The following is a 44,636-nucleotide window of genomic DNA, read 5'->3' as shown; positions in this document are numbered from 1 at the left end:
CTATTTCCCGACGAACGGTTACTTAAAAGAGAACCCAATAGAATCGCAAGACAGAGAACAGGGACGTGCAGCTATTTGTCGCCTCCTCTGTTCTCCAGGTTCTACTCCTATCCTCTCACCCCTATCGATTTGTTCCATATTCCTGCAGTCAGCCGAATACGGTAATATTTGGGTATATGAACCCCGAGGTTATCAAAGGACGATTTCTGGTAAGCTATCCTCTCGTGGATTCCCTGTAATTGACTTCCTCCCTACGCCCTTTCCCGCCAGAACAAATCGATAGGGGTGTGAGTGTGGTCCTGTGGATTACCGTCAGGATATATTCGCCCCTTACGTCTGGAGAGCTGCTGTTTTCAGTTTCGAAATTTTCTCTTCATTGATTCTATAGCATCCGTCCATGGATTCCTCCTCGATGAACAAATCGATAGAGGTGACTCTCCGTATGCAGGGGATTCGGTGAACAAGTCGATAGGGGTGCGTCTTTCCTGTGTTTGGTCGATCGCTCTCGGTTAGTATACTATACTAACTCTCAGCACCCGGTACGTCGTGTACTTCCCTTACATCATCAGACCACTAATGAGGCGAGCGTGTGACATTATGTCACAAGGATTTACGTCGGTAGTCAGTGTCTTTGAGCATATCGATGATTTCGAATCGGCGATCGTCACTCACACCACTTGCGCAAAAATTGCTCGATGCGCTTGCAAGCGCACTGCCGAGTGAAGGAGAACTCACGTACGAGCAAGCGTACGCGATTCTCAAAGATCGCGAGGAGCTCGAGCAGCCCGCTGCCGAAGATATCATCGAACGGCTCTATATGCGAGGCCACATTTACGAAGTCGAAGGAAAGCTTCGGCTGACTGATTATCGACCTGAATAGCAAGGAACTTTCATCGTCGAGATGAGCGTGCTTGTCGTACAGTACTTCCATCCCGGACAAGATCGTCGCAATAGGGGCATACACGGGGATTTTCGGTTTCTTCTGGGGTAAACACACGAACGTATCGCTGAGTCACAAATGAACCACAGTTGCCACATTCGGGCATATCAACTCCTATTGGACGATATTTATTGAACTTTTTGCTCATGGAGACGATTCGAAAATTGCACCCTTGCTCTGGTCCGACAACACTTGGTGGTACGCTGCTCGGTATCAGCGTACATAACCACCCTTTGATGTTCACGACTCGGTTCAAGTGGAGAATCGTATTTACGCCTTCCAGTTCATCGGCTGAAGACTATGCTAACATTGCACAAACTTTTATAAAGGGGCGACCCTTACACCTAATTCCCAATACAGTTGCTATGCCCACTGAATCACGGTCCTCTCAATCGCAGTCAATCGCCCTATACCTTCCACTCGATGCACATTGGACACTCCACCACGTGTTGCTCCACCGTATTGACCGAGAAACGACTGCGGATGACCCAGTTGTTGATCCACCACCACTCGAGATTTTCCAAGCATTCGAAACAATTGACGCTGGGCGCATTACATTCTCTACCAGCCAATTGGAAGCTATGCAGGGGGTTCTCGCCGAGTACCATCATTCAACGAGTTGGTGGGAAAGCGAACGGTCTCAGCTTGAACGTCTGCTGCATGATATTGCGACCAAGCTTGACGATCAACGCTCACAGTAACGCCTCCTGGTTTACAATATGGTGATTCGCGCTACAGATGAGTTCGCCAGCGGGATCCCCCGATTGGCAAACTTTCGTGAATAGTGTAACTCTCACTTGGCGACTACTCCTATGATCTCCTCGGCAGTATGGCTGATCCGCCAGAGTCGATCTTGAATTGCGTCCGCATCATCGTCCTTCCATGCTGCGAGGTAGAACGCTGAGCCACTCGTATCCAATCCGACGTACCGACCGACGATGTACGCGACGGCTTCTGCTTCGACTTCACGCTTCGATCGCTCACACTCATCATCAACATCGAAATGTAGCAGCGCATGGGCGTATTCGTGAATCAGCGTCACCGCGAGATCCGCCTGATTAGCCCGCGTTTTTGCCTCCACGATTGGCTGGAGGTCGTACAGACTCCGCTGTTTGCAGACACCCTTTTCCTTTCCGTGTTCCCAATCGTCAGCGTCGATGAAGCGAACCGTCACCCCGAGCTCATCAGCTGCATCTTGGAGGGGGGACACGAGATTTTCAGCATTTCCGGTTGCTTCGGTTTCGAGCTTGGGAAGTGGTTCACCCTCCGTCTGAGACACGTCGAAAACAGCCGTGGGTTTGAATCCGACCAGTCCTTTCGACCACGCTTCAGGCGGCAATTCGTCATATTCACACTCACTTTGCTCGTGGTACTTGGGCGAGTTCTCGCAGTCGGGACACTGCTTTGTGATGATCGGCGCCCAGATCCAGATTCCGCTTTCGCCTTCCTTGACGTGGCGGTCGAACTCGGTCCGCCAGGTGTTGTACCCAGCGACCTTCGTCGCATTTGGACATTGAAGCGTGATCAAGAGCGTGTTCCGATGGGAGTAGTCATGGAATTTCGACTGGACATCTAGCCACTCTTGGAACTGTTGACTCGTTCTCGCCTCGTCAGTCAAGGCAGTGAGGTCGTCGATCCAGTGTTCGATCGTGCTGTGCATTTCGTCACGTCGGGTGTCGGAGTCGTCAAACGACACCGCAGAGTTAGAACTTGTAGCCATTGATTTTCGAACACGGGCGCTTTTATCGAGCGCCCCGCACCCCTTGGGGGCCAAGAAAACTTCTTAGTGGGGTCGTTCGATTTAGGGTATCTGTGTCTCTTTGGGGGTACTGTCGAATCTATCATACCGTCTGATTTAATGTATGGTTAAGAAGAGGCCGAATTTTTTATTGCGTTGAGTCAGAGAGGACAGATGAGATGGCGCTCCCTCGTATAGTTCGACAGTGGCTCTCAATGGATGAGAACGTTATTCGGGAGTGTCGCCACTGCGGGATATCACTCGACACGACCGAACAGCCGTGCTCTACCTGTGGATCGACTGAAACCGTAGAATTCGATGTTTCGTAATCCGTTTCGACGCAGGATGGGCGTTCGCATGACCTCTACGCTGATTGCTAGTAGATCGGTTACGGTCATCATCGCAAAATCGAACGCCCACTTGATGGTTTGTCACTCCCGACAAACATCAGTTCGCACTTGCCCAATGGCGAAGTTCGATACGATCGAGCAGCTGGCGAGTTGTTGCAATGGCCGCCAACCCTGGATAATCGGTGTCGAGGTCAGAATAGACATACGTTGTGAATAATTCCTCAGTTGATCGCTTGCGCTGGTGCAAATACGATTGCTGATCATGTGTCAGTTCATCCAACTGCTGCTCTATCGTCGTGAGTCGATCGTTGCACTCATTGAATGCGAACTCGCGTCGTTCGATTGCAGCTAACTCCTCACCAACGGCAGTAAGCGAACTGTGGAGTTCCTTGAGTTGCTGCCGTTCTGCTGTTATCAACGAGTATGCTTGCTGGCGGGTTTCGATCGCTTCCTCACTCGCGCTCTTGAGTTGATCCCACAACGGTTGTGACCACGTTGCTGACCCAGCTGTTAAGCCGGTTGCCACTTCGGGGCTGAATTCATTTGTAATGCTCTCCAAGACGGTGTTCTCACCATACTCGTCTTCCCAATGATCGACGGCAAGGACCGTTTCACGGTACGCTTTCTGAACCGCACTCGAAAATGTGTGTGAGGTAGACGATCGCGATTGAACTGTGCCATGCAGTGCACCACCATCTGTTCGATACGGATGCGGCGGAATCTCCTCGAGTCGGGCGAGAAAGCTTTTGAACGCATCTATTTCAGCATGAACCTGGGATTTTTCGTTGCTAATGAGCTGCTGTGCGCTCGAAAGCGACGTACGGTCAATTAATCGGCTTCTATACTGTGCCATTGCTATTGATTAACACACGGGGGAACTGGCTATTATCTCTATTGTTTAGGGCAATATTAGATAATAAATAATATTGTCTTGTGAGATATCAAAACGGCTGTGATCGCACTTATACTAATATGAGTACATGCAAGAACGCTACTTCTATAGCTGTGACACCGGTTGAATCATTATCGCACAATACGAAAGTTATTCAATGAAATCACAGCCCTCATCAACACAAACCAAGATCGAGAATATTGTTGCGATTTCTAAAGTTGATCAGGAACTCGATGTTGCACGAGTGGGTGCAGATCTACCGAGTGGCACATACGATGCCGAGCAGTTTCCTGGCGTTATTTGTCGAATCCCGACGACTCCGGCGACAATGATGCTGTATCGCTCGGGGACAATCATCAGTACCGGTGCAAACAGCATACAAGACGTAGAAAGAGGGTATCGTGAGCTGTTCACTCAACTTCGTGAGCTTGGAATTGCTGTGACAGAAGAGCCATCGATTTCGGTTGAAAATCTGGTTTCGAGTGCTGATCTTGAAACATCACTCAATCTCAATGCGCTCGCCATCGGCCTGGGACTTGAAGATATTGAATATGAACCCGAACAATTTCCGGGACTGGTGTACCGACTTGAGGAATTATCAATTGTCGTTCTCCTGTTCAACAGCGGAAAACTCATCATCACTGGAGCGAAGACAGAAACCGAGACACAAAGAAGCGTTGAGCAGGTCAAATCACGACTTTCTGAACTCGGATTCTTGAGTGCGTAGTCTACACCCATTGAACTTTACTGTCTATTTGGAAATAATAATCCAAGGAACTGAAATCTTAATTTGAGATATTTTTCTGACATTTTTCCAACTATGTTCAAAGAGTTCCGTCGTTTCGACACGTGCCTCCCTTGCGGAGTGACCAACTGCCACAAGACCGGAAAAAGCGAGCAGGGGGAAGATATCACTTAAGCTGTGGGAGGTCGCCATGCTGTTCGCGTCGTGCGAGATCACGGACGAACAACCGAAGTTGATGGACGAGATCATCACGGTCATCATATGAGTAGATTCGAGCGTCCCACCGGTCTTGAACGGCAGCAATCATCGCGCTCCGGACACCGGATTCGTGAATGAACAGTATTCGTTCCTGATGTTCGGTCGGCGCTCGCTCATTGTGCTCACGAAAGATTGCCTCAAGAATGGATCCAGTCTCGATGCCGACGCCGAGGTTATCACCGATCCTTGGGACGATGTAAATGATGGCGTTGCTTGCAAGCGCGAATTCGATACTTTGGGTTGCGGCGTCCATCTCCTCTAGCGGGATGTCGATATCGACGGCCAGAAACGCATTGACGCCTGGCTCAGTCCGAAGTCGATCCCGAGCATACAGCAATAAATCGAACACCGCTTCTTGCTGGTCAAGGTCGACGTCCGATCCGACAAGTGCACCGAAGTCCACCGTTTCTGGGATCGAACGGAGGATCTCCCGCTCGTCGGTTTCAGCTGCATCCAGCAGTGCATTCACGTCGAATGTCTTGTGTGACATCCTCCCCGCCGTTTACGGCGGGGCTTCCCCTACGAGAGGAATCCGGCTTGGCAGGTTTCAGTCCGAGTACGCCGCGAGTGTCATCTGCGAGGATTTCTCGCTCGTCTCGCGGTGGGCTGTGGCGCTGTCACAGGCGCTCCCATCCTGTGGCGAGTCACCGCGTCCGGGTTCCCAACGAACGCTCTCACCCCACGGGTTGACGCGACTGGCGATGTTCGCCGCCGCGTTAATATCTGCTTGGAACTTCGATACGTGGCAGTCGTCGTGCGAACACGCAAACTCCGCTTGTTGACTCCGGCGACCGAGACGACCGCAGGCATGGCACGTCTGCGACGTGTACGCCGCGTTGACGTACTCGACGCGAATGCCTGCCTCGGTCGCTTTGTCCTCGATTCGACCCTGTAGCCAGGCAAACGCCCATTCGTGAAGGCGGCGGTTCATGTACTTGCCGTAGTCGAGATGTTTACGGATGTACGACAGGTCTTCGAGAACGATAACCGGGTTCTCGAATCCGCGAGCGTACTCAACAGCCTTTCGGGAGGCTTTCTCAACAATATCCGTGAGTGCGTTTTGGTAGTGGTCGAATCGTTCATCCACGCGCCACTCGGCGGCGTCTCGGGACTGTAGCCGTCGGAGGGTTGTGAACATTTCTTTGCGGAGGTGTCGTGCTTGACTGCCGCTGACGAGCATCGGTTTCCGTGGTACGTCGCGTTTGAGGGCACAGCCCGTTATCAACGCGCTCTCACCTACGTCGAAACCGATATACGTTTTGTCGTCCGAGTCGGTCGGTTGTTCGACTGAGTATTCGACGGTGACGTGCAACTCCCATGACGTGCGGTGTCGCTGTAGTCGTAGTTCGCCCGCCTTCGAGTCTTCGGAGAGCAGGTCGAACCACAGGGATTCTTGATCCGGGTTGATACGGAGTGGTATCCAGAAGTTCGTCCCGCGACCGGGTTGTGGAGCCTGCCAGACGAAGCCGTGTTCGCGCTCGTCGGAGTAGTCGAACTTTGCGGCCCGGTTGACGAGTCGAAGCGGATGCTCATCGTCTAACTCCTCGGCGTCGTACGTTTTGCGGAGTTTCGGGACGTAGGATTTGAGCGCGTCTTTGGCTTGGTACGGCAGGTCGTAGGGCGTCACAACGTCGTTGACGGTAGACATTGTGTTCGCCCCGGCGTCGAAGGCGTCGTGGAGTGCGGTTCGATAGGTGTCCAAGAGTCGCTGTAGGCGTTGCTCTTTGCCCGTGGTGGGCGTGGCGAGCGTTGCCTGTAGCGTTTTCGTCACCGTCTCGGACACATCCTTAGATAGAACTTAGACAAACTTAATCACATCGGATTAGAAAAATGCAGTATGCCAAACATCAACTTCAAGGTAGACGACGACCAGTACGAACGACTAAAAGAGACGAAGAAGCGCCACGGACTAACGTGGAAGGGGATGATGCTCTACGCGCAGAAAGAGTTGGATTCCGGCAGTGCCGATTGAGCGGTGGACAGCGTAGTCAAGTGACACGATTCCCCACCCGACCTAATGGCCGGGGTTCCCTCGCTGATTAAAGAAAGTGTGAGTGAGCTAGCTCGCCGAGTTCGTCGAGGAGACGGTCGCGCATTACACTTCCATTTCGCGCCAGTATATAAATAAGCTACTTTTCTGTAAGTGCTGAGTCAGCGAGTACTTATGCATCTGTGTGAGTAAGTACTCAATATGGCTGAAACCGATCGTTCGTCCCCCGACGCGGATGATCTGGCAGGACTCCTGCCGGAACACAGTCTCCTCTCTCTCGAACAGTATCTAGCCATGCAGCGAGCTATCGGGAACGAAACCCGCTTCCGGATTCTCCATTTTCTCACCGAAACAGGAGCCCACAGTGCAAAAGAACTCGAACAGGGCCTTGACCTTCCCTCAAACACGCTCCACTATCATCTCGATGCACTCGTCGATGTAGGACTCGTCGAGAATCGAAAACAGAAGACACCCGACAGTGATGGGCTTTACTCGTACTACCAGGCCATCTCACTCGGTGAGGGGATACTTGAACACGGCGTTCGAGAACTGATGCGCGAAGAATGGGATCTCCTCGACGCGTATGGTAAGTAACAGAAAAGTATGTTTCCGTCTCCGAGCCGAAAATTGAAACGATTTCTTACCAACTAATAGTGGACATCCGCCGGAATGATCCACACCTGCTCGTCAGCACTGAGTACATGCTCAAGGTGTTCACGATTGCGAATCGCGTCACCGAATTCAGTGTACAGGTAGAGCGACGGACCACGATACGCACCGAGATTGTAGCAGGCATGTCGGGCGAGATCTTTGTCGTGCATGAGCTCGTCATCACTGAACTCGTTGACCGCAGTTCTTACCCGTTCGAGATTGCGTTCGAACTCTTGCCTGGTTGCCTCCCAGCCACGTTCTAAGAGTTTTTCGCCGTCGTCTGAGTCGACTGGTGCGACAACCGGAAGGTCGCCCCACCGAGCCTTGCCTGCGACGGATGACCGCTCGTCATCGAACGTCACGTAGTAGTCAAAGATGGCAGCATTGTCGGGGCCAGCTCCGACAAGCCGGTCAAACGCTGCTTTTCCGCATGCAAGCGCAGTGTCTTCAGTCGATGCTTCTACGAGTGCGTAAATTACCTGGTGCATATCGGTCACCTCGCCGACGCATTGATTCGACACAACTCTATCACCCAACACGTCATCTGTGCGCCGGCACCCATCGACGGCGCCAATAAAATCCTTCTGCGAGAGGAGTAGACGCATACGCAATTTGCCCTACTCTTCGAAGTTCGCACCGATCGCACAGGACCCGCAGGGAAAGCCACTAAACCAATCGCAGGTTTTCATGCCCAGAATGCTTTGATTCGGTCGTCTAAGTCTTCCAGAATACGTGAAAGCACATCCCGCCAATCGCTTGCATAGTCTGCATCGGTACCCGGTGTTGTTGCATCCGGTGGTGGGTGGAAATGTGAGCGGGTATTGTGGCTGTTCAGATGACGATCCCACTGGCACTCCCACTGGTCACCGTCCGTGTATTGTTCGGAGTAATGAACGTTGAAATCGTTTGTCTCGTACCATCGAATCTGGAGATACGCACGATTGATGGCTGCCGGAAAGTATCCCGTATCATACTCTGCCACGACCGAGCTCGGCGCATACTCTGGCTGGAATACGATCTCTGAGAATCGATGGCTTTGTCTAAGACGTTGTCCGATTTGTTCAAGAACCTCGGTATCGATCCCACCGACGTTCTCTGCGACGGTATCGTCATCACCTGCCCGGTCTTTAGGCATCGACTGTTGCCCCACCGCTTGACGGATGGCCGTTCTGGCGCGCCGCATCTAACAACTCTGCACGCTGCTCAAGCGTCTTCCACTCACTCACCGCTTCCCACAGCTCTTCGACCGATGACTCTCCACTAACATCCACGAGCGAGACATCGTCCGGACTGTTAGTGTCGAATCGTGTTCGATATTCTTCGAGTTGCGCCATCGTCTCTTTGAGTTCCTCCACGATTTCGCTCTCCGAATACTGTTGTCGAATCCGTTCGATTCTGCGCCACCGCAGATACGACTTGTTCCGCTCATATCTCACAGGCCGTCCCGGAATCTCGCGTGTCATCCCCATCGAGGTGAACCATTCCAGGTAGTCTCGTGCGGTTTCAGTATCGCAGTCGGCTTGTGCTGCGATATCGGCTACTTTTGTCGGGGTGCGAAGTTGCAAGATGACTCCGAGGAGTCGTTCTCGCGTTGGGCCACCTTTTAGAACCTCTTCGGGTGCATCCCAATTGGTGAAATCGGGCGGTTCCTCGTTCGGTTCTCGAACATCGTCGGGGGTGTCGGTCAAATCCATCACTATCCACCGTGTGTTTTCTAAGCTAAGGTGATCCTCGGCCATATATCTATCGCACACTGAATTATTTCTGCTTCGCTTTCTTCACAGAACGTTACGTAGGAATTGAACGCGGTACGAGCGTATGGGACCGCTCCAATTCGACGATCGAATACCCCTTGCCAACGCATGCGACTACATGTTGTGGCACCGTGTGATGCGAGGGCACCCATCGCCGGCGCCAATAAAATCACTCTGCGAGAAAGCAGATTCACACGTGATACGTCCTACTCCTCTGGGAGATCGCGACGCCCGGATCGTACACAAGGCCAACACGGAAAGCCACCCAGTTCATCACAGTCACAGTCAGCTGGCTGGTCACTGGCGCTGTCTTCTACATGGGTTTCAGGGTTGTTCTCAATTTGTGTCCCACCGTCCGCGACGAGGGAGTGGTCTGTCGCCGCTTGCAGGAGTGGTGTTCGAATCGCAACGCCAACCCGATGTTTGCACGCACCGTCGTAGCGGGCATCCGCAGGGCACTCACAGGCGATGGGAATCCCATTGCGAACAGTGACGAGATATTCATGATCAGCTGGTTTTGCGTGACTGGTATTACGAACGAGGACACCCCTCGTTGTGAGTGAAAATTCGAGGGCTTCATACTGGGCGCGCTTTGCAACTCGCTTCGTGAACGTTAGTTGGGATAGGACGTTGTTACTGGACATACTCGCTCCACGAGGCACGCGGTGTGCCCCGCACCCCTCGGGGGCACAAAACAACGTCTCTGAGAGTCATTTCTCTCTTCTCATCGGTGGAAACTCATCGAGTGACACAACGCTTATTATACCTTGTTGCATAAAATCGAACAATGATTGATGAGAAGCAACGAGGTATAAGGGCATGTATACAGATTCATCCAGGCGATGATTCCAGGATTTTCCGACTCGGCGCCGCTGACGACATTCTCCGCGTATTGATTGATGCTCATGATACGGAGTTCACGCTGAAAGAACTTGGTCGAGAAACCGACTATTCCCGATCAACCGTTTGGCGAGCACTTGAGTTGCTCACCAAATTGGGTATCATCCAAATCCGAGAGACCACACAGCGAAAGTACGTCTCTATCGATACAGAGCACATACAGAAGTCAGAGCCCATCCTCACCATCGAACAACCAGAATATCATCAACCGGTTCGGACGTATGTTCAGCGGATCCAAGATGCTCTCGGTGACACTGATGAGGTCCAGGACATCATTGGTGTCCTTGTGTTTGGAAGCGTTGCACGGGGAGAAGCAGATCGGAAGAGCGACATCGATCTTTTCGTCCTCGTCGAAGGGGATCGAACTGTTGCTCGACGAATCGTCACAGAGGTTGCTGCTGAGCTGGGAGATGAACAATTCGACGGTGATCGCTATGAGTTTGAATCGTATGTCGAATCAGTTGAGAGCGCACGGCGTGCTGGCACGAAACTCCGGGAGATCTTCCGTGAGGGAATTACCGTCCACGGCGGAAATGAGTTCCAGCAAGTCAAAAAGGCGGTACTTGCAGATGAGCGGTAACCAAATCGAGTCGCTCGTCGACGAAGTACAAGCAGCCTTCGATCGCAGACCATCCGATATTGAAGACGGACTCGATACGGAGAGTGCAGATATCCTCCAACTTCGAAAGTCTTGTCGGCTTCTTGCTGGCGCAGACATACTGCTGGACAGAGGATTTCACACTATCGTCATTGAAGCATCGTTCGTCGCGATTGAGCGCGTTATCGAGTTCAAATTTCTCGAAAGTGGTATCGAACCCAGGGATCTCCCTGGTACGCATCCGGGTGTGTATCGGGAAGCAGCGACCCGAGGGATTCTATCAGAGTCTGTCGCTGAGGATCTCAAAGACTTGTGGCGCAACCACCGCGCAAAAACGTACTACCAGGATGGATTGGCCGCCAAAGAACGTGCCGAGAAAATGTATGAGCTCGCATCTGAGGTACATCTCTTCATTGTCAATCTCTCCTCGAAAAAGCACGAGTGTCTCTGCGACTCTTGAAACTCTCTCCTGGGTACACACCCTCTGAAACGGGTGTTTCGATCATATATTCTATGAACGCGAGGTTCAGAGTTTGTTCCAATCCTTTGTCAATCAAACCGGTAAATCGCGATCCCATCGTGATTGCATTCTGGACACTCGCTCGTTTCGACCTCAACCGTGGTTCCACACTGCCGACACTCGGCGATGACGGTGCTGTATGATCGGCCAGTAAGTTGCATCAGAAGGTCTTTCATGCAAGTTCTGGCCTGTGATTGATTCGTTGGTCGTCGATGACGAGGCTACAGTCCTCGCAAACTGTTTCAATCACGTTGGTAGTGACCAGGCCGCCACATCTGGGACACTGATTGGTTAGTTCGCTCGGTACGTCTTCGTCGAAGCCCGTTGCGTAGCTGTCGCTGAGTATCATCGAAATCATTCCTCATCGAGACGCTCTCAGTGGGACGCCCCGCACCCCTCAGGGGGCGAAAAAATTCCCTGTGGTACTGTTGTTCGAGGGTGTCGGAAGAATGTAGATGAAGCGGGTTCCACCGTTCTGGAAATCAACTTACTGCGGCTAGAGAGAATAGTATTTGAATGATATATCCTCCCGCACCAACTAAGAATGAAAGTAATGCAAAAAACAACGGATACTTAAGTTCATTATTATTTTCATGATAGTGTTCCAAAATATCTAGTTTCCTATGTAATACCATATTTAAATACTCGCCCTCGGAAATAGAATCATCTATAACTTTCTCTTCAAATTCATTTTCATGGATGTTTTCTTCATGGCTTCTATTGAAAAAATATATGAACAAAGAAATTAGGATTGATGTGACAATTAGAAATGATCCAAACAGAAAATACGGTTGATCGAAAGAGAATAACAAGTTGGGTGAATTTGTTAAAAGTATGAAAAGTGCTGGGAAAAGGCCGTTTAAACCAAGTAATTGGAGCGCCCGGTCATTTATCTTTTCGTATCTACTGTATTCCCTGTTAATTTCTTCTGTAATGTCAGCATTCGCTTGTTCTAGGGCTTTGATATGTGACCGTTCTCGATCATCTTCTGTGTTCATACTACCATCACTCTTCCCATAGTGATGTAAAAACTATCAAAACTTACTATCACTTATTCATATCGTTAATAATTTCCCCGAATTTAATCTCCAGCGACTTATCAAACACTTGGGGCCATGAGAATCAGACTAACCCAGTTCCAAGAGAAGAGCGTCCTCCATAATTTTCAGCATGCAGAATAGCTCGTCGCGATCCTCAATGGTCGTGCTCGGTGAGGACTTTTGAAAGACGAACCAGTCACCGCTTCTCTCCCAATAGAAGGACTGATGATTGGAGAGACTCTTGCTTGGTATAACGACCGATGTTAAACGAAACTGACGTTATTGCTCCTTACTGGCTTGGTCTTGAGTGGAGTTCGTGGCACTCGTTGAATCCTGCATCGGGCGACCTTGCATCCCTACCGACCGACGAAGGGCTCTACAAAATTTCGAATCCTGACCACGGCGGTCTTGTGTACATTGGGGAAACAGGTCGCAGTCTTCGCGGTCGTGTTCGCGCTCTCGCTCGTGGGACGTTCGCTGATGAAATGCCGTACCGTGACCCCCACACGGCTGCACCATGTCTGTGGGCGATTCATGACCGCGATAGTTCTGCACTGGAAGTCTCGTGGACAGTCCCATCTCAGGCGAGTGATTTCCAGGCGCGAAAGGCGATCGAGGCGGCACTCATTGCCCTCCATCGACGTGAGCACGGTCACAGCCCGACTGCGAACTTCGCTCGAATCATTCCTGGCTATAAGCAATCCAGTTATCGAAAAGACGGCCTCGTCGGTGGTCGACTCGCCGATGATGAGACCGAATCGAACGCCGACCTCGGTATTGGCCCACTTGATTGGGAGCAGTGGATGAACCTGACTGCGGACGACTGGATGGGTCTTGAATGGAGTGAGCCAGCACCGCTTTCCGAGGCTGCTACCCAGATTCCAAATGTGAGTGGCGTGTATCGGCTCTGGGAACCCTCTTGCCCACAGCCGCTCGAATACATTGGTGAATCCAAGAAGCTTCGCAATCGGTTGTATCGCCATCGTCGAAATCGAGACGGAAGCTTTCTGTTTAGTTTTGCTGCACTCTCCAAGCTGGACGCGAAACACAAGCGTGAAGAAGTTGAAACGGACTTGCTTGGTGCTCATTGGCTCGCCTGTGAGGCGGCACCAACTGACCAGTTCTGAAGAGGATCGTTATTTAGCGACGGCAAGACGGATTTCTCGATGGCTATCTTTCACTCTTGATCGGTGCCGAGCTTTTTTGATACTCGATTGAATTCTACTTACTAATGTCTATGCAGTCGCCGACGTTTGAGGAACTAAAACCGCAGGACGTCCGGAATTACTGGAAACACGAGGAACGCGAATTCACACCGTGGCTCGCAGACGAGATTGCTGCTGACGGCGTCTCACACCTTGAAGACGTACTCGGACTAGACTTAGAAGTTGTTGCACGTGAGAAGAGTGTTGGGCGATACAATGTCGATATTTTCGCCGAGGTGGTTGACGATGGCCGGAACGTCGTGATCGAAAATCAGCTCACTGCTTCGGATCATGATCATCTTGGTAAATCGCTTGCCTACGCCGCTGGCGTCGATGCGGACATCATCGTATGGATCGCACCAAAGTTCAATGATGAACACCGTGATGCATTCCAGTGGCTGAACTCGAACAGTCGCAAAGGTGTCAACTTGTTCGCAGTTCGATTAGAAGTCTGGAGAATAGGTGAATCCCCACCAGCGGTTCGCTTTAATCCGGTTGAGGAACCAAGCGAGTGGAAAGAATTGGCAAAACGCTCGGAAGGAGAACTTTCTGATACAAAGCAGTTGCAGGAACAATTCTGGACGGCGTTCAGAGATCGAATCGAGAGTACCGAGACCCCGCTTCGTCCCCGGAAACCGAAACCTCAGCATTGGTATAACAATCCAATTGGACGAAGTGGGTTCACTCTTTCATTTTCTGTCAATACTGAAAAGAACACACTCTACTGTGGATTGGTCATTCGAGATGATGCGCAAGCATATCAAGAACTCGTCGTAGAACGGGATGCTATCGAATCGGAATTCGATGAAACACTCGTCTGGAAGGAACCCGAAGAGACACGCGCTGGTAACGAACGGAGTAAGATCCTCACATCACGGTCGGCAGATCTAACAGAGCAAGCACGGTGGGACGAGTATCTAACGTGGCTTCTTCATCAAGGTGAACAGTTCCACGAGACGTTCTATGACCGAATTCAGAGTCTGTAATCCCCGAACTCAGCCTCGAATCTCACCGTCTCAATAGTTGGAATCCGCTCCTGACCACAAACGCGGTGGCCGGTACCAGCTCTCCCCCTCCCGCTGGTTTGTAGCCGATAGACGCCGATACAACTGCCGTACTTACGAGTAGCCGTCCGGCGTCTGTCCCGAACTGTGTCAATTCGGGACGTCCACGACCGCGGTTGTGTGGGGGTTCGTGTTAGAGTTGTGTCCCTCTCGGGCGTGAGTTCGTCCCAGCCACGTTACTCTCCGGCAACCTCGTCTGTGGTCGGACTGTTATCCGTGTCGTTGTTCGTGACCTCACCGGGAAGCTCCACATCGGCTTTCAGGACGAGACGAGTCTCCTGATAGCGCAAGCCGTCTTTGGATCGCTGCCGTTTGGTCTTTCCAAGCCGATTCTTCGAGAGTTCGTGCATCGCGTCCATTGTCCGCCGTGCGAGTTCCTGGCTGTACTTCTTGCTCACGCCACACTCTTTCAGTCGAATCCACTCAGCAAGATCGGAGGCATCGAGATATGCATGAATCTCGCCACTGCCGGTCGACCAGAGCGAATACCGACTAGCATCGTCGCGTTCGCGCCACACCTTGGCTGCGAGCTCGTCGGGTTTGCGATTCGTCACCGACGCAAGCATTTCATCGTCATAGCGAGCCAGTCGCTGGATGGGCAAGAGATCGGCTGTCGAGTGCGCAACTGCACCGCCACGACCGAGGACGTCGTCCTCACCGGGAAGCCGGAAGTAGGTCTTCCCGTCGTCTTTGGTGATACGCTCAAGTTTGTTTCCCGCAACACAGATCCGGTCTTCCTCGACATTCTCGGCAAGTAAGTGGGCGCCTTTCTCGAACTCACGGGCTTGCAGCTCATCGGTGCGTTCGTCGCAGGCCTGTGTTTTGCGAGTAATTGCTATCCGATGGGCCTCTGCCTCGTCTGCTTTGTTCGCTAGATTCGCTACTCGCTCCTCAAGCTCCGTGATCCGGGCGTCTTTCCGTTCGAGGTCAACACGGAGATCCGCGATATGTTCGTCTTTCTCGGTCACTGCTGCTTCGAGGTCGTTGATCCGGTCGGTCAGCATCTGGACGTGGTCAGCGAAGTCGCTGACCGATAGATCGTCACCATCGAGAGTACTGGCTGCTCCGGAAACAGTGGTGTTACTCATTGGCACGCACCTCCGTTCTGGCTGCCGTGTCGTCTGCTGGTGCCGAAAGCCGAGGAAAGTAGGCGATGGTGGTGAGCGATCCGATACAGAGGGCAGTCGTGTCACTAGAGGTGTGTGTGTACTCGATGACAGTCATTGGAGCATCGGACTGGAGAGCCGTACACTGGTAGGTCGCGTGCTGTGCAGCCGTTGGTGGTGTCGTCAAGACCAGCTGTGGTGTGTGGCTGGTCGATGGATGCGTCTCGCTCACTGTGAGCATCGTTCGGGGTTGTTTGGTCGTCGTAATGCGAACGCGATCACCTGCCGAGAGCTGGTGGGTAAGTAGGTTGGTGTTGCGTGGGTTCAACGGCCGAGGGACGATCGCACGCTGGGTGGTCGTCATTCCTGCTCACCCGCCGTTGGGGTGGTGATATCCTCGACACGCACACCAGTACGGAGCCATGCTGATTGAGTCTTTTCTGTGTTGGTTGTTTTTGCTGACTCGTCGCTGAATCTGTTGAGCTCTTTCCTTGGTCAAGGTGCGCAAGCCCCATTATCTGGGCTGGAATGCATGCTAGCCAACTTAGAATCATTAGCCACGAATTGTCAGGCATCGGTGCAACTCGAAACGGTTGTAAAATAGCTGCAAATTCGGGAGAAACGTGGTTCCAAAGAGGAAGAAACCAAACTCCAGTAAGTGGAATTAGCCCGATGATCGATCCTAAAAACCACCCTGGATACATGCTCTCTTTTTCTATCCGAGCTAAATACCTTAGAATTTCATAGAATACAGCTGTGATGAGGGGAGGCAAGAACCACATGGCCAATAAGCTTAGAATTGCCGAAATGAGTCCACCAAGAAATATCGAAAGTTCCCTACCGGTTAGGAATATTCCTATCGGGACAAATAGATAGCACAGTGACGCTACGATCGTTGTGACTGCAACTATAATCAAATTCTTGGAGCCGTAGCCCGAATTCTCTTGAATTCTTGTGGACGTGATGTTTTCTTGATCGTCCATAGTCCGTATTATAATCCTCTTCGATTACCCAAATATATTCTGTTAACAGATGTCATCTTGATCGAGAGTTGCTGGTCGATGAGTCGGTCCATTCCCCTAATGTCTGCTGTTTTGAGCCAGCCCCATCCTGGGATTCATTAATGATTGGGTTTTCACGATAGTGTTCCAAACCTGCTTCTGCCCAATCAAGAGGGGACCGGTCGAGATTTCGCAATGTGAAATTCGTTCCCGAGCGAGCGTCTTTAGCTGCACGTTTACCGCCTTTCTTCGTGTATCGTGCTCCTCTTTTTCCGGCTCTACTTGCGTCTTCGATGATTGTTCCTTCAGCTTTTGACCCAAAGCTATCTTTTATTCCACTACTAGCTGAAGTGGCTCTATTTACGCTATTGCTGACTCTCTCACCTACTTTTCCACCAGTAGTCCGCTGATCAACGGAATTCATTCCTCTCCGGACTTTACTTCCACCAAAGCGTGCCTGCTTCATGATACTCGCACGGCTCGACTCTCGTGACCCACCTGCTGATGCCGACGACCGACTTCGAGAAGTCCGTTTCCGCCGACTACGTACTCGACCAGGAATAAAGCCCGACGACATGGCTGTTTTCAGTCCATAGATCGCAGGCGCCACCAAGCCGATCAACCAGAAGAGGAACGACTCGAGAACTTCATTAAACGACCCTGGATCTGATCCTGCGGTGGCCGCTGCCTGCGTGGCAGCACCGGATCCAGTGATACCCATCGCAGTTGCACCGACGTACATGAGTGCAGCCATGAAGATACCCGCAAACAAGAGCGAGAGCGTGGCGTTGATGAACATCTTCGCAGCTTTCGCTGAATCCTCGAATGGCCCGAAGTCGAGATAGAGCATCACCGCAAGGATGGGAAGCGTCACAAACATCGCCACGAAGAGGAACTCCCGGATCACCAGCATCGCAAACAGGAGGAGAATTCCGGCAATCGAAGTTACACTCAGAATCACCATGCCGACTGCAACAACACCTGCTGAGGCAGCTGCGCCTTCCATCCCGGTTTTGAGCATCTCGGTTCCGAATGCGCCATAGCTCTCGGGGTAGATGTAGGCGATGACGGCATTCACGAGCAACAGGCCGAAATGCATGAGCTGACGTCCCACGGCAACAAAGATAATCGCCTTGAGTGCCTTCCAAACCAGGATTACACTATCCACGTCCGCTTTCTTTGAAAATGGCTGTGAGGCAAACCCAGCCATCACCACGACCACAAGCAATTGGGGAAAGATACCCAGAAGATGGTCAAACGCTTGGAGGTACTGCGGATCGGTATAGGGGCTATCGAACACTAGGAAGGTGTACACGCCGCCCGACATCAACAGTCCAACAAAGCCCATGAGTTTCGTCATGAGCCAGGTGAACAGATCCGCGATCCACCCGGTGAATCCAGCTGCAAGAACGAATGGCGTCATCTCTGCGGGGAGATGGCTGGCGTCGACTACGAGCTTGGGAACACTGTGAACGATGGTTGTGCCGTGTGATTGGAGGGTGGGGATCATTGGGTGTCAAAAAGATGGTGTTTGCTTGTATATCAGTATCATCGCGTAAAAATATTTTCTTAGCTTTTATGAATTATCGTCGACGGAGATAGTGAAATGGGAGATAGAATAGCACAAACGCGATGACAGCCACGAATCCTTTACTCAGTGCCACCAGTGCGCTATAGATGTTGAACGGTGTTGGCGCAAATCGAACCTGGTTGTGCGATGGGGCGTAATAGATTCCCTGCGAATCGTTGGCGACGCCGCGAAACGTGGCCTCGACAGCACTCTCATCACGCGTGACGACAGCGATCCCGTCACTGTTGGTGGTGACACGTCCCTGGACAGCCCCGTGAAGATAGACCGATTGGTTTGCGATCGGGCTCCCTGTCTGTGCGTCGGTGAGTTCAATCCGGACGTGTCTCTTATCCTGCTTTGTTAATGTGAGCGAAACCGGGTGTTCGGAGACAGTCCTTGTTTTCAGTGAAATCTCATCACCATGAATGTCGTAGAGCGTGGTGAGTGGCTGATCGACGTTCGTAATAACCACACGAGTGGACGCCCGTGGTGGAACCGATGAGAGGTTGACGGTCGGACTGAGCGGTGCAGCCTTTGGAGCAAGCGGAACAGTACGAACGCGACTAACAGTTGCCGTCGACGCTGTCTGGGAGGCTGTGCGAGCGATTGCTGGCTTGCTTCGAATGGCGATCAATTGTTTTTCGAGCACGTCTGGCGGTGGGACTGTTCTCTGTGAGGTTGTGCTGAGTGGCGAGGAGTGATTGACCGACCTGTTGAGCGGAACTAACGGTTGTGATGCATTGAATGAGAGCGTCATGTTCGGGTGCTGAGTGCCGATCGTTGCATTCCGGTACCGATGCTGGGAGTAGACGCCCCATACGTTTTGGAGGCGCATCTGCCCTGATTTGAACGACGCATAACTCCAGTGTCGACGATTGGTGAATGTCGTGGGGCCGTCGAGGCGGAGAATAATCCGTTTGAGGTCGCCGTTGTCAGTGACAAGTGTTTGTGTTGCGTTGAGTTGCTGGTTCGGTGTGATCACGACGGGTGCTGCATCGCGGACGGTATGCGAAAGGAGAGTGGTATTTGAAGTCACATTCGTTTGCTGCCACCCCGAGTTCGTCCGGATTGAGACGGTCTTGTGAATGGCCAGCTGCGTTGTGATCGTCCCTTCCACGACCATTGTCGTGCGTTCAGTCGCCTGTGCATCCGTGTATGTGAGTGGCCGCGATGCTCTGGCTTCCTGTGAGGTTTCTCCAGTAGTCCATGTTTGCGAGCCAATTTTGAGTGACCGATTGATGGACTGGTTCGTGATGGAGTAATTGATGCAGGTCTTGGTACCATTCGTGACCGTACAGGTCTGATTTGGAATCGCCGTCGAGTAATCGAGCGAGGCGAGAACAGTCCCATTCCGGGGAAGCAAGAAGAGGTTTTGTGACGATGTGTTCGCCCGACGGAGACGGGTTTGGGTCCCGTTCTGTGTTCCAAGAATCGTCACATGCGTATTCTTGACGACAGTGCCGTTCGAGCGATTCGAATCAGGAAACCACGCGCTCGTCGAGCGATTGTGCGGAAGGTTCTGAAGGTTGGTGCCCCGGTACTCAGCAAGTGTCTGATTGTGAGGTCCGACTTCGTGGGACGGCTGGGACGTTGAATATGTAAAATCCCGAGCTCGACTGGCATTTGCTGCCGAAATATTCGGAGAGTGGAGAATCGTACGGAGGTCTGGCTGAATGAACGGCGGCAGTGCACCGATATTGGGATCTGGATCATCAGAGACGAAGACGTCAGTGGCAGTAGCGAATCGGTTGGTGCTGACGCCAGTTGCAAACGAACTGAGTAGAAGAAGCAGGACGACGAGTCCAAGAATGAGCGGCCGAAGACGTGTGTCCGAGAGTGGTGGCATTCGTGGGGGAAGCGTATCTAGGGTGATGGTCGGCCGATGATATACAGGAGGTGAAACTGACGCACCGTCGTTAGAAGAACGGTGGGACGATCATCCCCGGAGCGAGGTTTTCGAAGAGCGTGACGAACACATTATAGCTGACCGAGAGAACGATCATGCCAGCGCCGCCCCAGAGGGCGCGCCAGCCCCACTGTGTGCGACTCGCGTTCCGTCCGGAGACGAACCACAGCGCTGCGCCAACGAGGAACACGATAACCCCAAGCTGGCCGAGTGTGGTGGCAACGAACTGTTCAATTTCGCTGAGCGAGTTATTGATCTCGCTTTGTTGAGCAGCGGCGATGCCAGTACTGATGCTGAGCGTGAACAGGACGGTAACCAAATACGTAACTCGATGTCGGAATGGGAGGCGCATACACAATTTCGTTCTTTTTCCCATAGTAAAAATCTTAGCCTTTATGAATAATATTCTGAATTTTAGACGGCGTTGTGGAGCAATACTGACTTGTTTCGAAGGAATTCGCGGCCAATCACGGCGGCCGATGCTCTTCTTCTCCCTGCAAAGATGGTACGAACCTCGAATTCTTCCGCTTGATTCGCACTAATTATTTACTATATATTATAACAGGATTTAAGTGCTGGAGATTAGTCACTCCGGTATGGCTACCTCAGAATCTGATCAAGACGACTCTACTGACACACACGAGGACGAATCCTCTGTTGATTTTGCTTCCTATAATCTCCCGACCGATCTCACCGCCTTTCAGGCACACCTCTTGTGTCTCATCTACCGCTTAGGACCAGCCGAGGGTGTCGATCTGCAGGAGGCGTTGGAAGACATCTATCCTGAGCCGATCAATCACGGCCGATTGTATCCTGGTCTCGATCGACTCGTGGAGAAAGGGCTGATCTCGAAGCAGACAAAAGCAAGTGATAAGCGACGGAATGCGTATGCAACCGTTGGACGGGGTGACTGGGCGGTCGAAGAGTATCACCGATTCATACACGATATTGTAATGCCAGAGTAGCCATCAAAACATCTCTAACTGCTCGTCGTCGTTCTCTCGCTCGGCCTCATCACCGCTACGATGGGACGTGATCCGAGTTTGATTCTCTTATGGGAACGCTCCTGCGAACGGAGAGAGTGCGAAAACAACAGTCCCCATCGCGAGTACGCCAAGTAACAAGAAGCCAGTGTTTGCGAGTGTGCTTGCAGCACGAAGGCGTGAAAGTGAGATCCGCCGCCGAGAAAACGGGAGGAACGGCTGAATACCACTAACCGTAATGATATCGCCGGCAAGATGGACACAGATACCGAGAACACCGATGACAAATCCAAGTTCGGCAAGTGTTTCGGGAGTGAGTGCAGCAAGTTGCTCAGTCGCGATTGTGACTGCCGTAATATTGGTCGCTGGAAGGACGGTCGTCTGCAGCCAGTGTGCAAGAGGAACAGTAAGATACCGTCCAAGAAGCCAGCCACACCCGGCACATACGAGTCCGATAATGCCACTGGTCAATAACGAGTGGCTCACGCCACGGTGTGAGAGACCAGGTATCCAATGGTCATTATCAGGAAGCGGTTCGATGATGAGGACGCCAAGCGCAAGCAACCCAGCAAGTGCAAGCTGACCATTTTGGACGAGTGCATAGGAGATCGGCGCGAGGATGAGAAGTGTGATGCCGAGATGGCCGTGTCGGTACATGCTTAGTCGCCTTTAGGTCTAAATCTGGTTCGTTCTTCTACCCGCATAAGCGCTTTGTATCCGTTTAATCAACTCTGTTTGAACACGGCACCATCGAATACCAAAATCGAGCATCGATTGTCAGTAGATTATACTAACTAACGTCTGTCGCTGTTTTATACGATGCCTGTGTGAATGCATGTGTGTCCGTCTGAAAAAAGCGGACAGAAATAATGATAGATACACCATCTCATATTATTTCCGTTGCACTTATTATCGTCGTTCCGCTCGAGGAAGGCTGATTATGGTAGCGGAGGAAAACTTGTTTTCAGCTTATCTGCTCTTCTTGATATAATATTTTCAAATATAAATATTGGTGTCAGATATGAACAATTGGTGTAATCCCTCATCAGCTTGGTGTGCTAAAATTGGGGGGGGGGAGGGGAGACGAGCGAAGATGGAAATACTATAGATTTATTAGTAAAAGAAAAATTAGTCAATATCTTTATATAATTTTAATATGATATTATCCTGTATATGGGAGATAATAAAAGAACAATAATCCGCCCGATAGTAGTACGCCTGAAAGGATTGCAATCCGGGTATAGTTAAGTGTAGTTCGGATTTGTTGAGGGGTGGCGGTACCAACGTTATTTACCATTTCTTTTCGCCGCTCCCGTTCAATCTGCGTTGGCCCATTTATATAACTCCCAGCAATAACTGCGACGAGACTCACCAGGAATCCAAGTATCTCGGGAGGAAGATAGGTTGGTAGTGAAAGTGACCCGTATTCAGCTAATACTTTGGCAGATATAATAGTAACAAATCCGAGTATAATCCCCCACAACGCCCCTGTTTTCGAAGTCCGACTCCAGTGCACACTAGCAAAGGCGATTGGGCCCCAAGCGGCAGCGAATATAGACGCTGCAAAGTATCCGATCCAGAGTACGGCGGGTGGCTGGAAGTATGTTACGGCAAATACGACCACTGCGAAAGCGAGCATAAAGAATCTACTGAGCCGTAGATACTCTTCATCGGTCTCATAGCGTTCCAAAATAGAAATTCCTGAAATTTCGAATAAGTCGTGAGAGAGACTGAATCCAACTAATGAGAGAAACGTTGAACATGACGACATCCCAGCAGCGACGATTCCACTTAGCACAATAACTCCGAGCCAAGTCGGAAGAATGTTTTGCGCTGCCCAAACAAATACCGTTTCGGCAGGACTGATATCAGGATTTATAAGAGATATCGCCGACACACTCAGGTGGAGTATTGCATAAATAGCCCCGATAATGACCATTGTTGCAACGCCTGATCGGAGGATTGTCTGTTCATTTTTCGCCATGATATAGCGACTTGTTTGCCAGGGACTTACAGCAACCACGATCATCCAGATAAGGCCAAAACTAACAGCGTAAGCGAGTGCATCCCACTTACTGCTATAATATGCATCTGCACCCGTCACGTTCCCGTGCCAGCTTAGGATACCGGGGCGAAGTGAGTAGCTCGAAAGCTGATGAACTGCTTCCGGCCATCCTCCAGCAGCGTTGAGGATAAATGGAGCCGCTAGGATCGCCGCAAAAGTAAATAGAAGGAACATCATCGTGTCTGTAATTATTACACCCTGGGATCCTGAGTAAAATGTGAAGGCAACGTAGACAACCATAATAAGTAACAGACTAGTGAGATAGCTAAATCCAGTAATATCGGCTATTAACAGCGAGATTCCTTGGGACACCGCGACCAGATACACTCCAAGTCCGAGAATTAATGTAAGTGCAGCAGCGATTCGCACGTTGTTCGAATCAAACCGACGGCCAAAGTATTCAGGGATAGTAAGTGGTTTGAGTTGGTAAATATAGCGCCCGAAAAAATATGCACCGATCACGTATCCCGATATGTTAATTGCTACTAATATTAATAGCAATACTGGATAGCCATTATAGCTATATCCGACCTCGCCAAGAAATGAAACTGTGCTAAGGAAGGATGCAACAAGTGTACCAACGATTAAGAGAGTCGGTGCATTTCGCCCAGCAACGTAGTAATCTTCAACATCATTTACGAGTCTTCCTGCATAATTTCCTACAATTGTGTACAGGAGAAGCGATACAAGAATGCCTATGCTAAACCAATTGAGCCAGCCATTGAGTGGCATGGTACCATGTGATTTAGTAGCAGGTAATAAAGGTATTGGTACCTCAATAATAGAGTGTTTTAAATAAGTAGACATATATTAAAGAAGACATATAATTATAGCGTGGTTTGAGAGTTGAAGTCTCCATCTGGATGGTCAACAATCTAGTTACCGGGTAGTATCGACCTCCGTGCGAAACAGGAGTTGCCGCTCAGAGTACTGTGGATGAGGGCAGTCTGATACGGTCTGGAACATTTTCTAGTGATAGAATTAGGCCGACATGCTGGTGAGAGCTCCACCAATTTTCCAGAGTTACAAAAGAATATACGTTTGTGCGACTTCGAATGTCTCCATGTAAATCGAACTTTTATATGCTAGTCGGAGATGTATACTAGTATGACCGGAAACCCAAATCGTGTTACAACGACCGAGCGATCCTTAGAAATTGTCGAGGTTATTCAAGAAGCCCGAGGCGCAACATTATCCCAGATTACGGATCGAACTGACTTTGCCAAAAGTACCATTCACAAACACCTCCGCACGCTTGCACAATACGGTTATTTGGAAAAGAAGGGAGAGCGATATGATTTGGGACTCAAATTTTATAATAAAGGGAATTATATAGCCGATACGCGATCGTACTTCGAGATTGCTAAGAGAGTGGTAGAGGAACTATCAGAGGAGTTAGAAGAGGACATCGAGTTCGTAGTTGAGAATGATGGAAAAGGGATAGTGGTAGCTGCGGCGTATCACAAACGGAGTAAGTACAGCGCAGATCAGCATTTGGGAACGTATTACCCTCTTCATGCGACTGCTGCTGGTAAGATGATCCTTGCTGGGTTCTCAACCGAACAGATTAAACAGATAATTTCGAAATGGAGGATGGATAAACACACAGATAATACAATCACTTCAGAAACCAAACTGCTCGATGAAATAGAGGAAATTCGAGAGCGCGGTTATGCACGGTCAGATGAAGAGTTTGCTGAAGGACTGCGGGCAGTTGCAAAACGAGTCGACGCCCCTGACGGGTCTATTCTGGGGGCAATTTCGGTTCTTGCACCAATCTACCGAATGCCCGAGGAGGATTTCAAACAATACATCCCACAAATGATCGCCAAGAAGGCGGTTGAATTTGAAAATGAATTGGATGAAAGGACATTTTATCGGTAGCTTGCTTGGTTTATTTTCGATAAATAGCACCGCATAGAGGTCAGGAATTTTAAAATAGATCATTTCATAGGCTGGATCGACTCCGTGGCAAGTAAGCTTTATAATAGTCCATATTTTTCGAACATGGGCGTTATTTTGGAGCTTCTAGACTGTAAACAAATACTTGTAGGGCTATCTTGTCACGTTTGTCGATTTGAATTCGAAATACATGAACTCTTTTTTAATTGTTTGCTTTTAATCCTGCTGTTATCTCCCGATCATCATAATCAAAAGCTATTTACCAAACAATCCCAAAATTACGTGTGTGATAATGCATGTCATTACCAAGCTGGGGCAACTTGTGCAATAAACAGGCACTAGTATCGTTCACATCCCTTTTGAACAGCGAAGGTTGTAGGCGACGACTTATCGGAGAATCGGGAAAAAATTCAGTTTTTCTCGTTAACGGAATAAAAAACAAGAGGGCACAGAAATGAACGGAGAACTACTTTTTGTCATCTATTATGGTGGGATGATTTGCCTGATGAGCTTGCTCATGAATTGGTTAGTGAAAAGGGAATATCAGCCCAAAGTAGCAGGTGATCAACAATCAACAGCATCTAAACAGTAGAACACATGGAACACACCCCGCTCTTTGAACCAACGCATTTGGGATCGATTCAACTAACAAACCGAATCATGAGTTCGGGACACCAGACGACGCTCGTCAATGAATATCTTCCAACGGACGATTTCTTCGCATACCACCTCGCGCGAGCGCGTGGCGGGGCGGGACTAGTGGTCTTGGAAGCCCACGCCGTCCACGAGAGCGGTTTACTGACCGACCATACAATCGACGCTAGCACTGACGACATCGTGGAGACGTACGAACCGTTTGCCGAGGCGATGCATGAGGCCGATACTCGCGTTATGGCACAACTCTTCCACGGCGGACGGGAACGCTACGCCGGGGAGTACGCACCGCCCGCGCTCTCGGCCTCTGACGAACCCACCGACCGCCTAACCGTGATTCCGCGGCCGATGGAGACAGCAGAAGTGTACGAGATGATAGACGCCTTTGTCGACTCAGCGGTACGGATGGAGCAAGCGGGTCTTGACGGCGTCGAAATCGTCGGCTCGCACACCTACCTGCCGGCACAATTCTGGAGTCCGAATGTCAACGACCGAAACGACGAGTTTGGCGGCACACTCGAGAATCGCTGCCGGTTCACCGTAGAGATCGCCGATCGAATTCGCGAGCGCACAAGCGACGACTTCGTGGTTGGAATCCGGCTGAGCGCTGAAGAACGCTCCGAACAGGGGCTCTCATTCGACGAAACGCTCCCAATCATCGAACATATCGACGACGCGACGATGCTCGACTATTGGAGTGTCGTGGTCGGCAGTTCAAGCACACAGGAAGGCTGTAGTTATATCGTCCCACCGGCCACCGAATCAGAAATAGTCACGCAGTCACCCGCCGCCGTCATCGACCAGACAGTAGACGGTGCGACGATCGTCACTTCACGCATTAACACACCCGAGAAGGCGACGCAAATGCTTGACGAGACGGGCGCCGACGTAGTCGGGATGACTCGCGCCCTCATCGCCGACCCTGAGCTTCCAGCAAAGACGAAAGCTGGAGAATGGGACGACGTGATTCCCTGCGTCGCCTGCAATCAAGGCTGTATCGGTCGATACCAGGAGGGCCTGCCGATTCGCTGCACCATCAACCCAATCACCGGTCGCGAAGCAGAATACGGTGATCTCGATTCAGCGACAACACCTAAGTCCGTCCTCGTCGTCGGCGGTGGTCCGGCTGGACTTATCGCGGCAACGACGGCAGGCGAACGAGGTCACGACGTAACCCTCCTCGAAGCCACCGGCGACCTCGGTGGTCAGATAACTGCCTACGCCGACCTTGATCACCGCGGACGCTACGGAGACTGGCTAGCCACCCTCAAATCCCGTCTTGACGATCACGACGTGACTGTTGAACTCAATACCCGATTTGATCCAGACAACGTCGCTGCCTATGACTTCGACGAACTCATTCTCGCGACGGGTGCGACGGGGCGCAGACCCGACGTCTCTGTTGCTGAGTCGGTGGCAGCATATACTGCGGTTGAGGCACTCCGCGCCGACAATCCTTTCGGCGACGACGTTCTCGTCGCTGACTGGGATGGTAACGAGGCCGCCCTCGATGTCGCCTCTAAAGCCGCCGATGCCGGCGCAGATGTTGAAATCGTCACAGCGGCGTACACCCCTGGCGAGTCGGTCCAACAGTACATCCAGAACGCCCTTCTCGGCGACCTCTACTCCGAGAACGTAACATTGACACCACACTACCGTGTCGACGCCGTCGAGGCTGATGAAGTCGTCCTCCAGAACGTCTTCAACGACGAGCGCGAGCGTCGCGATAGCGTCGACACCGTCGTCTTCGCTCACGGCGGCGAAGCCAACTACGAGCAGTACCGCAACCTCTCGGTCGTCGACGTGTCGGTCCACCGCGTTGGCGACTGCTGGGCCCCTCGATCACTCGACGAGGCGATCTGGGAAGCCTACGAGACGGCAACAGACCTCTGAGCATTAACAACTGACTATACTCACGATACGACGAAACATCACTTATGATATTCGAAGCACATCACACTGGTACGAATTGGGAAGGAGACGCCGCGTTCTGGTAGGTCGTTACAGTTCCGTCAGACCACTCGCTCGTGGTTACGGCTGGGCAGGTTGCCTACGATGACAACGACGAATTGTCGGCGTTGGAGATATTGAGTCGCAGACACGAAAGGTATTCGAAAACCTCGATAGAACACTCACGTCGGCAGGTGCGTCGATGGACGCCGTGCTCAAACTCCGTTACTCCATCACTGAGCGCGAGTATTACGAGTCGATCAAAGAGGTCCGCGATGAGTATCTCTCCGACCCGTACCCGACAGGTATGCTTGCTATAGTGAACGGTCTAGCCAAACCCGAACTCCTAGTTGAGGTTGAGGCCTTTGCGGCGGTTTCCGAATAAGGTACCACTTGATTCTGTCACCGGCTTTCCTTCAGTTACAACAGTCTGCGTTAGAAACTAGGATTCTCGAATATTTCATCCGAACTTTACTCAGTGATAGTTTTGACGACCGATTCTTTGAACACCGATAATAAATCCACTGCTCGATACAGGGTGATTTGCTGCCGTTTACCCTGTGAGTCACCACTCTCTAGAAGCAAACCGGTAGTGGGATTTCTCTCTTTATTTCGACGTTGAAGTTAGCTGAGCTGGTGACTGTTTTTCAATGAGTTCGAAGCCTCGTGCTTCCATCTCTTCGAAGTACCGCTCGGCATCGAGTCCACTGGTCTCAGTCACAAAGATTCCGTCCTTATCAACGGCACCGTCTGCCATGAACTGTAACGTTACCGAAAGTGGAACACCGACGTAACAGCCATACTCTCGCATCATCGAAATGTTGTTACCGCCGAAGAAGGGGAACGGTTGGGTGAAGTGGAAGACGGCGGTTCCGTCTTCTCCTGCGTTTGTTCCGGTGACTTCCGATGAGAGAATCGTCTGTGGTGTCCACTCCGTCTCATCCGATAGTTCCTCGGGTGGGCGCCATTTTGCGTCTCGCTTGTCACCGGCACGCTTGACCTGCGCCTGGGCGACTTCAAGTGGGTCGACAGTTCCACCATCGACGTCGAGTGAGTCCGCGTCGAATGCGTCCATTGCGTGGAGTGTCCGCTCGTATTCGGTCCACTTGTCGTGCCATACACCACGTGTGATGATACGGTTGACGTTCTTTTCCTGTGCGATAGGTGCCTTGGGGAACGTAATTGGTTCTGGGTGTGAAATGACGTAGGTATCCTGCTCACCAATCGGTTCCGGGAATTCGAAAGTCCGCCTTTGTGAGAACGGAGGCAGATCGTTGATGACTTTGCCGTCTTCCCAGCGAGCGCGTTCGTCAACGTTCGGGTCGTGTTCGTAGGTGACTGTGTCAGTAAGTCCGGCCGTCGTCTGAGTGAGCAACCGCCACATCCCCCAATAGAAGTTCACGTCTTCAACTTCGTCGAACTCTTCACATCCGACCATTCCAAGGGCGATGGTACTAACGAGGCCACCGTTAGCGAACCACAATGAGCATCCTGCCTCTGCAAACTCATCTGACCGACTGAGCACTTCGTCGAACTCGAACGCGTTCAGGTCCACGCCGACGAGGCCACCGACGTTGAGGATGGCGTCGAGAACGTTCTCTTCGAACTGGTAGGGGAGTCCGTTAACCACGTAGTCTGCTCCGTCAAGGACACGAGCGATGTCGTCGGTACTGGTCGCATCAACCGGTTCAAACGTTACACGATCGTCGTCTATTAAGTCGATAAGCTTCTTCGAATTCTCTTTGTCGGCATCGGCGACGATGATTTCGTCGAATTCACTCGTTTGATACAAATCGTATACGCAGGCTGAGGTCATCGCTCCTGAGCCTCCGAGGACTACAGTTTTACCACTCATTATCCAAATGAATCAACATGGTCGACAGGAATAAAACTATGGGTAGTTACAGTACTCGCAGCTCAACGGGCGAGTAGGCGGTCAAATACGGAGATACATATGGTTTTGTCTCCAGCTGTGTCGACCTCTGGTACTCTCTCCCAAAGGGTTTATATTAGATCATTGAGTCGTGTCGTTCTATACACTATGTCGAAAACAGTCCTCTTTGCGTTTGGAGCGATGCTGCTGTATGCGGGATGGGCATTCCTCGCCAAGATTGCGACACGCTTTCTTCCCGCTGAACAGGCCGTCATCTACACATACGTCGCCGGGCTCACCGCAGCCGCCGCCTACCTCCTGTGGCGGGGTGGTCCAGTCGTTGTATCTACCCGGGGTATCGGGTTCGCACTCATCGGTGGACTCTTTCTCGGACTCGGAACCATCACATATTACGTCGCACTCACTCAGGGATCAGCAGCCGTCGCAACGAGCATCAGTGGTATGTACCTCCTTGGAACGACACTCCTCGGCGTTGTCTTCCTAAACGAATCGCTCGGACAAATCAAAATTGCAGGCATCGCACTCGCCGTTGGTGCCGTCGTTCTCCTTTCACAGTAAGCCACTAGAAGTTAATTCTCTTTACGCGAGTCAAGGCACTACAGTTTTCCAAGGAGTATTCGGTCAGTTGTCTCTTCCCAAGGTGATTTGTCGTTGGAGTACGACGAAAGAAGCGTGACAATCGTAGCGACACTCGATGATTCGAACCGTGCGTCGACGGTTCTTTCACACGCGTCCACGCTTGCATCCGACCTTGACGAACCTCTCTACGTTCTCCACGTCCTTCGCCGGTCAACCCTTGCATCTGTTCTCGAGAAAGAGGTCAAGGGTCAGGCGGTTACCGAGAACTACGAGATCCAACGTATCGGGGATGAACTTGTAGAGAAAGCCGCTGTAAACACAGAGATCACCCACGACCCAGATGCAATCAAGACGGTCGTCCGAGTCGGCGACCCCGCAGAAGAGATCAGGTCGTACGGCGAAGAAGTCGGCGCTCGGTGTATCGTCGTCGGTGGCCGTCGCCGGTCACCGACCGGGAAAGTGCTGTTCGGGAGCGTCGTACAACAAGTAATGCTCACCGCGTCAGTGCCCGTCCTTAACGTTCCGACCGAAAACGACTGATGCGAATCGTTGAACAAATTGAGTCCTATATTATCTTAGATTAAGCCGATATCCGGGATCCTGTGGCCTCGTCCGTATACTACTAATCTGATAGTGGAGCACAAAACATTACCCGAATCACCGTTGAGAAGGGGCGACAACAGATGAGATACGATCGTGTGTGTTCAATCACTTGAACTCTCGGCTCGCCGTGTCGACAGATAGCCAACGAGGCTGACGCTCTCTGGTTCTTCTTCCGCATCCGAACCGTAACGCTCCGTAAGGAGGACGGGGTATCGCTGTTCAAGTTCCATAGTGAGACCAACAATACAGAACCCTACGACGATAGCGATCGGAAGTCCCACGAGGACAACAAGATCCTTAAGCGCGGCGAGTCCCCCCGTAATCAGGAGCAGGGACGTGAGGAGGCCGACGAGCACTCCCCACGCAATGCGATTCGCGGTCGGCGGATTTGAGTTGCCGCCGGTCGTGAACATCGCGAGGCTAAGCGTCGTTGAGTCGACGGTGGTGATGAGGAACGTGAGCACCAGTAGCAAGTATAGCGCAGAGAACACCTGTCCGAACGGCATTATCTGTTCGAACAGCGGGAACCCTGCGACTTCGATACCATACTCCGAGACGATTCCCAGAATGTCTACTTGCCCATTGCTCTGGACCCACAACGATGATCCACCCATGATGACGAACCACGGAAAGGACGCTACACTTGTTCCGACGAGGCCAGCGAACACAATCTGTCTAATCGTCCGCCCACGGCAGATTCGAGCGATAAAGATTCCAATCATCGGGGCGAACGAGAACCACCACGCCCAGTAAAACACAGTCCAGGCTCCGACCCATTCCGACCCATTTTCGACGTTCGAGAAGAGACTCATCTCGATGAAATTTGCAACATAGCCGCCGAATGCTTCCGACCCGAGGTTAAGTAGGAACGCAGTTGGGCCAAAGATAAACGCTACCACAAGTAGCATCGTGAAGAGATACATGTTGAACGAGGATACGCGACGAATGCCTTTCTTTACCCCGAGCGCCGCCGAGACAGTGAAACCGACGGTCAACCCCACCGTAATCAAGAGGGTACCCAAATCACCGAACTGCAACCCCCAGTTGTACGATAGCCCGCTCATGAACTGCGTGACGACGAATCCAAGCGACACGGCAACACCACCAACACTCACAACAACCATGCCGATATCGAGAAACTTCACCCAGTCTTTGTCGAGATTGCTGACACCGATGAAGGGTGCGAAGATGGTTGAGGGTTTGATTGGTGCGTCACGACGGTGGACGTAGTACGCGATGGTCACACCAACCGTGAGATACGCGGCCCATGGAGAGATTCCCCAGTGGAGCATAGTGTACTGAACCGCTCCCGGGATAATCGCACCGCTCTCCGCACTTGCCGACAGGAACGGGGGAGCCGAATCGTAGTGAAAAAGCGCCTCTGCGGGCCCATAAAACACGAGTCCGGTCGACAACCCCGCGGAAAACAGCATTGCAAAGAACTGGAAAAAGGTGAACTCGGGTTCTTCATCGGGATCTCCCAACTTTATTTTCCCCCATGGCCCAACAAGGAGCCACAGGCAGAATACGACAGCAAAGAACATCGCCCAGAGATATAGCCATCCGAATTCCCTCCACAGGAATGTATTTGCAGCGGTGAGAGCTTTCCCTGTCGCGTCAGGACGGGCTGCGATTGCACCGATTGCGAAAATAGTCAATAGAGCACCAACTCCGAAGACGGTGCTGTCGGTCTCCCCTCGGAACGCGTCGAAGAGTGAACGGCTTTCTTCCGACATTAGAGATACACCACCACGGTACCGTGTTCGACTTCAACGTCGTACGTCTCGATTAGTGGCTCAGAACCTTCGATGTGGTGGCCGCATCCTTCACAGTTCCCGCCATCGGAGGCCATACCAGCCTCGTCGGACACGCTTCCCTTGGACGAGGTTTCACTACAGTCAGCACCTTCTTGGGATGGCTCAACCCTTGTCTCGAACGTTTTTGCTTTCACGCGATGAGGGTTGAACACCGATTCGCCAGTTGTCACGTCGAACTCCCAACCGTGCCATGGACAGGTGAGGATTTGCCCATCGCGTTCCCAATTGTACTCGCCAGCGGTGTCAGATGTACTTGTCCCTGTCAGCTTTCCTTCACAGAGTGGGGCACGTTGATGGGGGCAGTCGTTCTTCATCGCGTAGTATTCTCCGTCAACATTAAACACGCCGACCGAGAATCCGGTGAGAGTCTTGATATGCCTGTCACCCGGTTTTAGATCGTCTGCTGAACAGATTTCGAATCGTTTCTCACTCATGGTTAGTTTAGCTCCGAGGGGTTAGCAGGGAGGTCCCAGAGTTCCATCGCATTCTCGAACTTGATGGCCCGCTCCATCTCTTCATCCATCGGTGGCAGCCCCCACATCGGGTCATCGCCATCCCAGTGGGGGTAATCACTCGCGAAGATAAGTGTCTCATCCGCGTGCATCATCTCGAGGATCTGGTCGTGATACTCTGGCTTCTCAGGTTCTTCGACAGGTTGGCTCGCGAACCAGACGTTTTTCCGGATGTAATGGCTCGGCTTTTCTTCTAACCAGGGCGCTTGTGAGCGCAGACCCTTCCAGTTCTTGTCGAGACGCCACATGAAGTGTGGGAGCCACCCGTACCCACCTTCAATGAACCCAAAGCGGAGGTTAGGATATTCGACCAACACCCCTTCCGTGACGATGCTCGCAAGTTGCCCCATGTAATATGTCCCAAGGAGTGTGTGCCACTCGATGTATGAGTTCGGATGACCTGCACCCGTTGGTGGGTTACTTGTCCCGTGACCTTCGGAGAAGGGGTGAATCGCAACTGCAAGATTCATCTCTTCAGCAGCCTCGTATAGTGGCCAATACTGCGGCCGACCGTACGGGACTTCTGCACCGCCAGGGAGCATCACTTGACGAATCTGTGGATGTGATCCGTACTCTCGGATTAGTTTGGCGCCTTTTTGTGGTGCTTTCGGGGCCACGTACATAGAGCCGAGAAACCGTTCGTCAACCGTGAGGCATTCTTCGATTAGCCATTCGTTGTATGCCCGGGCTAATTCGTTGGCGTAATCACGGTTCGGAAGTGCGGCGAGATTAAACCATGAATTTCCGGTGAACATCCCGTAATCAATGTCATGCCTATCAAGGTGGTCTTCAACGATTTTCTCGATGTCAGATCCCGGCTTTCCACCGTTTTTCGGAATCTCGTCTTGTTTCAAAAATCCACCAGGGTTCCGGTAGAGTAGTTCTGGAGCAACGATTCCGTCGTCTTGATACCGTTCAGGCAGGTACTTGACTATGGCTTTATCATCGGACCACCGCTGGTGGATATCTGCGTCAAGTAGCATCGTCAACGTAGATTGATCAGTTTGGTCGACTCCTCCTTGGTTACTGGCTACCATGGTTCGTCTCCCCTGTTACATGGTTTATTATATAAAACTTGGCATGCTCCCAATTTCAATTTCTGTAGACATGGGACCAACCGATACAGAATCCAGGCGATTCATGAATATGAGAAGATTCCAAGCTATATTTAAAGACGGTATATTAATTCGCGATTATCGAATTTTCGCTCTGATCAGCAATGTGTGACAGGGACTTTCGAAACAACGCTGATATAGGTGGTATGGCTGTTCGTCACTTGGTCAAAAGCACCCAGTAGAAGATGAATTAAGAATCAACCAATTCGATAAATCCGAATTTATTTGTGACATCACTCCATGAGTCCTCCCATGACCGAAAAAGCAAATCGTCCGGTGAAAGCGTTGTTGACGATGGACGAAATTATCAGCGTACTAGATGACACAGGTAAAGCTGGCGTGACAGAAATTGCGGAGCAAATTGACCGACCGCAGAGTGTAGTTCATGACTACTTGAGCACGCTCACACAGTTGGGTTATACTGTTAAGATAGATGGTAAGTATGCACTTGGACTTCACTATCTTGAACTCGGCGGCAGGGTCCGCGAGCGTATTCCACTGTATCAGATTGGCCGTCCGGAAATCCAACGATTGGCCGAAGAGTCGAGTAGTGAGAGTGTGACTCTTTGCGTTGAGGAAAACGGAATGTGCGTAGCCCTCGATGCTGTGCAAAGCAACGAGAGTATCAAGTATGACTGGGGTGCAGGGTCGTACTTTCACATGCACTGCTCGGGTGCTGGCAAGGCGATGCTAGCGAACTTCCCTGAAGAACGAGTCAAAGAAATTCTTGACGAGCATGGACTTCCCACACGCACCGAGAACACCATTACCGTTAAAGAGAACCTATATCAGGAACTCGAAGAAGTCCGCGAGCGTGGCGTCAGCTTCGAACGCGGTGAATTCAACACCGGAATGCAAACCATCTCTGCACCGATACTGGACAAAAACGGAACGGTTCTCGGAGGATTGAGCGTGTCGGGTCCCGCTCATCGGATGGAGGAACCAGACGTGGAAGCGGAACTTCAAGACAAATTATTATCGACGGTGAATATCATCGAGCTCAACTACAACGCTCGATGAGATTCACCTTTCCTGAAACCAGCAGATGTTGTCTTGACCAATAGCTATTATTGTGTGAATCAAGTGGTTTCTATTGCATGCCAGCATTCGATAACTACTGTAACGGTCAGTGGACGGACTCGGAAACGGGTGAGCGGTTCGATGTACACAACCCAGCGGACCCGACGGACGTCATTGGGACGTTACCTCAGTCGACTGCCGCTGACACAAAGCGGGCAATCGACGCAGCGGCCAAAGCACAACCCGGATGGGAAAAGACCCCTGCCCCGGAGCGTGGATCTATTCTTCGCCGTGCGGCATCCTTGCTTGATGAACAGGCTGACGAATTAGCCGAAATACTCTCTCGTGAAGAGGGAAAAGCGCTTCCGGAGGCCTCTGGAGAGGTCGCCCGGGCAATCGACATTCTCTATTACTACGGCGAGAAGGCCAACGACCTTGGTGGTGAGATTAAATCATCGAGCTCTCAGGATACGCGTCTTGAGACGAAAACCGAACCGCTTGGGACCGTGGGACTCATTACTCCCTGGAATTATCCTATCGCAATTCCGACGTGGAAACTCGCACCTGCGCTTGCAACTGGTAATACTGTCGTTCTCAAACCTGCATCGCAGGCCCCAATCGTCGCGATCAAAGTCGCTAAATGTCTTGACGAAGCAGGTCTTCCGGGTGGCGTCCTTAACGTCATCACCGGCCCAGGAAGTGAAGTCGGTCAAACACTCTCAACCAGCGAGGATATCGACGCCATCTCATTCACTGGGAGTACGTCGGTCGGCCAAATGGTCGGCGAAACAGCAGCGACGGATGGGAAGCGTGTTCAACTGGAGATGGGGGGCAAAAACCCGACCGTCGTGATGCCGAGTATGGACGTCGATACTGCGGCCAAAATCGTCTCTGAAGGTGCATTCGGTGTCACCGGACAGGCGTGTACAGCGACGTCACGAGCAATCGTTCATGAAGATGTGTACGAAGAATTTGTCGATGAATTAGTCGCACACGCGGACAACATCGGCATTGGCCCAGCACTTGATGGGTACGATATGGGACCGCACGTCAGTCAGGATGAATTGGATGGGACACTTGAATACATCGACGTTGGTCAATCTGAGGGTGCGACGCTCGAGACAGGCGGCTCGGTCCCCCAGGAGGACCGACACGAATCGGGCTACTATATCGAACCAACGGTCTTTTCTAACGTCTCGTCGGGAATGCGCATCGCTCAGGAGGAGATTTTTGGCCCTGTGGTAGCCGTCCTTCCCGTGAGTTCGTATGACGAGGCAGTCACTGTTGCGAATGATACGGAATTTGGTCTCTCAGCGAGCATCGTTACGGAAGACCTCAGAGAGGCTCATCAGTTCGTCGATGACATCGAAGCCGGCGTCGTCAAGGTTAACGAAAAGACAACGGGATTAGAATTACATGTCCCATTTGGAGGAATGAAAGCATCGTCGAGTGAAACATATCGCGAACAGGGTGATGCAGGCCTTGATTTCTTTACCACATCGAAGACGGTTTATCTCAACTACTAGTTCTCTATCCCCTTCAGCGTCTCTCGATTTTTACGCTCATTCGGAAAAATCGAATACACATTATCACCTATACCGCTTACCGCTATTGTCTTCGTTCCATGATGCGAAACACATCTACTCACGCTTATCCTCAACAGCGACAATGCCATTACAAATCTAATACTGTAATCCTTGTTTAAATATGGATTACACGACTGATTCGGTTTCCGATCAAATCGCCGAGTTTACGGATAAACGGGGTGTTGATACCGTTTTTGACCATATGGGTGCTGCACCTGGCCAGAATCATTGAAATGACTGGCGAAGGGAGACGCCTCTTGAGTTGCGGCGTTACGCAGGGAGCATACGCCGAAGTGAACGTCAATCGAGTGTTCTACAACCAACTCCAAATTATTGGGTCGACAATGGCACATCCCGGAGAACCCACGAAGTCCTCGAATTGGTATGGAATGGTACATTCGAACCCTACGTCGTCACTGTGTATTCAATGGAAAAGGTACAAGATGCCTTTCACCATTTTGAGTCTAGTGACTGTGCCGAGAAAATTGTAACAAATGTATCAATTATTCCGCCTAAAATATTTAATAAATTTTATATTTTTAAAATAACATTTGAACTTTCCATATTTAACTAACACTAATTCATTGTAACACGACCTGTTGTAGGTTAATAGCTACATTTTCATTTTCTGTGCGATTGTTCTTTGGGTGACGCCGAAGGGCATCGTCGACCAAATAAATAGCGGCGTTGAAAACGTGGCGAGCATCCTCTTCCAATTTCTGTTCTACGCTGGGATCCCAGGGCTCCTTACTGGCACAGCGCTCGCCGCGACTATCGCAGGGTTTTTTGCAGATATCGCAACACCACTCTCGTGGCCAGTTCTCGGTCTGATAAGCGCCAGGATTATCAATGTCTTCGTTCCGTCAGGCGGTGGTCAATGGGTTGCACAGGGACCGATTCTTCTCGAAACGACCCGTGAAGTCGGAATGCCCCATTAGACCGCTGTAGTCATCGAGATGATGGGCGATCAGCTTACAAACATGATACAACCATTTTGGGCGGTACCCGCACTCGCACTTGCGCAACTCCGAGCTCGCGTCATTCTCGGATACACAACCGTCACAATGGTTGCTGGATTTATTTTCATGGCAATCGCAATTACATTACTCCTCGAAATATAATATATAGTTAATTATATTATAATTATTATTTTTAGATAATAAACTTATTACTAAATCGTGAATCCAAGTATGAGAATCACACCTTACAAAAAAATTATATTTGTATAATAGTTCTAGATAGAATATACAAAATCAACTTGCGATTTCCTCTCGCGTTCAGATAAGGAGGATGATTCGGCTAAAAAGATACTTGTAAATCAAATTGGCCAAATACACATGTTTCTTACATTTGATATATTATAAAAAATAGTATTATTAATAATTAGTGTGGAATTTCTCGATTTGAATCTACTTTATTGCCACATGTATTCTGTGATAAATACATTATTTATGGAGTCAAGAGTAATGTGTGTATCATGAAAGTTTGACGCTTTTCGTATAGCAAATCCGTCGATAATAACTCTCGAAAATTAACTGTTAGTTCATGTGTTCATTTTTCATATATTATACATCCGTGACTACAAAACACGTTGAAAACTGCTTCTCACGATTTACCATGACTTCCTCCCGTCACCTCATCCATATTCGCTCATCAGAAGCAGATTGTTAGTCGGGAATACTTTCGCTAGAAACCGTAGCGAGCAAGAGTAACACTTGCGTATCATCCGACATGTACGCGTTTGAACTGCTCAATTCGGAGGCGAGCACTACAAGTGCTCGCGCTGCTGGCCTGAGTCAGTAATCAAACACGGCAGCTACCAAGAGTATCAGCGATATCTCTATAAGAATTGTGTCTGTACGTTAAACGATAAAACCGGCACGACCCTCGCGCACGCGAAGATCGTCCTCAACAATCTCTTGTTCGCGTTTTACTTGTTTCTTCGGACCAACATGAGTATCCGCCAGCTAGAGGGTGAACTCAATGTTTCATACCGAGCGCTTCACCGGCGCGTCAGCATTCTAGCGGACTGCTCTACGCGCTAACTCTCACTCTCATTGGTTCGGTCGAAATTGATGAGTTCTACGTCTCTGCCAGGAAGAAAGACCGCGGGCACGATGCTTGGTCGTACTCACGTGGCCTCTCAAAACATGGACGAGGAACATACGCCGAGGACAAATCGCCAGTATTTCCACTCATAGATCACAGCAGCGATTAGCGATACGTAGTTCCGGCAAAATCCGCTGATGAATCGACTGTGTGACTCCTCCTCACAAACCACGAGAAGGAGTCGCTAACCGTCTATATGGATTAATTTCGGACCTACGATCCGCTAGAAAGTGATGAGAGTTTCCATCGAAAAACACTGATCCATAGTGATGAAAATCGGTATGTCAATTTTTCCTCTTCGTGATTACTCATTAGTGTTCTATTATCCAGAACATTTATTAGTATCCATTTTAATAAAAAATATAAGAATGAATGCAAAATATCCGGTGCAAACCACCGAAAGATCTCTGACATTAGTCGAGGAGCTAAAGACAGATGGGCCTTGTGGAGTGACAGAACTCGCAGACAAACTCAACATGGGCAAGAGCATGGTTCACAACCATTTAATGACACTCCGAGAGTACGGCTATGTGCGGAAGGTTGACGACGAATACGAACTCGGTCTCAAGTTCCTTGAGGTCGGTGGATATACGCGGAAATCAATGGAATTGTATCAGGTAGCGGAATCTGAAGTAACGTCACTTGCTGATGAGACCGGAGAACTCGCAAATCTACTCGTGGAGGAACAATGTAAAGGAGTGTATTTGATGCGAGCCAAAGGGGCGGAGGCTGTTGATCTCAATACATATGCAGGTCTTAAAACAGATCTGCATACGACAGCACTTGGAAAGGCCATTCTTGCGTTTCTCCCTGAGAAGCGAGTCAACAAAATTATTGATCAGGAGGGTCTCAAACAAAAGACGCCGCAGACTATTGGGACACGAGAGGAGCTATTCAATGTGTTAGAGGACATCCGAAAGCGTGGGTACGCCACCGACGACGGAGAACGTCTCGAGGGCTTGCGCTGTATCGCAGCACCGGTAAAAACTTCATCGAGTGGTGTTTTAGGAGCGATCAGCGTTGCAGCCCCGGCAAGCCGCGTCAGTGACGATGATCTTCACGGGGGGCTGGCAAAGCGAGTACTTAACGCGACAAATGTCGTGGAACTCAACATCAGTTATTGAGGTATATTCTTAATTCGAGAAATTTCTCGGTGTTAAAAACCAATAGAGCGAACAATTTAGTCGTAAAATTAATACTCTTTACAGGCCATAGTTGTAATCTCTCACCCAGTGAGTCTTATATTTTCAGACAACACCCTACATTTTAAATACATATAATACATATATGTATATAATAAATAATAATCTATATACAGTATTTAATCAACTAATCAGTTACTATGATTAGTTATCGAAGTAGACATAAAACGCAGAATAGGCCGAAACTAGGCTCCGTAGCTCAATTCCATATTAACTAGGTAATCACTTAATATGGAATTGATATTATGTTTTGTAACACTGTTATCAAATTAGGTCAGGGGATTCCTATACAGGGCTTATCTACTCAACGATCACACCCGATGCTTAGCCCTTGTACTTGACGTATTACTGTGTTCCTTATTTATCAACTTGAATCTAGATTCTTTTTACAAACATATAAAAGTGTTGGGAAAAGTATGGCTGACTTGGCAACAGTTGGAACTACATTGTTATGGCTTTGTCCGAGACAGAATACTCAAAAACAAGGTCTGGTAATGTATCAGACCCGGTTAGACCACCTCGATATCGGCCACCATCGAGTTCGGGTGGACAGTACAGACATATTCAACCATCTCTGCCGTTACGGTGAACGTCAGTGATGTAGTAGTACCTTCTTCTGACACAATGGGGGTCTTATCAAGGTTGTTGCCATCGGCGTCCTGGAGGGCGAAATCGTGAGGCGCCCCGTCGGCGTTCGTCCACTCGACAGTGTATTCGCTCCCTTCTTGGAGCGTGAGCGTCGGATTTGTCTGGTCAGAAATTCCGTTAGGCGCGGTTCCTGCCCATCCATCGATGAATGCGTCGAGCTGGATCGTCGTCGATGGGTCGATGGTACCACCGCCACCGCTATCACCTGCGGGCCGAATCTCGATTCCACTGACCTTCGTATTGTCAACCTGAGTAGTCGAGGAGATCGACAGGACTTCGTCGGTGACTTTGACGTCTTGGATCGTTTTCGTCGTGGCGGTGAGGCTCCCAACTTCGGCGTAGATATCGAAATTGGAGAGCACAGTCTCGCCCTGGATGACAATGTCAAATACGCGACTTTCCTTTCCAGTATCAGTACCGCCACGACCTTCGACACCCCACCAGAGCTCTGCGAAGTGCAGCGTCACGTCGTATGTGCTATTAGGGACGATAATGTCATATCCAATATCAGTTCCGTAGTGTTCGGTCTTGTATAGCAGATCGTTTTCCGTTCCTCCGATGTCGTTATTGGAGTCTACAAAGGACGAGACGGAGTGCTCACCAGTTTGAGTTACGGATGGATTCGGCAGCTTATCGAATGTGATATCCCCGATTGAGACCCTGCCATCGTGGTCTTCGCCACCTGAATCGAGTCCGTATGGGATTGTAAGTGGTGCGGCAACCCCTAACGAAGTGCTTTCCTGTAGCTGATTTTTGTTACCGTCCTGAACATACGTAACTTGAGTGTTCAGGTTGTATTTACCTCCAGTTATATCTTCAGAGGTGGTCACTTCCCACATGACTGATTGACTCTCTCCTGGGGCCAATGAATCGAAGCTTGTCTGATCCGGTGAGTTAATCTGGATTTGGTCGCTGTCAGCAGTCAGCGTAAACTGTACATTCGTTAAATCGGTGTCAGCCAAGTTTTTGAGCGTCGTAGTCGCCGACGTCGACCCTCCGGCGGAAAGCGTGTCCTTGTCAAGGCTGAACGAGAGTGCATCGGATCCCAGCAACCCTGCTAGGTGATCGATCTGGTAGATACCGGGGTCTGTACCCCCGAAAAATCCTTCGCCATACTCCATAAGATATAACACTCCATCCGACCCGACCATGAAGTCCATCGGTCCGTTGTAGTTGTAGTTAGGTAGGAACGGCGCGACATCGAGTACATTACCATCTTTATCGAACGTAACGTACTTGAGCCAGTCTGACCCCCACTCCATGACGAACCACTTACCGTCAAAGGACTGGGGCAGGGCACCATCAGCGCCGTCATCCACAGACTGATAAACCGGTCCTGACATCGGAGCACCACCCGCGGGAATCGATGGCCATGGGTTTTGATCAGGAATGCGTTCTTGTGCATACTCGGGTACGTTGTTGATGAATTCGTCCCAGCCATTCGGATAGTAGATTGTCGCCTCCGTGACCGGTGGCAACTCTTTAAGCCCAGTGTTGTTTGGGGAATCGTTAACGGGATTTTCAGGGTTGAACGGCTCGCCCGATTCACTAGTTTCGAAATCGTAGTCGACGTAGGAGACATTTGGACCGCGGACGTATGGCCACCCGGCAAATTGTGCTTCACTTATTACCCTAAGCTCGACGATACCGTTTGGACCACGATCGGCGCTCCAGGAACCAGCGTCAGGACCATAGTCAGCGTAGTACAGTAAACCAGTCTCGTCATCAACCGTAAGCGTGAACGGATTGCGACACCCCATCACATAGATTTCCTCGCGCACCAGCCCATTCTCACGCGCCTGAGAATACTCGTCACTAGTGAAAAGGTTTCCATCAGGAATTTCGTACGAGCCGTCGTCCTGGGGGATAATCCGTAAAATGCTGCCCCGGAGGTCGTTTGTATTGCTGGCTGTCCGCTGAGCATCCCAATATGCATATGGGATACCAGCGTTATCGCTATCCGCTGGCCATGTGCCGGATCGTTCGTCGATCGGCGTGTAACCGCTGGATGCGAAGGGGTTCGTATCATCACCGGTCGAGAGGTAGAGTTCTTCGCCCTCTGGACCAAACGCAATGTCGCCGCCAACGTGACAACACGTATCGCGCTGAGTGTGGACGCGAATAATCTCAGTTTCAGTGTCGGGATCGATTGTATCTCCCTCCACCTTGAACCGTGACAATACATTGTAGGGGTTATCGCCAACCACATCATTCGGAGGCGCGTAATAAAGATAGACCCAATTATTTTCACTAAAGCCGGGGTCGAAGGCGATACCCTGGAGGCCATCCTCTTGACCAGAGTAAACGTCAAGCGTAAGCGCAGTCGTGACATCCCCTGAATCTGGATGGATGACGCCCACTTTACCCGTTGCGCGCTCAGTGTAGAAGAGTCGACCGTCGGGCGTCATATCCATTTTCATCGGTTCAGACACATCGGAAGTCAGTTGTGTTTTCTGATAGTTTGACCATACAGTGCCGGTTGCGTCACCCTCGATAAATCCGCCGGCCCAAAGGATGCCACCAAGGACGTGTTCGAGGAAGGCGTCTTCGTCAAACGCAGCCTCGGTATGGCCGCGGCCGGTGTACCAAGCACGTCCGCCACGATAGTTTTGACACCAGATTATCGGATGGTCGGCACGCGACATTGTCGCGCCCGTATAGCTGTCTTCGTCGACGGATGCAAGAACGTGGACGTCGCCACGGGGATTTTCGGCATAGTCGTACCACTCATCGGCAACACTCCAGCGATCCGGGAGGTGTTCTGTCGAGGGATGAGTTTGGTCAGTGACGTGGATTTCTGCTTCTTGAACGGCAGGGTGATCCTTGAAGTAGGCACCACCAAGCATGTCACCATAGAAGCTCCAATCATACTCGGTGTCGGCGGCGGCGTGGATACCGGCGTATCCACCGCCGTTTTGGATGTACTTTTCGAAGGCGGCCTGCTGGTCGACGTTGATCACGTCTCCCGTGGTGTTGAACCAGATGATTGTATCGTATTGCTCAAGTTCACTGGCGTTCGAGGGGAACGCAGAGGCGTCTTGAGGGATCGTGTCGATTGTGACAGAGTCGGCGTCAGTTTCGGCGACGATGCGATCTTTGAGCCCCTGGAGCTGTTGAATACCGTATTCGATGTTCCCATGACGGTAACCCGCCGTTGCCGAGAACACCAAGATATTAACTTCCAACGCCGGTTCACTGCCGACCTGTATATTACCCCGCATATCGTGACGGTTGGTTTGGGAGTAGTATTCGGCCATCGCTTCGGTTGCGGTGAATGTGACAGTTTGTGTCGCGCCTTTCTTCGGCAACACCTTACTCTTGAGGAGTTTCTTGCCATTGGCATCCGCAATCGTAAAATTTTGCGGGTGACCGTCAGTATTCGTCCACTCAACCGTATACTCTTCACCCGCAACTAGAGAAAGCATAGGATTCGTTTCGCCCGCAATCCCTTCCGGTGCGACCCCTTTCCAAACATGGTTTGGATTGTTTGCCTGACCTGGTGTTTTTTGATCCTCAACACGGACTGCATCAAGTTTAATTACGTTATCATCAGTACTCTCTCTAGCGCGAAGCGTTCCACTGCCGATGAGGCCGGCTGCACCAAGCCCCCCTGTTGCTTGCAGAATTTGCCGCCTGCTCGTGGTAATCGATGTCGATACGCTACCCTCTATGCAATTCTCTCCACCCGTCTTTTGTTCATTTGGCATGCTATCTCAACCCAATCCAAAAACCGAGAAAATATTATACATTACCTTGATGCAATTTGTGC

40 protein-coding genes and 3 pseudogenes are annotated in these 44,636 nt (G+C 50.7%); 20 read left to right on the top strand and 23 right to left on the bottom strand.

Features of this window, described 5'->3' with window-relative positions:
* Window positions 1-643 precede the first annotated feature (643 nt).
* Complete coding sequence (locus LIX15_RS29175) at window positions 644-880, top strand: hypothetical protein (protein WP_227778298.1); 237 nt, start codon at window positions 644-646, stop codon at window positions 878-880.
* Between the two features lie 10 nt (window positions 881-890).
* Here the strand turns inward: LIX15_RS29175 and LIX15_RS33895 are convergent, their stop codons facing one another.
* Window positions 891-1,046, bottom strand: a complete 156-nt coding sequence (locus LIX15_RS33895) for a DUF7563 family protein (RefSeq protein ID WP_425556753.1) — start codon at window positions 1,044-1,046, stop codon at window positions 891-893.
* A 40-nt stretch (window positions 1,047-1,086) separates the two neighbouring features.
* On the opposite strand from LIX15_RS33895, the gene LIX15_RS33890 reads away from it, so the two are divergent.
* Window positions 1,087-1,641, top strand: coding sequence for a DUF7853 family protein (locus LIX15_RS33890; RefSeq protein WP_438267233.1), 555 nt, complete (start codon window positions 1,087-1,089; stop codon window positions 1,639-1,641).
* Window positions 1,642-1,733: 92 nt separating this feature from the next.
* On the opposite strand, the gene LIX15_RS29170 is transcribed toward LIX15_RS33890, so the two are convergent.
* Both LIX15_RS29170 and LIX15_RS29165 read right to left on the bottom strand, forming a co-directional pair.
* Entirely contained in the window at window positions 1,734-2,660 is a 927-nt protein-coding gene (locus tag LIX15_RS29170; RefSeq protein WP_227778297.1) for an ArdC-like ssDNA-binding domain-containing protein, read from the bottom strand.
* A 465-nt stretch (window positions 2,661-3,125) separates the two neighbouring features.
* Window positions 3,126-3,881 carry a DUF7260 family protein gene (locus tag LIX15_RS29165; RefSeq protein WP_227778296.1) on the bottom strand — a complete coding sequence of 252 codons (756 nt, stop codon included), beginning with the start codon at window positions 3,879-3,881 and terminating at the stop codon, window positions 3,126-3,128.
* Window positions 3,882-4,077: 196 nt separating this feature from the next.
* Here LIX15_RS29165 and LIX15_RS29160 point away from each other — a divergent pair, with 196 nt between their 5' ends.
* Window positions 4,078-4,647 (top strand): TATA-box-binding protein, encoded by a 570-nt coding sequence (locus LIX15_RS29160; protein WP_227778295.1) that lies wholly within the window; start codon window positions 4,078-4,080, stop codon window positions 4,645-4,647.
* A 184-nt stretch (window positions 4,648-4,831) separates the two neighbouring features.
* Here LIX15_RS29160 and LIX15_RS29155 read toward each other — a convergent pair whose 3' ends face one another.
* Both LIX15_RS29155 and LIX15_RS29150 read right to left on the bottom strand, forming a co-directional pair.
* Complete coding sequence (locus LIX15_RS29155; RefSeq protein ID WP_227778294.1) at window positions 4,832-5,413, bottom strand: DUF7509 family protein; 582 nt, start codon at window positions 5,411-5,413, stop codon at window positions 4,832-4,834.
* Window positions 5,414-5,470: 57 nt separating this feature from the next.
* Window positions 5,471-6,706 (bottom strand): RNA-guided endonuclease TnpB family protein, encoded by a 1,236-nt coding sequence (locus tag LIX15_RS29150; RefSeq protein WP_227778293.1) that lies wholly within the window; start codon window positions 6,704-6,706, stop codon window positions 5,471-5,473.
* Between the two features lie 54 nt (window positions 6,707-6,760).
* On the opposite strand from LIX15_RS29150, the gene LIX15_RS33060 reads away from it, so the two are divergent.
* Window positions 6,761-6,895: a hypothetical protein gene (locus tag LIX15_RS33060; protein WP_265338461.1), complete on the top strand. Its 135-nt coding sequence runs from the start codon at window positions 6,761-6,763 to the stop codon at window positions 6,893-6,895.
* 219 nt (window positions 6,896-7,114) lie between these two features.
* The gene (locus LIX15_RS29145; RefSeq protein WP_227778292.1) at window positions 7,115-7,507 is read left to right on the top strand and encodes an ArsR/SmtB family transcription factor; all 393 of its coding nucleotides are present in this window, start codon (window positions 7,115-7,117) and stop codon (window positions 7,505-7,507) included.
* A 53-nt stretch (window positions 7,508-7,560) separates the two neighbouring features.
* On the opposite strand, the gene LIX15_RS29140 is transcribed toward LIX15_RS29145, so the two are convergent.
* The 4 genes from LIX15_RS29140 to LIX15_RS29125 all read right to left on the bottom strand — a co-directional run bounded on the left by LIX15_RS29140 (window position 7,561) and on the right by LIX15_RS29125 (window position 9,962).
* The gene (locus LIX15_RS29140; RefSeq protein ID WP_227778291.1) at window positions 7,561-8,052 is read right to left on the bottom strand and encodes a DUF7995 family protein; all 492 of its coding nucleotides are present in this window, start codon (window positions 8,050-8,052) and stop codon (window positions 7,561-7,563) included.
* A gap of 197 nt (window positions 8,053-8,249) precedes the next feature.
* On the bottom strand, window positions 8,250-8,699 hold the full coding sequence (locus tag LIX15_RS29135; protein ID WP_227778290.1) for a toxin-antitoxin system TumE family protein: 450 nt from the start codon (window positions 8,697-8,699) through the stop codon (window positions 8,250-8,252).
* The gene (locus tag LIX15_RS29130) at window positions 8,692-9,258 is read right to left on the bottom strand and encodes a DUF7342 family protein (protein ID WP_227778542.1); all 567 of its coding nucleotides are present in this window, start codon (window positions 9,256-9,258) and stop codon (window positions 8,692-8,694) included. Before LIX15_RS29130 ends, LIX15_RS29135 begins: the two co-directional genes overlap by 8 nt.
* Window positions 9,259-9,524: 266 nt before the next feature.
* Entirely contained in the window at window positions 9,525-9,962 is a 438-nt protein-coding gene (locus LIX15_RS29125; protein ID WP_227778289.1) for an SWIM zinc finger family protein, read from the bottom strand.
* Window positions 9,963-10,105: 143 nt separating this feature from the next.
* Between LIX15_RS29125 and LIX15_RS29120 the strand changes: the two genes are divergently transcribed.
* The gene (locus LIX15_RS29120; protein WP_227778288.1) at window positions 10,106-10,798 is read left to right on the top strand and encodes a nucleotidyltransferase domain-containing protein; all 693 of its coding nucleotides are present in this window, start codon (window positions 10,106-10,108) and stop codon (window positions 10,796-10,798) included.
* Window positions 10,788-11,276 (top strand): DUF8154 family protein, encoded by a 489-nt coding sequence (locus LIX15_RS29115; protein ID WP_227778287.1) that lies wholly within the window; start codon window positions 10,788-10,790, stop codon window positions 11,274-11,276. Before LIX15_RS29120 ends, LIX15_RS29115 begins: the two co-directional genes overlap by 11 nt.
* Before the next feature lie 241 nt (window positions 11,277-11,517).
* Here LIX15_RS29115 and LIX15_RS29110 read toward each other — a convergent pair.
* Together LIX15_RS29110 and LIX15_RS29105 are read right to left on the bottom strand one after the other, a co-directional pair.
* Window positions 11,518-11,685, bottom strand: a pseudogene (locus LIX15_RS29110) (transcription initiation factor IIB family protein); the annotation flags it as partial.
* 133 nt (window positions 11,686-11,818) lie between these two features.
* Window positions 11,819-12,334, bottom strand: coding sequence for a hypothetical protein (locus LIX15_RS29105; RefSeq protein ID WP_227778286.1), 516 nt, complete (start codon window positions 12,332-12,334; stop codon window positions 11,819-11,821).
* Between the two features lie 302 nt (window positions 12,335-12,636).
* On the opposite strand from LIX15_RS29105, the gene LIX15_RS29100 reads away from it, so the two are divergent.
* Both LIX15_RS29100 and LIX15_RS29095 read left to right on the top strand, forming a co-directional pair.
* Window positions 12,637-13,503 (top strand): GIY-YIG nuclease family protein, encoded by an 867-nt coding sequence (locus LIX15_RS29100; protein WP_227778285.1) that lies wholly within the window; start codon window positions 12,637-12,639, stop codon window positions 13,501-13,503.
* Window positions 13,504-13,607: 104 nt separating this feature from the next.
* Window positions 13,608-14,567 (top strand): DUF4268 domain-containing protein, encoded by a 960-nt coding sequence (locus LIX15_RS29095; RefSeq protein ID WP_227778284.1) that lies wholly within the window; start codon window positions 13,608-13,610, stop codon window positions 14,565-14,567.
* Between the two features lie 254 nt (window positions 14,568-14,821).
* Here the strand turns inward: LIX15_RS29095 and LIX15_RS29090 are convergent, their stop codons facing one another.
* From LIX15_RS29090 to LIX15_RS29070, 5 genes are all read right to left on the bottom strand, one after another.
* Window positions 14,822-15,733 carry a DUF8008 family protein gene (locus LIX15_RS29090; protein WP_227778283.1) on the bottom strand — a complete coding sequence of 304 codons (912 nt, stop codon included), beginning with the start codon at window positions 15,731-15,733 and terminating at the stop codon, window positions 14,822-14,824.
* Entirely contained in the window at window positions 15,726-16,115 is a 390-nt protein-coding gene (locus LIX15_RS29085; protein WP_227778282.1) for a hypothetical protein, read from the bottom strand. Before LIX15_RS29085 ends, LIX15_RS29090 begins: the two co-directional genes overlap by 8 nt.
* Before the next feature lie 671 nt (window positions 16,116-16,786).
* Window positions 16,787-18,175 carry a TrbL/VirB6 family protein gene (locus LIX15_RS29080; protein ID WP_227778281.1) on the bottom strand — a complete coding sequence of 463 codons (1,389 nt, stop codon included), beginning with the start codon at window positions 18,173-18,175 and terminating at the stop codon, window positions 16,787-16,789.
* 160 nt (window positions 18,176-18,335) lie between these two features.
* Window positions 18,336-20,168 (bottom strand): DUF8186 domain-containing protein, encoded by a 1,833-nt coding sequence (locus LIX15_RS29075; RefSeq protein ID WP_227778280.1) that lies wholly within the window; start codon window positions 20,166-20,168, stop codon window positions 18,336-18,338.
* A gap of 70 nt (window positions 20,169-20,238) precedes the next feature.
* Entirely contained in the window at window positions 20,239-20,580 is a 342-nt protein-coding gene (locus LIX15_RS29070; protein WP_227778279.1) for a hypothetical protein, read from the bottom strand.
* Window positions 20,581-20,824: 244 nt separating this feature from the next.
* Between LIX15_RS29070 and LIX15_RS29065 the strand changes: the two genes are divergently transcribed.
* Complete coding sequence (locus LIX15_RS29065; RefSeq protein WP_227778278.1) at window positions 20,825-21,193, top strand: helix-turn-helix transcriptional regulator; 369 nt, start codon at window positions 20,825-20,827, stop codon at window positions 21,191-21,193.
* 87 nt (window positions 21,194-21,280) lie between these two features.
* Here the strand turns inward: LIX15_RS29065 and LIX15_RS29060 are convergent, their stop codons facing one another.
* Both LIX15_RS29060 and LIX15_RS29055 read right to left on the bottom strand, forming a co-directional pair.
* Window positions 21,281-21,868, bottom strand: a complete 588-nt coding sequence (locus LIX15_RS29060) for a metal-dependent hydrolase (RefSeq protein ID WP_227778277.1) — start codon at window positions 21,866-21,868, stop codon at window positions 21,281-21,283.
* A gap of 505 nt (window positions 21,869-22,373) precedes the next feature.
* Window positions 22,374-24,008 (bottom strand): sodium:solute symporter family protein, encoded by a 1,635-nt coding sequence (locus LIX15_RS29055; RefSeq protein WP_227778276.1) that lies wholly within the window; start codon window positions 24,006-24,008, stop codon window positions 22,374-22,376.
* Window positions 24,009-24,383: 375 nt separating this feature from the next.
* Here LIX15_RS29055 and LIX15_RS29050 point away from each other — a divergent pair, with 375 nt between their 5' ends.
* From LIX15_RS29050 to LIX15_RS29040, 3 genes are all read left to right on the top strand, one after another.
* A complete protein-coding gene (locus LIX15_RS29050) occupies window positions 24,384-25,160 on the top strand; it encodes an IclR family transcriptional regulator (RefSeq protein WP_227778275.1) in 777 nt (258 codons plus the stop codon).
* Window positions 25,161-25,775: 615 nt separating this feature from the next.
* Window positions 25,776-27,725, top strand: a complete 1,950-nt coding sequence (locus LIX15_RS29045) for an oxidoreductase (RefSeq protein WP_227778274.1) — start codon at window positions 25,776-25,778, stop codon at window positions 27,723-27,725.
* Window positions 27,726-27,900: 175 nt separating this feature from the next.
* Window positions 27,901-28,167, top strand: a complete 267-nt coding sequence (locus LIX15_RS29040; protein ID WP_227778541.1) for a RidA family protein — start codon at window positions 27,901-27,903, stop codon at window positions 28,165-28,167.
* Window positions 28,168-28,389: 222 nt separating this feature from the next.
* Here the strand turns inward: LIX15_RS29040 and LIX15_RS29035 are convergent, their stop codons facing one another.
* Window positions 28,390-29,637, bottom strand: a complete 1,248-nt coding sequence (locus tag LIX15_RS29035) for a saccharopine dehydrogenase family protein (RefSeq protein ID WP_227778273.1) — start codon at window positions 29,635-29,637, stop codon at window positions 28,390-28,392.
* A 186-nt stretch (window positions 29,638-29,823) separates the two neighbouring features.
* Here LIX15_RS29035 and LIX15_RS29030 point away from each other — a divergent pair, with 186 nt between their 5' ends.
* Together LIX15_RS29030 and LIX15_RS29025 are read left to right on the top strand one after the other, a co-directional pair.
* Entirely contained in the window at window positions 29,824-30,234 is a 411-nt protein-coding gene (locus LIX15_RS29030; RefSeq protein WP_227778272.1) for an EamA family transporter, read from the top strand.
* Window positions 30,235-30,348: 114 nt separating this feature from the next.
* Window positions 30,349-30,795 carry a universal stress protein gene (locus LIX15_RS29025; RefSeq protein ID WP_227778271.1) on the top strand — a complete coding sequence of 149 codons (447 nt, stop codon included), beginning with the start codon at window positions 30,349-30,351 and terminating at the stop codon, window positions 30,793-30,795.
* 164 nt (window positions 30,796-30,959) lie between these two features.
* Here the strand turns inward: LIX15_RS29025 and LIX15_RS29020 are convergent, their stop codons facing one another.
* Genes LIX15_RS29020 through LIX15_RS29010 form a run of 3 tightly spaced genes read right to left on the bottom strand, consistent with a single transcriptional unit; the run spans window position 30,960 to window position 34,224 of the window.
* A complete protein-coding gene (locus LIX15_RS29020; protein WP_227778270.1) occupies window positions 30,960-32,594 on the bottom strand; it encodes a BCCT family transporter in 1,635 nt (544 codons plus the stop codon).
* Window positions 32,594-33,109 (bottom strand): Rieske (2Fe-2S) protein, encoded by a 516-nt coding sequence (locus LIX15_RS29015; protein ID WP_227778269.1) that lies wholly within the window; start codon window positions 33,107-33,109, stop codon window positions 32,594-32,596. Before LIX15_RS29015 ends, LIX15_RS29020 begins: the two co-directional genes overlap by 1 nt.
* Window positions 33,110-33,111: 2 nt before the next feature.
* Complete coding sequence (locus LIX15_RS29010) at window positions 33,112-34,224, bottom strand: amidohydrolase family protein (RefSeq protein WP_227778268.1); 1,113 nt, start codon at window positions 34,222-34,224, stop codon at window positions 33,112-33,114.
* A gap of 330 nt (window positions 34,225-34,554) precedes the next feature.
* Here LIX15_RS29010 and LIX15_RS29005 point away from each other — a divergent pair, with 330 nt between their 5' ends.
* From LIX15_RS29005 to LIX15_RS28985, 5 genes and pseudogenes are all read left to right on the top strand, one after another.
* The gene (locus LIX15_RS29005) at window positions 34,555-35,322 is read left to right on the top strand and encodes an IclR family transcriptional regulator (RefSeq protein ID WP_227778267.1); all 768 of its coding nucleotides are present in this window, start codon (window positions 34,555-34,557) and stop codon (window positions 35,320-35,322) included.
* Window positions 35,323-35,399: 77 nt separating this feature from the next.
* A complete protein-coding gene (xacF, locus tag LIX15_RS29000) occupies window positions 35,400-36,848 on the top strand; it encodes a 2,5-dioxovalerate dehydrogenase (protein WP_227778266.1) in 1,449 nt (482 codons plus the stop codon).
* A gap of 677 nt (window positions 36,849-37,525) precedes the next feature.
* Window positions 37,526-38,029: pseudogene (locus LIX15_RS28995) on the top strand (TIGR00366 family protein).
* Window positions 38,030-38,683: 654 nt separating this feature from the next.
* Window positions 38,684-39,288 (top strand): annotated as a pseudogene (locus tag LIX15_RS28990) (IS1595 family transposase); the annotation flags it as partial.
* 97 nt (window positions 39,289-39,385) lie between these two features.
* Window positions 39,386-40,141, top strand: coding sequence for an IclR family transcriptional regulator (locus LIX15_RS28985; protein WP_227778540.1), 756 nt, complete (start codon window positions 39,386-39,388; stop codon window positions 40,139-40,141).
* Window positions 40,142-40,728: 587 nt separating this feature from the next.
* Here LIX15_RS28985 and LIX15_RS28980 read toward each other — a convergent pair.
* A complete protein-coding gene (locus tag LIX15_RS28980; protein ID WP_227778265.1) occupies window positions 40,729-44,574 on the bottom strand; it encodes a ThuA domain-containing protein in 3,846 nt (1,281 codons plus the stop codon).
* Window positions 44,575-44,636 lie beyond the last annotated feature (62 nt).

Origin of the sequence: Haladaptatus pallidirubidus (assembly GCF_020700235.1) — an archaeon.
Taxonomy (GTDB): domain Archaea; phylum Halobacteriota; class Halobacteria; order Halobacteriales; family Haladaptataceae; genus Haladaptatus; species Haladaptatus pallidirubidus.
Note: the sequence above shows the minus strand (reverse complement) of the source record. Positions and strands in the feature narration are given on the sequence as shown.

Bases quoted from the DNA above. Each gene is read 5' to 3' on its own strand.
- LIX15_RS29045 (WP_227778274.1), top strand. From the start codon at position 25,776: ATGGAACACACCCCGCTCTTTGAACCAACGCATTTGGGATCGATTCAA.
- LIX15_RS29050 (WP_227778275.1), top strand. From the start codon at position 24,384: ATGACCGGAAACCCAAATCGTGTTACAACGACCGAGCGATCCTTAGAA.
- LIX15_RS29155 (WP_227778294.1), bottom strand. From the start codon at position 5,413: ATGTCACACAAGACATTCGACGTGAATGCACTGCTGGATGCAGCTGAA.
- LIX15_RS33895 (WP_425556753.1), bottom strand. From the start codon at position 1,046: ATGCCCGAATGTGGCAACTGTGGTTCATTTGTGACTCAGCGATACGTT.
- LIX15_RS33060 (WP_265338461.1), top strand. From the start codon at position 6,761: ATGCCAAACATCAACTTCAAGGTAGACGACGACCAGTACGAACGACTA.
- LIX15_RS29160 (WP_227778295.1), top strand. From the start codon at position 4,078: ATGAAATCACAGCCCTCATCAACACAAACCAAGATCGAGAATATTGTT.
- LIX15_RS28985 (WP_227778540.1), top strand. From the start codon at position 39,386: ATGAATGCAAAATATCCGGTGCAAACCACCGAAAGATCTCTGACATTA.
- LIX15_RS29105 (WP_227778286.1), bottom strand. From the start codon at position 12,334: ATGAACACAGAAGATGATCGAGAACGGTCACATATCAAAGCCCTAGAA.
- LIX15_RS29115 (WP_227778287.1), top strand. From the start codon at position 10,788: ATGAGCGGTAACCAAATCGAGTCGCTCGTCGACGAAGTACAAGCAGCC.
- LIX15_RS29135 (WP_227778290.1), bottom strand. From the start codon at position 8,699: ATGCCTAAAGACCGGGCAGGTGATGACGATACCGTCGCAGAGAACGTC.
- LIX15_RS29030 (WP_227778272.1), top strand. From the start codon at position 29,824: ATGTCGAAAACAGTCCTCTTTGCGTTTGGAGCGATGCTGCTGTATGCG.
- LIX15_RS29175 (WP_227778298.1), top strand. From the start codon at position 644: ATGATTTCGAATCGGCGATCGTCACTCACACCACTTGCGCAAAAATTG.
- LIX15_RS29125 (WP_227778289.1), bottom strand. From the start codon at position 9,962: ATGTCCAGTAACAACGTCCTATCCCAACTAACGTTCACGAAGCGAGTT.
- LIX15_RS29080 (WP_227778281.1), bottom strand. From the start codon at position 18,175: ATGACGCCATTCGTTCTTGCAGCTGGATTCACCGGGTGGATCGCGGAT.
- LIX15_RS29130 (WP_227778542.1), bottom strand. From the start codon at position 9,258: ATGGATTTGACCGACACCCCCGACGATGTTCGAGAACCGAACGAGGAA.
- LIX15_RS29170 (WP_227778297.1), bottom strand. From the start codon at position 2,660: ATGGCTACAAGTTCTAACTCTGCGGTGTCGTTTGACGACTCCGACACC.
- LIX15_RS29075 (WP_227778280.1), bottom strand. From the start codon at position 20,168: ATGCCACCACTCTCGGACACACGTCTTCGGCCGCTCATTCTTGGACTC.
- LIX15_RS29145 (WP_227778292.1), top strand. From the start codon at position 7,115: ATGGCTGAAACCGATCGTTCGTCCCCCGACGCGGATGATCTGGCAGGA.
- LIX15_RS29100 (WP_227778285.1), top strand. From the start codon at position 12,637: ATGTTAAACGAAACTGACGTTATTGCTCCTTACTGGCTTGGTCTTGAG.
- LIX15_RS29015 (WP_227778269.1), bottom strand. From the start codon at position 33,109: ATGAGTGAGAAACGATTCGAAATCTGTTCAGCAGACGATCTAAAACCG.
- LIX15_RS29055 (WP_227778276.1), bottom strand. From the start codon at position 24,008: ATGCCACTCAATGGCTGGCTCAATTGGTTTAGCATAGGCATTCTTGTA.
- LIX15_RS29070 (WP_227778279.1), bottom strand. From the start codon at position 20,580: ATGCGCCTCCCATTCCGACATCGAGTTACGTATTTGGTTACCGTCCTG.
- LIX15_RS29020 (WP_227778270.1), bottom strand. From the start codon at position 32,594: ATGTCGGAAGAAAGCCGTTCACTCTTCGACGCGTTCCGAGGGGAGACC.
- LIX15_RS29120 (WP_227778288.1), top strand. From the start codon at position 10,106: ATGATTGATGAGAAGCAACGAGGTATAAGGGCATGTATACAGATTCAT.
- LIX15_RS29085 (WP_227778282.1), bottom strand. From the start codon at position 16,115: ATGACGACCACCCAGCGTGCGATCGTCCCTCGGCCGTTGAACCCACGC.
- LIX15_RS29005 (WP_227778267.1), top strand. From the start codon at position 34,555: ATGACCGAAAAAGCAAATCGTCCGGTGAAAGCGTTGTTGACGATGGAC.
- LIX15_RS29010 (WP_227778268.1), bottom strand. From the start codon at position 34,224: ATGGTAGCCAGTAACCAAGGAGGAGTCGACCAAACTGATCAATCTACG.
- LIX15_RS29090 (WP_227778283.1), bottom strand. From the start codon at position 15,733: ATGAGTAACACCACTGTTTCCGGAGCAGCCAGTACTCTCGATGGTGAC.
- LIX15_RS29065 (WP_227778278.1), top strand. From the start codon at position 20,825: ATGGCTACCTCAGAATCTGATCAAGACGACTCTACTGACACACACGAG.
- LIX15_RS29165 (WP_227778296.1), bottom strand. From the start codon at position 3,881: ATGGCACAGTATAGAAGCCGATTAATTGACCGTACGTCGCTTTCGAGC.
- LIX15_RS29060 (WP_227778277.1), bottom strand. From the start codon at position 21,868: ATGTACCGACACGGCCATCTCGGCATCACACTTCTCATCCTCGCGCCG.
- LIX15_RS29035 (WP_227778273.1), bottom strand. From the start codon at position 29,637: ATGAGTGGTAAAACTGTAGTCCTCGGAGGCTCAGGAGCGATGACCTCA.
- LIX15_RS28980 (WP_227778265.1), bottom strand. From the start codon at position 44,574: ATGCCAAATGAACAAAAGACGGGTGGAGAGAATTGCATAGAGGGTAGC.
- LIX15_RS29140 (WP_227778291.1), bottom strand. From the start codon at position 8,052: ATGCACCAGGTAATTTACGCACTCGTAGAAGCATCGACTGAAGACACT.
- LIX15_RS29095 (WP_227778284.1), top strand. From the start codon at position 13,608: ATGTCTATGCAGTCGCCGACGTTTGAGGAACTAAAACCGCAGGACGTC.
- xacF (WP_227778266.1), top strand. From the start codon at position 35,400: ATGCCAGCATTCGATAACTACTGTAACGGTCAGTGGACGGACTCGGAA.
- LIX15_RS33890 (WP_438267233.1), top strand. From the start codon at position 1,087: ATGGAGACGATTCGAAAATTGCACCCTTGCTCTGGTCCGACAACACTT.